Origin of the sequence: Streptomyces sp. NPDC001922, from assembly GCF_042891165.1 — a bacterium.
Classification (GTDB): Bacteria; Actinomycetota; Actinomycetes; order Streptomycetales; family Streptomycetaceae; genus Streptomyces.
On the sequence record NZ_JBIASV010000004.1, the window covers coordinates 224,226 to 281,342 of the forward strand.

A 57,117-nucleotide genomic window follows, 5' to 3' on the forward strand; every position below is an offset into this window, starting at 1 on the left:
GCGGCGGAATGGACCCCCCGGATGGACGCGGCCGTTCGCGACCGCGAGTACAAGAGCTGGCTCAAGGCCGTCGAGCGGTCGATGGGCTGGATCGAAGACGAGGAGTAATCATGAGCACCCTGCAGAGCGTCCCGACTCTCGGGACGCACCCGGCTGCCGGTTCGACCCCGAGCCGCGCCGAGACCCGGGAACGGCTCTCGAAGGCCACATACGACCTCCTGGTGATCGGCGGCGGCATCCTGGGCACCTCGGTGGCCTGGCACGCCGCGCAGTCCGGGCTGCGGGTGGCAATGGTGGACGCCGGCGACTTCGCCGGCGCCACCTCCTCCGCCTCCTCCAAGCTCGTCCACGGCGGCCTGCGCTACCTGCAGACCGGCGCGGTCAAGCTGGTGGCGGAGAACCACCACGAGCGGCGCGTGCTGGCCAAGGACGTGGCCCCGCACCTGGTCAACCCGCTCACCTTCTACCTGCCGGTCTACAAGGGCGGCCCGGTCGGCGCCGCCAAGCTGGGTGCGGGTGTCTTCGCCTACTCCGCGCTGTCCGCCTTCGGCGACGGCGTCGGCAAGGTCATATCCCCGGCCAAGGCCCTCGCCGGGAACCCGGGCCTGCGCACGGACAACCTGAAGGCCGTCGCGGTCTACTACGACCACCAGATGAACGACTCGCGGGTGGCCGTCATGACGGTCCGCGCCGCCGCCGAGTCCGGTGCCGTGGTGCTCAACCACGCCGAGGTCACCGGGCTCCGCTTCACCCACGGCCGGGTCAGCGGCGCCGAGCTCAAGGACCGCCGCGACGGCACCGAGTTCGGTGTGAACGCCCGTGTGGTGCTCAACGCCACCGGCCCCTGGGTGGACCACCTGCGCACGATGGAGGACAAGGGCGCCGCGCCCAGCATCCGGCTGTCGAAGGGCGCGCACATCGTGCTCAAGCGCAAGGCGCCGTGGAAGGCCGCGATGGCCACCCCGATCGACAAGTACCGCATCACCTTCGCGCTGCCGTGGGAGGACCAGCTGCTGCTGGGCACCACCGACGAGGCCTACGAGGGCGACCCGGCGGACGTCCGCGCCACCGAGTCCGACATCCAGCAGATCCTGGACGAGGCGGCGTTCTCGGTCCGGGACGAGCACCTCGACCGGGACCTGATGACCTACGCGTTCGCCGGTCTGCGGGTGCTGCCCGGCGGCCCCGGCGGCGTGGAGTCCGCGAAGCGGGAGACCGTGGTCTCCGAGGGCCGCGGCGGGATGCTGTCGGTCGCGGGCGGCAAGTGGACCACGTACCGGCACATCGGCCGCACCGTGATGAACAAGCTGGCGCAGCTGCCCGGCAGCCCGCTGAACGAGGACATGGAGCCCGTCTCCAGCCTCGTCCGCCGGGTGCCGCTGCCCGGCATCGCCAACCCGAACGCGGTGGCGCACCGGCTGCTGGTCGACCGTGAGCCCGGCGTCCGGATGGACCCGCTGACCGCCCGTCAGCTCGCCACCCACTACGGCTCGCTCTCCTTCGACATCGCCCGCCTCGTCAACGAGGACCCGTCGCTGGGCGAGCGCATCCACCCGGACGGTCCGGAGATCTGGGCGCAGGTCGCCTACGCCCGGGACCACGAGTGGGCGGAGACCGTCGACGACGTGCTGCGCCGCCGGACGACGCTGACCATCCGCGGCCTGGACACCGACGACGTCCGCGCCCGGGTCGAGGAGATGCTGGCCGACAAGGCCTGAGCACGCCCGCGCCGAACGGCGGAAAGGGGGAGAGGCCGCCGGTCTCTCCCCCTTCGGCGTACGCTCACCGCGCCCGCCCCCGTACCGCACGGAGCCCGGTTCCCGCCGGATGACGCCGTGCTGCGGACGGGGCGTCCCTCCCAGGGCATAAGGTGCCCGGCAGACATCGGAGGTCTGCCCCGCAAGGGCCCGGCCCCGGACGAGGAGCGCTGATGGCCGTCACGGACGAGGCGATCGAGAAGATCAAGGCGATGATCGTCTCGGGCGCGCTGCGCCCCGGTGACCGGCTGCCCCGGGAGAGCGAACTCGCCGCGGAACTGGGGCTGTCCCGGAACTCGCTGCGCGAGGCGGTGCGCGCCCTCGCCCTGATGCGGGTCCTGGACGTACGGCAGGGCGACGGCACCTATGTGACCGGCCTCGATCCGCAACTGCTGCTGGAGACCCTGGGGTTCGTGGTGGACTTCCACCGGGACGACACCGTGGCGGACTTCCTGGCCGTCCGGCGGCTGCTGGAGCCCGCGGCGACGGCCCTGGCCGCGGCGCGGATCGACACCGCGACGATCGAGGCGCTCGACGACCGGCTGGACGCGCTCGGGCCGCATCCCTCGGTGGACGAACTGATCGCCGCGGACCGGGAGTTCCACCGGACCGTCGTGCGGGCCGGCGGCAACGCGGTGCTGTGCTCCCTGCTGGACGGGCTGGCCGGCCCGGCCACCCGGGCGCTGGCCGGGTACGCCCCGACGGAGGGCGCCGTGCGCCGCATGCTGCACGAGCACCGGGCGATCCTGACCGCCCTGCGCGACCGTGACGCGGAGGCGGCCCGGTCCTGGGCGACGGTGCACATCGCGGGTGTGGAGCAGTGGCTGCGCTCGGCCGGCTGACCGCCCGGCGCCCCGTCATCCACCCGCATCAATGGCCGGATCTGCACGCTCTCGGCGTAAGTGCATCCGATCTTGTTCGGAGATCCGATGTATCGGCCCCGAGAAGGGGGCTCCCGGGGCCGTCCCTGGGCGTTCGCCCAGGACAGCTCGGATGAATCTTCAGCCGACTCCGCCCGGGGGCTGCGGACCCACCGGCCCGAAGCCGTAGGCTGGGGGCGCACATATTCGGCACGCAGAGGAATGGCAGCCGGGGCGGTCCCACACCACGCTCCCGGTCGGAAGGAGGCGCTGGGTGATCGAGCTCGAGGGGGTTCCCGAGCTGATCGACCCGGTCATGGTGGCCGCGTTCGAAGGCTGGAACGACGCCGGCGACGCCGCCTCCACCGCGGTCGCGCATCTGGACCGGGAATGGAAGGGCGAGGTCTTCGCGGCGCTGGACGCCGAGGACTACTACGACTTCCAGGTCAACCGGCCGAACGTCTTCGTGGAGGGCGGGGTCAGGAAGATCACCTGGCCCACCACCCGGCTCTCGGTGGTCCGGATCACCGGCCCCAAGCCCCGCGACCTGGTCCTGGTGCGCGGCATGGAACCGAGCATGCGCTGGCGCTCGTTCTGCAACGAAATCCTGGGCTTCGCCCATGAGTTGGGCGTGGAGATGGTGGTGATCCTGGGCGCGCTGCTCGGTGACACCCCGCACACCCGGCCGGTCCCGGTCAGCGGGGTCACCTCCGACCCCGACCTGGCCCGCACGATGGACCTGGAGGAGACCCGGTACGAGGGGCCCACCGGCATCGTCGGCATTCTGCAGGAGGCCTGCACCCACGCGGGTGTACCGGCCGTCAGCCTGTGGGCCGCGGTACCGCACTACGTCTCCCAGCCGCCGAACCCCAAGGCGACCCTGGCCCTGCTCAACCGGCTGGAGGACCTGCTCGGACTGCGCATCCCGCTGGGTGAACTGCCCGAGGACGCACGGGCGTGGCAGCTGGGGGTGGACCAGCTGGCCGCGGAGGACAGCGAGGTCGCCGAGTACGTCCAGTCGCTGGAGGAGGCGCGGGACACCGCCGAGCTCCCGGAGGCGTCCGGGGAAGCCATCGCCCGGGAGTTCGAGCGCTATCTGCGGCGCCGGGACGGCCAGCCGGGGCCGGGACAGCCCGGCGGGCACGCGACCGACGGCGGGTCCACGGCCGACGGCCGGGACAGCGGCCCGTTCCTGCGGGACGGTTCGGGCGGGCGGAGCCGTCCGTCGAAGCCGGCCAGGTCCGACGCGGACGACACCGGGTCCGGTACCGGCGCGGAGTCCGACGCCGGTACGGACGCGGGGGCCGGGGCGGACTCCGGTCCGGAATCCGCCTCCGACCCGGGCCCGGAGTCGGGCTCGGGGACCGGCACGGGCGACGAGTAGCGGGGGGGGGCGGCGCACCGCTCACCGTCACCCCGCTGCCCCTCCTGCTGCGATCGACACTGCCCCGATCGGCACTGCCCCGATCAGCACGTCCCGGGTCAACACTGCCCCGATCAACGCGACGGGGGCGCCTCCCGCAACGGGAAGCGCCCCCAACAGCCCGACCACCGTGGGACGGTGGGTCAGAGTGCGACGCCGAGCAGGGCGTCGACGGCGCGCGACACCAGACCGGGCGCCCCCTCGTCGGTACCGCCCTCGGCCCGCTGAACGGCTGCCCAGCGGTCCACGGCGGCGAGCGCCGCGGGCGCGTCGAGGTCGTCCGCGAGCGCCGCGCGGATCTCTTCGACCAGGGCGTCGGCCGACGGCCCGTCGGGCCGGGAGACCGCGGCCCGCCAGCGGCCGAGGCGCTCGACCGCCGCGTCGAGCTCGGCGTCCGTCCACTCCCAGTCCGACCGGTAGTGGTGCGCCAGCAGCGCCAGCCGGATCGCCGCCGGGTCCACCCCGTCCCGCCGGAGCGCGGACACGAAGACCAGGTTGCCCTTGGACTTGGACATCTTCTCGCCGTTCAGCGCGACCATCCCGGCGTGCACGTAGGCCTTCGCGAAGGGGTGCTCGCCGGTGAGCGCCTGGGCGTGCGAGGCGCCCATCTCGTGGTGCGGGAAGGCCAGGTCGGAGCCGCCACCCTGGACGTCGAAGCCCATGCCGAGGTGGTCCAGCGCGATGGCGACGCACTCGATGTGCCAGCCGGGGCGGCCCCGGCCGAGGCTGCCGCCGTCCCAGCTGGGCTCGCCCTCCCGGGCGGCCATCCACAGCATCGGGTCCAGCGGGTTCTTCTTGCCCGGCCGCTCCGGGTCGCCGCCGCGCTCGGCGGACAGCAGCCGCATCGCCTCGGCGTCCAGGCCGGAGACCGAGCCGAAGGCGGGGTCGGACTCCACGGAGAAGTAGACGTCCCCGTCGAGCTCGTAGGCCGCCCCCATGTCGCGGAGCCGTTCCACGAGCGGCACGATGCCGGGTATGGCCTCGACGGCGCCGATGTACTCGCGCGGCGGCAGCATCCGCAGCGCCGTCATGTCCTCGCGGAACAGCGCGGTTTCGCGCTCGGCCAGCTCGGCCCAGTCCGTTCCGGTGGCCTCGGCCCGCTCCAGGAGGGGGTCGTCCACATCGGTGACGTTCTGGACGTAGTGAACCTGCCGCTTCGTGTCCAGCCAGACGCGCTGGACGAGGTCGAACGCGTTGTAGGTCGCCGCGTGCCCCAGGTGAGTGGCGTCGTACGGAGTGATGCCGCAGACGTAGATGCGGGCGACGGGACCGGGGTCGAGGGTGATCGACTCCCCGGTCGCTGTGTCGTGAATCCGGAGGTCGCGGCCACTGCCGGGCAGGGCGGGAACCTCAGAAGCGGGCCAGGCATACATGCCTTGAGCCTAACCGGATGTACGTTCCCCCAACGAACCGGACCGGCAGGGTTGGCCGGAAAGGCCCTCTTGCACAACCGCTTCTCACCTGCTTCGATTCGCCGCTCAGCCCGGCAGCCCGCCCCGGGGCCGTCCGGGGCATCGGGCCCGGGACCGCTCCGCTCGGGGGAACGTGAGGTCAGACCGGCGGCCAGGGAATGGCCGGCCACTGCCCGCCGGGCTCGGGATGGCGTCCGGACCGCAGCAGCGCCTCGACCCGGTCCCGTACGGCGGCGGTCTCGGCCAAGGTGACCAGCTCCGCGAGGCGGCCCGCCAGGCCGCCGCCCTCGGCAAGATCCGCCCCGAGCCGGCGCAGCACCGTCAGCGCCTCACCGGTGAGCGGCTCGCCGGCCCAGCCCCAGAGCAGCGTGCGCAGCTTGTCCTCGGCGTTGAAGGTCACGCCGTGATCGATCGCGTAGAGCCCGCCGCCGGGGGTGCTCAGCAGATGGCCGCCCTTGCGGTCGCCGTTGTTGATGACCGCGTCGAGGACGGCCAGCCGGCGCAGCCGCGGGTCGTCGGCGTGCACCAGCAGCGCCGTGCGGCCCTCCCCGACCTCGGCGAAGCAGATGCCCTTCCAGCCCGGCCCCGGCTCCTCGTCCTCGACGAGGGCCAGCAGCTCGGCCTCGGGGTCGGAGTCGACCCAGAGCTGGCACATCCCCTCGCCGTACGGGCCGTCCCGCAGCACGGTGGGCGGCACCAGGTCCCATCCGGTGGCCCGGGAGAGCTCGTAGGCCGCCACCTCGCGCCGGGCGAGGTTGCCGTCGGGGAAGTCCCACAGCGGACGCTCCCCGGCGACCGGCTTGTAGACGCAGTCCGCCCGCCGGCCGTCGCGTTCCACGGTGCACAGGAGCACCGCGTTCGACGCCTCCCGGACCTGGCCGCGGACCGTGAGCTCACCGTGCGCCAGCAGATCGTGCACCGCCGCGGTGTCCGCCCCGGACCGCTCCTCACCGCTGCCGTCGGCCTCGGCGCAGGAGCCGCTCCGGGTCACTCCTCCCCGCGGCGGTATCCGTTCTGGCGCGGACATACGTGTCCCTCCGGGTCGAGTGGCAGGCTGCACAGCGGGCACGGCGGGCGGCCGGCGTTGACCACCTCGAGCGCCCGCTTGGCGAACGCCCGGGCCATCTCCCCGGTGATCCGCACCCGCAGCATCGGCGGGCCGTTCTCCTCGTCCTGGAGGAGCCGCTCCTCGGCCTCGGCCAGGTCCTCGTCGGTCTCCGCCTCGAGCTCGACCAGCGCCTGGGCCTCGACGATCATGCGCTGTTCCTCGCCGTCCCAGGCCAGCGCCATGGTGCCGACCCGGAACTCCTCCTCGATGGGGGCGTCGAGCGGCGCGGTGTCGGAGAGGTCGGTCGGTGCCATGGCCGGCACCGGCGCGTTGCCTCCGGTGCGGCGCACCACCTCGTCCAGCAGCTCGTCGATCCGCTCGGCGAGCGCCGCCACCTGTGTCTTCTCGAGAGCGACGCTGGTCGTCCGCCCGGCCGCGGTCGCCTGGAGGAAGAAGGTCCGGCGGCCAGGCAGCCCGACCGTACCGGCGACAAAGCGGTCCGGAGGGTCGTAGAGGAACACCTGACGGGACACGTCCTGCTCCTTGGAATCGGGGGTCGGAAGGGGAAAGCCCGCCTGGTCGGGTGCCCGGGCCGCGGCCCGTCCACCCTACTGCGCACAGCGATCACGCTGCTCCCGCGGCACCGCCCACGGCTGCGTCACCGTCGTTGCCCGCGGAGCCGCCCTCCTCGGGGACCAGTCCGCGGAAGTTTCCGGTGTCCCCGAGCCGCAGCACGAACGGACGCAGCGGGGTGTAGCGGATCGCGGTGACCGAGCAGGGCTCGACGGAGATGCGCTGGAACTGGTCCAGGTGCAGGCCCAGGGCGTCGGCGACCAGGGACTTGACGATGTCGCCGTGCGAGCACATCGCGTACACCGCGTCGGCGCCGTGGGCCGCCTCGATCCGGGCGTTCCAGTCCCGGACGGCGTCGACCGCGCGGGCCTGCATGGCCCGGACGGACTCGCCCTCCGGCCCCGGGAACTCGGCAGCGGAGGGGTGCCGCTGGACGGTGGTCCACAGCGGCTCGTCCGCCAGCTCCGCGAGCTTGCGGCCGGTCCAGTCGCCGTAGTGGCACTCGCCGATCCGGTCGTCGGTGTGCAGCGGCAGGCCCGGCCGGGCGGCGAGCAGCGGGGCCAGCGTCTCGCGGCAGCGCTGGAGGGGGCTGGTGACGGCCGCGGCGAGCGGCAGCCCGGCCAGCCGCTCGGGCAGCGTGGCGGCCTGCGCGGCTCCGAGCTCGTCGAGGGCGACACCGGGGGTCCACCCCGCGAGCACCTTGGCGGTGTTGGCGGTCGAGCGGCCGTGCCGGACAAGGATCAGCGTGGGCATGTACGCCACCCTACGGTGCCGCGCAAGCCGCGGCCCGGCTTCCCCCGGGTGCGTACGGTGGCTCCCGGGGGAATGCCCGCAGCCGCAGAGGGGAGAATGGCCGACGTGATCGTGGACTGTGCCATCTACCGCGACGGGCGCCGCACCGAGGGGCCCGCCGACTTCTCCGACGCGCTCGACGAGGCCCGCGCCACCGGGAACGCCTTCCTGTGGATCGGGCTGCACGAGCCGACGGAGAAGGAGTTCGATCTGGTGACCAGCGAGTTCGGGCTGCACCCGCTGGCCGTGGAGGACGCCCTCGCCGCCCACCAGCGGCCGAAGCTGGAGGTCTATGACGACTCCCTCTTCCTGGTCCTCAAGCCGGTGCTGTACGACGACTCGGTCGACACAGTCACCACGGGCGAGCTGATGGTCTTCGTCGGCGACTCGTTCGTGGTGACGGTCCGGCACGGGGAGGGCGCCCCGCTCGCCGAGGTGCGGCGGCGTCTGGAGGAGGCTCCGGAGCTGCTCAAGCACGGCCCGACGGCGGTGATGTACGCGGTGAGCGACGCCGTGGTGGACCACTATCTGGATGTGGCGACGGAGCTCCAGGTGGACCTGGAGGAGCTGGAGTCGGAGGTGTTCGCCCCGGTCGGCCGGGACACCAGGCCCACCGCGGCGCGGATCTACTCGTTCAAGCGGCAGGTCGTCGAGTTCCGCCGGGCCACCGGGCCGCTCGCCGAGCCCATGAGCCGGCTGGCGGGCGCGGGCGTGCCGTTCGTGCACGAGCACTCCCAGCCGTTCTTCCGCGATGTGAGCGACCACCTGACCCGGGCGAACGAGTACGTCGAGGGGTTCGACCGGCTGCTCTCCGACATCCTGGGGGCGCATCTGGCGCAGATGGGTGTCCGGCAGAACAACGACATGCGGAAGATCTCGGCGTGGGCGGCGATGGCCGCGGTGCCGACGATGATCGCCGGGGTGTACGGCATGAACTTCAAGTACATGCCGGAGCTGAAGACGGTCTGGGGCTACCCGGCGGTGCTGGTCGTGATGGCGGGCGCGGTGGTGTGGCTGTACCGCACGTTCAAGCGGCGGGGCTGGCTGTGACCGCCGGCCGGTGACCGCGTGCGGACCGGGCGGGCCGTTTCCGGTGGGGCGGCTCCGGTGAGGCGCTTCCGGTGGGCCGCACAGCCCGCGGCGGCCGGTCAGGCGAATTCGGGGGCGGCCGAAGCCGGTCCGCCGAGGGCGTCCCGGCGCTCGGGCATCCGGAGGCTGACCATCCGGTGCCAGCCGCCCAGCCGCTCGTACGCGTAGACGGCGTGGATACCGGCCGCGAGCACCGCGGACCTGGCCCGGGACCAGCCCAGGATCCGCCCCATGCGGTCCATCACGGCGAGGCTGACGTCGCGGTACACCTTGATCTCGGCGAGCGCACTCTCCCGGAGGATCCGCTGGATCGTCCGGCCGTGCCCCGCGGCCGCGAGGCGCAGCAGCTCCTCGTGGCAGTAGGCGAGGTGGTTGTCCTCGTCGCTGGAGATCATCCGGACCGCCTTGCCGATGTCCGGGTGGTCGGCGAAGTGCTTGCGCAGCAGCTGCATCTGCTCGGAGGCGCGCTGTTCGGTGACCCTGCTGTGGGCGAGGTAGGCGACGATGTCCCGCTCGGAGAGCCGCTGGTCGGCGCGCAGCTTCTCGTGGGCCAGCCCGATGCCCCGCGCCTCCAGGAGCATGGTGTAGTCGGTGTCGCCGGGGACGTCCACCGGGTCCAGGCCCCGCTTGCGCAGCAGGGCGTTGAAGATCCGGCCGTGCTTGTCCTCGTCGGCGCCGTGCCGGACGATCTTGTGGCTCAGCCCGCGCTGGGACTCCGGGACGAGGGCGGCGATCCGGCCGTTCTCCCAGCCGCCCTGTGCCTCGCCGCTGGCCGCGATGGAGCAGAACAGCCGGAACGACGCGTCGTTGTCGAAGATCTCCTGGAACAGGCCTCTGGCCGAGAGCATCACTGCCACCTCCGTGCGCGCGTCCACCCAGGAAGAGTCAAATGCGGTCGAAGTGGGTCGGCAACAGGGGCACGGGGTAACACCGCCGAACGGAGGAGCCCGTCGGCGGCATCCGCCCCGCTCCCGGGAGCTCGTTCGTCCTGGCACCCAGGGCTTCGGGGTCCGGAACCGGAGGCTTTCGGAGCTTTCGGAGCCGCGAGGGGCGTAACCCGCGGGAGGCGGACGCGTTGTGCTGGGGGACGGCCGTGGCGGGGTCGACCCCCGAGCCCCCACCACGGCCGCGGAACCTCTCGGCCGATCCCGTCGGTGCCCCTGGGTAGGGTTATTTCCGAGCCTGTGCCTGGAGGGGGTTGTGAGACGGGTGGGCAAGTTCAGCAGGGCAGCACGGAGCCGTCCGACGCCCCGTCGGCTGGGGCCGGCGGGTTCCGACTGGTCTCCCCACGAGCGTCTGGACGACGCCGCGCGCGCCTATTTCCTGCACGCGGAGGTAGCCCTGGACGCCATCACCGGGGTGCTCGGGCGGCACCGGGTGCGGGGATTCACCCTGGAGCGGGTGGTGGACCTGACCGAGGCGGGCGCGTCGGTCTGGCAGGAGGCCGCGGTCTGCGACGGGCGGCGGCTCGTGCTGTGGCACAGCGAGGAGCTGGCGGACGGCACGGACCCGGGCGGCACCGTGCTGGACTCGTCCGTGCAGGTGCTGCCGCTCGCCTCGATCCGCCATGTGGGGATGCGCACGCTGGTGGGGCGGGACGCGGGGGGCCGCCGGATCGACCGCGGTGTGCACCTCGTCCTGGCGACGGGCATGCCGCACGAGCTGAACCAGCTGCCGGGGAGCGACCCGGAGGCGCCGGTGACGGCCGCCCGCATCCGTCCGGAGGCGTTCCGGTTCAGCAAGTCCCTGGACGACGGCGGGCCGGGGCAGATCGCGCGGCTGATCGCCTTCGGGCGGCTGCTGGGGCGGCTGGTTCCGGGCTGAAGTCCCGGCCCCCGCCGCCCCGTGCCGTGCACCGGTGCCGGCCGTCCGGCGGTGCGCTGCGACGCGTGGTGTCAGGCGAGACCCGCGCGCTCCAGGGCCTCGACGCCGGCGCGCAGCGAGGTGAGGCGCTCGTCGAGGGTGAAGCCCGCCGGGGCGAGGGAGAGCGTGGTGACCCCCGCGGCGGCGTACGCCTGCATCCGCTCGGCGATGCGGTCCACCGAGCCGAGCAGCGTGGTGGAGTCGATCAGCTGGTGCGGAACGGCCGCGGCGGCGCCCTGCTTGTCGCCGGAGAGGTACTTCTCCTGGATCTCGGCGGCTTCCTTCTCGTAGCCCATGCGCCCGGCGAGCTTGTTGTAGAAGTTCTGCTTGGCGCTGCCCATGCCGCCGACGTACAGCGCGGTGTACGGGCGGAACTGGTCGGCGAGGGCCTGGACGTCGTCCCCGAGGGCCAGCGGGACGGTGGGCACCACGTCGAAGCCGTCCATGGTCTTCCCGGCCTTCTCACGGCCGGCCCGCAGCGAGCGGAGCGTGGTCTCCTCGGCGTGCTCGGGCGCGAAGAAGATGACCAGCGCGCCGTCGGCGATCTCGCCGGTCTGCTCCAGGTTCTTCGGGCCGATGGCGGCGATGTAGAGCGGGATCTCGTCGCGGACCGGGTGCACCGTCAGCTTGATGGGCTTGCCGGGGCCGCCGGGCAGCGGCAGGGTCCAGTGCTCGCCCTCGTGGGTCAGCCGCTCGCGGGACATCGCCTTGCGGACGATCTCGACGTACTCCCGGGTGCGCGCGAGGGGCTTGTCGAACTTGACGCCGTACCAGCCCTCGGACACCTGCGGGCCGGACACGCCCAGGCCGAGGCGGAAGCGGCCGCCGGAGAGGGAGTCGAGCGTGGCGGCCGTCATCGCCGTCATGGCGGGGGTCCGGGCCGGGATCTGGAAGATGGCCGAGCCGACGTCGATGCGCTCGGTCTGGGCCGCGACCCAGGAGAGCACGGTGGGGGCGTCGGAGCCGTACGCCTCCGCCGCCCAGCAGACGGAATAGCCCAGCTTGTCGGCCTCGCGGGCGACCGCGAGGTTGTCCGCGTCCATTCCGGCACCCCAGTAACCGAGGTTGATCCCGAGCCGCATACCGCTCTCCTTACCCATCAGTAACGTCGCTGTTCGGGGGACTCTAGCGTGCGGTGGCCGGATCCGTCAGGGCCGGGTTGTCCACAGGCAGCCGCGTGCGGCCGCACGCGGACAGTAATCTCGACGCCCATGGAGCTAAGGCACCTCGGCAGGACGGGACTCCGGGTCTCGCGGCTCGGGCTCGGCACCCTCACCTGGGCGCGGGACACCGACGAGCACGACGCGGCCGACCAGCTCAAGGCCTTCTGGGAGGCGGGCGGCACGCTGGTCGACACCGCGGACGTCTACGCGGACGGCGGTGCGGAGTACCTCCTGGGCCGGCTCATGGAGGATCTGGTGCCGCGGTCCGATCTGGTCGTCGCGACCAAGGCGGGCAGCGTCCCGGACCGCGACCGCCGGTTCGACGGCTCGCGCGGCCATCTGCTCGCGGCGCTCGACGCCTCGCTGGAGCGGCTCGGCACGGACCATGTCGACCTCTGGCAGGTGCACGCCTTCGACGCGGGCACGCCGCTTGAGGAGACGCTGCAGGCCCTCGACATCGCGGTGAGCAGCGGCCGGACGCGCTATGTGGGGGTCTCCAACTTCTGCGGCTGGCAGCTCGCCAAGGCCGCCACCTGGCAGCTCGGCGCCCCCGGGACGCGCACCCGGCTGGCGAGCACCCAGATGGAGTACTCGCTGCTGCAGCGCGGTGTGGAGCGGGAGGTGCTGCCGGCCGCCCTGGACCTCGGGGTGGGGCTGCTGCCGTCGTCCCCGCTCGGCCGGGGCGTGCTCACCGGCAAGTACCGGAACAACGCGACACCGAGCGACTCCCGGGGAGCGTCACCGCAGTTGTCGGCCTTCGTGGCCCCGTATCTGGACGAGACCGCGGGCCGGATCGTGGACGCCGTCTCCACGGCCGCGGACGGGCTGGCCGCCACACCGCTTCAGGTGGCTCTCGCCTGGGTACGCGACAGGCCCGGAGTGGCGGCGCCGATCGTCGGCGCCCGCACCGCACAGCAGCTCACGGCGGCACTGTCAGTGGAGGAGCTTAGTCTTCCGGACGAGATCTGCCGGGCGCTGGACGACGTCTCCGCTCCCGTGCATCACTATCCCGACCAGGACTGGAGCACCCTGTGACCACGGACCGCCCCGCCGGCGAGACCGCTGCCGCGCGGACACCCGACGACGCACCGGAGCCCGGCGGCCCGGCCACTGCGGGAGCGCCGGACGGGACCGCGCGGGCGCCCCGTCCGGACGGCGGTGCGCGGGAGGCCGGTCCGGACGAAGCGCCGGACGGCGAGTCCGCGGACGGCGACTCCGCAGTGGGCGATTCCGCGGCCGACGATTCCCCGGCCGGCGGCGTGTCCGGGGAGCCCGCAGCGGGGGGCGAACGGGCCGCGGCCGACGGGCCCTCGACGCATGCGGGCACCGCGGCCCCCCAGCCGTCGGGCACCGCCGGGGACTCGCACTCCCCCGGCACGGACGCTCCCCCGGCCGCCGGGGACGGCACCGCGCGTACTCCGGCCGCCGAGGCCCTCGCCGCGGCGGTGCGGGCGGTGGAGAGCGGCGAGCGGTCCGCCGCCTCGTTCTTCACCGAGCAGAGCCGCCCGGCTCCGCCGCGCCCCGCTCGGAGCGAGCCCCAGCCGGCACCGGCCGCTGCCCCGACCGCGGCACCGTCTCCGGCTCCGGCTCCGGCTCCGGCTCCGGCTCCGGCTCCGCAAGGCGGCCGAGCTCCGGCTCCGCCCCGTCCGGTGCGCACCGGACCGCCGCCCGCCGAGCGCATGGCCCGAGCGGCGACCGTGCGGGAGGTGCTGGTGGCCGGCGGAGCGCCCGAGGAGCTCTCCGAAGCGGTGTTGGGCGTGCTCGGCGAGCGGGCCGCCGAGGCCCTGCGGGCGGACCCCTGGCAACTGCTCGCCGTACCGGGGGTGCGCCCGGAGCAGGCCGACGCCTTCGCCCGGGCTCTCCTGGGCGGGGCGTGCGGGCCGGACGACGAGCGCCGGGCCCAGGCGCTCATCGGCTGGCTGCTGGAGCGTGCCGCGCTCGAGGGCCACACCGCACTGGAGCCCTCGGCACTGAGCTCCGCGCTCGCCCGGCGTTCCGTTCCGGACCCGGAGGAAGCGCTGCACACCGCGATCGCGGACGGCGGCGTACTGGTCTTCCAGGACGCCCTCGACTCCCCCGGCGCCCCGCGGTCGGGCTCCGCGGGCCCGCGCGCGGCGGCCGGGACCGACGACGGGGACGGCGAGGGCGAGGAGCCGCCGGTACGGGTCCTGCTCGGCCTCGACCGGTACGCGCTCGCCGAGGAGAGCCTGGCCGATGGCCTCGCCCGGCTGCTCAACACCTTCGCCCCGCGCGGCGGCCGGGCTTCCGCCGACGATCCGGCCCCGTCGCCGGAGGCACCCGCACCCGACGCCGGCGACACACCTCCCGGCGGATCGCCGGAGGCCGAACCGTCCGCGGGCGGCGGGGACTCCGCAGCCGCCTGGCAGGGCGCCGCGGACGCGGCGGCGTCCCCGTCCGCCGCCGAGCTCATCCGGGCCGTGGCCGGCAGCGGCCTGGTGGTCCACACCGGCGGTGAGGCCGCCCGTGCCGAGCCGGCGGCCGTGGTGACCGCGGCCCGCGCGCTCGGTCTCCGGGCCTTCGCCGCGGCGCACAGCGAGGACGGCCGCCGCCGGCTGGCCGGACTCCTCGGCGCCGGTACCGCCGCCCCGGAGCGGAGCGGGACGGATCAGGAGGCCCACCGGCCGGAGTCTCCCCACGGCGGCACGGAGGCGGCCGTCACGGTGGCGGGTCTCCTGTCGGGTGCCGAGGGGCCCGGCCGGGACCAGGACGGCGCCTTCGCCCTCGATGTGCTCGTGGTGCTGGACGCCCCCCAGTTGGACGTGGAGTCGGCCGCGATGCTGGTGGAGTCGCTGCCGGACGGCGCCAGGCTCGTGCTGAGCGGTGATCCGGGCGTGCTGTGGTCGGCCGGTCCCGGGCGGGTCTTCGCCGATCTGCTCGCCGCCCGCACCTGCCCCCAGGTGGCGTCCCGTACCCCCGACCCGGGGCCCATCGGCGAGCTCGTGTCGGGCATCGGCGTGGGCGAGCTGGGCGAGGTGGCGGCGCCCGGCAAGGAGGTCGTGATCGTCCCGGTGCGGGATGCCGGTGAGGCGGTGCACCGCACCGTCCAGCTGGTGGTGGACTCGGTGCCCCGGGCGATCGGCATCCCCTCCGACCACGTCCAGGTCATCACCCCCGGGCACGGCGGCGCGGCCGGCACGCGCGCGCTCAACGCGGCCCTGAAGGAGCGGCTCAACCCGGGTCCCGGCCGCTTCGGCGGCTTCGACCCCGGGGACCGGATCGCGCATGTCCCGGCGCCGGGCCGGACCCTGCCGGGAACGGTCGTGTCGGCGGACGCCGAGGGGCTGCATCTGGACTGCGCGGGCGAGCCCGTCGTGGTGCCGCGGGAGCAGGTCGGCGACACCGTACGGCACGGCTGGGCGCTCACCGCCCACCAGGCGGCCGGGACGCGCTGGCCCGCCGCGGTCGTGGTGCTGCCCGGTGACGCGACCGCGGCGCTGACCCGTTCCTGGGTCTACACCGCCTTCAGCCGCGCGGAGCAGCAGCTGTCGGTGGTGCACGGCGCGGACCAGGCACTCCCGCGCGCGGTGTCGGAAGTGCCGGTGAAGGAGCGCACGACCCGGTTGCGGGCCCTGCTGAACGCCCAGGAACCGCCCGCCGGGTAGGAGGACCTGGTCCGGGCCGCCTGCTCCGGCACGGCCGGGGCGGGCGCCCGCCCCGGCCGTGCCGGAGCAGGCGGCCCCTCGGCGGCGCGGGTGCCGCACCACGGGTGGGCCGTGCGGCCGGCCCAGCCCTTCGGACGTGCGGGCGCCGCGCCGTCGGCGTGGGCCGTGCGGCGCCGAACGGGCGGGACCCGGTTCAGCGCTCCGAGTCGAGCGTCTCCCGGCTCTCCTCGTCGTCCAGCTCCTCGTCGAACACCGCGCTGACGTCGAACCGGCACACCACCCGCTCCGGGTCCGCCTCGTCGAACGGGCTGTTCAGCCACTCCCCCGGTTCGGCCGCCTCGTCCGCGGCGGCGACCCAGAGCGTGGAGTCGCCCTCCTCCAGCCCGAACTCCTTGTGGCGGGAGGCGATCTCGTCCGGTTCGAACTCTCCGAAGAGCACGCCCAGGGCCGCGTGCACGCTGCTGCCGGCGTGCCCCGCGGCGCCGTTCTGCCCGTCGGCCGCCGGATCGGCGTCCGGGTCGAGATCGGCGACCCGCTGTGCCTGGGAGAGCAGCCGGTGCGGCTCGTCGACCGTGTAGTCCCGGCGGATCAGCACACTGATGGCGCTGGGCTCGTCGGGCCCGGTGTAGACGGGCAGCGTGCCGTCCCCGGGGATCTCGAAGGGGGTGACCTCGTCGTAGGCGTCGTACAGCAGCTCGTCGTAGTCCTCAGCCGCCGCTGCCAGCGCGTTGAACGCGGCGTAGACGGCCGGATCGTCCTCCCCGGACCGCCGCTCGACCGCGTCGAGGTGGCGGTCCAGCGCGGCTTTGACCGCCTCGGCGGCGGCGCGTACCTCGGCAGCGGTGGGCTGGGCAGCATCAGACATAGTGCAGACGCTATCCGTACCAGGGCACTGCCCGCACAATAGATGCGATGCCGGAATATGAATTTCGCGATGTGTATGTGCCGCGGGGTGTCTCCCGTAAAGCCACCACACGTCTCCTCACCGAACACGCCGAGTACGGACACTGGGAGTTGGACCGCCTGCGGCTGAATCCCGACGGCAGCCGCAGGGTGCGGCTGCGCCGCCGGATCATTCGCCAGCTCCACGCAACCTGGTGACACCGGGCGCCGGGCCCCGCCGACCGGGCCCCGTGCCGGTGAGTGCTGCCGTCGGCCGCCCCATGGGTCCCGCCTGTCCCGCACACCTCACTGGCCCCACCGCCCACTCACCCCTGGGCACGTCACCGCTCCAGGACACCCGACCGCCATTTCCGTGGACGGGGAATCCCGGAAGCACTGCGGGACCGCGCCCCTGGGTGCAGGTGCGCCACGGTTCCGCGCCGGAGTCGGTGCGCATCCGAGGGGCACGTCCCGGTCCCGGAACCGCACCCGCACCCGCACCCGAGCGGCCCACGTCGCCCCGCCCCGCCCTGCCCCGGCCGACGGAGTGACGCCGGCACCGCGACCGGCACCGGGAGCAACGCGAGGAGCGGGCCCCGCAACCGCGGAACCCGCTCCCTGACGCACGGTCTGCACCGTGCGGCGTCTGCTTACCTCTGCGCCGCCTTGGCGCGCCGGTAGAGCACCGCTCCACCGAGCAGCATCGCGGCGCTCGCCGGCAGCATGACGCCCAGGGTCTCGGCGGCACCGGTCTGGGCGAGCTGAGCCTGCCCCTCGTGCTGCGTGGCGGGCTTGTTGCGGTGACCCGACGTGCCCTGGACCTCGTTCGGCTCCTCCGACTCCCCGTCGTTACCGGGGGTGTCCGGGGTGTCGGGGGTGTCCGGCGTGTCCGGGGTGTCAGGGGTGTCCGGCGTGTCCGGGGTGTCGGGGGTGTCCTGGTTCCCGCCGGACTGGCCGGCGCAGTCGTTGCCGAGGGCCGGGTTCAGCGCGCCGCCCACCGAAGCGGTGTTGCCGCAGGCGTTCACCGGCAGGTTGATCGGCGCCTGGATGTTGTTGCCCGAGCCGATGCCGGGCGAGTTGGCGGCACCGCCGCCGGCCTCGGAACCGGAGCCCGAACCGTTCGTACCGCTCGCGCTGCTGCCCGAGCCGTTGCCGCACGTGTTGCCCGACACCGAGTTGAGCAGCCCGACCGCGGTGACGGTGTTGCCGCAGATGTTGACCGGAGCATGCACCGGCGCCTGAATCGAGTTGCCGGACAAGACGCCCGGAGAGTTACGCGCCACTGCCTCCGCGTTGGCGTCCGCGTGGGCGTAGCCACCGGTCACGGCGAGGACACCGCTCGCAGCCGCAACCGTGATCAGGCTCTTTCTCGCGACCTGTCGCATGAGTTCGCTCCCCTACTGCCTTTACCTGTTGCCTTCGGAAGGCTTACGGGCGAATTCCCGCTCGCCAGGCCCCTGCGCCCCGGAGTGCATGGCGTGCGCTCCGTGCCCACGGGGGTCACACCCTCATGGGTTGCGAACAACCTCAGTGTCGGATGCAGGTGTTGCCGAAGACGGGTCCAGACCGCCAGTGGCAGCCGCGGCAGCGGCAACCTTCTGGATCATTCGTCCTCCTGTTGGCAATGCGGCCTCAGCGAGACCGCACAGCCTGTAACGAGAAGGGGGGAACCGAGCTACGGGACCATCCGTGCGTTCACTCTTTCTGACCAAGGGCGCCCGGAAATCCGAAGCCTGCGGAGACGCCCCGCACGCTCCGGGGAGCGTGCGGGGCGGGCCGGCGGCCGGGCCGGCGCGGCGCGCGCAGGCCCGGCCCCACGCCGGGCATCGGCTCCGGTCCGGGAACGGGAGTCAGCTCTGGTCCAGGAAGCGGTCGAGCACCCGGACGCCGAACTTCAGCCCGTCCACCGGGACTCGCTCGTCGATGCCGTGGAACATGCCCGCGAAGTCCAGCTCGGGCGGCAGCTTCAGCGGCGCGAACCCGAAGCAGCGGATGCCGAGGTCGTCGAAGGACTTGGCGTCGGTCCCGCCGGACAGCATGTACGGCACGGCGCGGGCGATCGGGTCCTCGGCCTTGAGCGCCGACTGCATGGCGTCGACCAGCGCACCGTCGAAGGTCGTCTCCAGCGCCCGGTCGGCGTGCACGTCCTCGCGCCGCACCCGCGGACCGAGGATCCGGTCCAGGTCCGCGAGGAACTCGTCCTCGAAGCCCGGCAGGAAGCGGCCGTCGACGTGGGCGGTCGCCTGGCCCGGGATCACGTTGACCTTGTAACCGGCGCCGAGCATGGTCGGCGCGGCGGTGTTGTTCAGCGTCGCGCCGATGAGCTTGGCGATCCCGCCGAGCTTGGCCAGGGTGGCCTCCATGTCCTCCGGGTCCAGCGGAGTGCCGAGCGCGTCGGACAGTTCGTCGAGGAAGGACCGCACGGTCTTGGTGACGCGGACGGGGAACTTGTGGCGGCCCAGCCGCCCGACGGCCTCGCACAGCTCCGTGACGGCGTTGTCCCCGTTGACCATCGAACCGTGGCCGGCGGTGCCGTCCACGGTGAGGCGCATCCAGTGCATGCCCTTCTGCGCGGTCTCCACCAGGTAGAGGCGGAGGTTCTCGTTGACCGTGAAGGAGAAGCCGCCGACCTCGCCGATCGCCTCGCTCACCCCCTCGAAGAGCTCCGGGTGCCGGTCGACCAGGTGCCGGGCGCCGTAGATGCCGCCGGCCTCCTCGTCGGCCAGGAAGGCGAGCACCACGTCGCGCGGGGGTTTGCGGCCGGTGCGCATCCGCTCCCGCACGACGGCGAGGGTCATGGCGTCCATGTCCTTCATGTCGACCGCGCCGCGGCCCCAGACGCAGCCGTCGGCGATCTCGCCGGAGAAGGGGTGGTGGGTCCAGTCGTCGGCGTTGGCCGGGACGACGTCGGTGTGGCCGTGGATCAGCAGAGCGGGCCGGGACGGGTCCTCCCCCTCGATCCGCACGACCGTCGAGGCCCGGCCCGGGTGCGACTCGAAGATCTTCGGCTCGAGCCCCACCTCGGCGAGCTTCTCGGCGACGTACTCGGCGGCGGCGCGCTCACCGGGACCCGAGTGGTCGCCGTAGTTGCTCGTGTCGATCCGGATCAGATCCCGGCAGAGGTCGACGACCTCGTCCTCGCCGGTGACGGTGCTGCTCGCCGCGGCCGAATTCGACTCGCTCACGCTGCCTCCTCGTATTCGCGCCGCGGACGCGCCCCCGGCGGGGCGCTGCTCGCGGCTTCGGTCCACGGCCATCCTCCCGTGCCGGGAGCCCGAGCCCAAGGCCACCGGGGCGCCGTCATCCGCCCGTCACAGTCCCCCGCCCGCGGCGCGGAGCCGCTCGGGCGGGTGATCGAGCGGCTCCGGATGTTTGCTATGGTTTTCCACGTCGGAACGGCCGCGGGCCTCCGGCAGACACCTTGTCCGGGTGGCGGAATGGCAGACGCGCTAGCTTGAGGTGCTAGTGCCCTTTATCGGGCGTGGGGGTTCAAGTCCCCCCTCGGACACCAGAAGAATCGCACCGATGGTGCCGGTCCCTGGGACCGGCACCATCGGTTTTTTGTCGCCGTCGGCCAGGTGTCACCGCGTTGGCGCGGTCCGCCGGTCGGCCGAGGACGGAACCAGCCCGTCCGGGCCGGGAGTGCCGCCGAGGCGGGCCGGCCTCATCTTCTCCGCGGAGGCCCTCCCACACGCCGTCGCACCCCGCCGACCAGCTGCGGCGCGGTGAAGCCGGCGCCGTAGACGAAGCGCATGGCGGGGCCGAACGACGGGGCGGCCAGCAGTCCGGCGAAGAAGAGGCCGCGGTGCGAGGACTCGAAGCGGCCGTTGAGCTGCGGCCCCCGGCCGCCCGCCACCCGGCGCAGACCGGCGCGCAGGCCCGGGTCCAGCATGTGCAGCCGGGCGAGATCGGTCGTGAAGCCGGTGGCGGCGATCACATGCTCGGTCTCGACGGTCGCCCGCGAGCCGTCCGCGGTGGTGAATTCGAGCCGGACGCCATCGCCCCGCGCGGCCGCGCTCCGCAGCCGGTGCCCGAGAGTGACCGGGACGCCGCTCTCGACGCGTTCCCGCAGCCACCACGCCCCGGCGGGGCCGAGCGCGGTGGACGCGATGCGCACCCGGGCGGGCGCGGGCAGCCGCCGTACCGCCCACGGGATCTCGGAGAAGACCCAGCTGGGCCATCCGGTGCCCAGGCCGCAGTGCGGGTCGCGCAGGGAGCGGGCGAGGCTGCGGTGGAGGGGCTGCGGTGTGCTGTTCCAGGCGATCCGGCCGGCGCGGGCGACGACCTGCGCGGTGGCCCCCTCCTCCGACAGCAGCGCGGCGGTCTCCAGGGCCGCCTGCCCGGCGCCGATCACGGTGACGTGCCTGCCCTTGAACCGCGACAGGTCGTTGTGGTGGCTGCTGTGCGAGGCCAGGTCCGGCGGGAGTCCCATGAGCGTCCGCGGGACGTGGACCAGCGGCATCACCCCGACCGCCAGGGCCACCGTGCGGGCCGGGATCGTCTCCCCTTCCCGGGTGCCGACGAGGAAGCCCGCTCCGCGCGGGCGGACGACGGTGACGGTCCGTTCCTCGACCTCCGGTACGGCCTGCTCGGCGAACCACATCCCGTAGTCGGTGAAGGTGCCGATGGACATCGGGCTGCCGTGCTCGGCGGGCAGTCCGCGGGAGGCGCAGTAGGCGGACAGGGTGCGGTCGCCGGTGGGGTCGGACAGGTTCGAGGACCAGGGCTCCGACTTCAGGAACATGCCCGTCGGCATGTGGTCCCGCCACGAGGCCATCGGACGGCCGAGCACGCGCAGCCGCAGTCCGGCCGCGGCCGCGTGGGCGGCGATGGACAGTCCGTAGGGGCCCGCGCCGACGACTACCAGGTCGTACATGGGTGCTTTCCACTCTCTCGTCGTGAGCAATGTGCGGTGGGTCGGAGGGAGTCAGGGGCGGTGGGGGCACGGGCCGCCGGCCGGACGGCGGGTCAGGGGGCCAGGGCGGCCCGGGGGCGGGGACGCAGCCGCCGCAGGCCCTTCCGGCCGCCGCGGCCCAGCCAGCCGGCGGCCATGGCGGCGAACGGCGCGGGGTCGTCGGCGGCGAACCAGGCGGTCTCCGCGGTCCGGCGCCGGGTGCCCCTGCCGGGCCCGCGTCCGGTGTCGCGCCGCAGCCGTGCCGTGGCGGCGGTCGCGAGGCCGGACAGCAGGGCGTAGTTCTCCGCCACGAAGACCCGGCCGGGGACGGGGTCCGCGGCGGTGACGGGCCGGCCGGTGAGGTCGAGGTGCAGGGCTCGGACGACGTCCTGTCCGGCCCGGTCGGTGAAGAGCCGGAACTGCGCGCCGGGGCGGGGGTTGAAGTCGAGCAGGTGGTACCGGCCGGTGACGGTGTCGCGCCGGAAGTCGAGGTCGAGAATCCCGCGGTAGCCCAGCCGCTGGGCGAGTCCGAGCGCGGCGCGTTCCACTTCGAGGTTGGGGAACCAGGTGCCGACGGCGGTCAGTCCGGTGCGTACCGGCCAGGCGAGTTCCTTGCGGCCGGTTCCGCCGACGAGGCAGACGGACTCCGCGCCGAAACAGCCGTGGAAGAACCAGTCGGTGCCGCGGCCGCCGGGGATGTGCTGCTGGAGCAGCAGCGGGCTGCCGGCGCGTGCGCTGTGCTCGTAGAGCGTGCGGGCCTGGCCGGGGGTGTGGACGAGCGTGGTGCTGCGCAGCCCGGTCGTCCGGGACAGCAGCCAGGGCCGGCTCCACTTCGCCACCACGGGCAGACCGAGGTCCTGGGCGAAGCCGGCCGCCTCCCGGCCGCTTCCGGGGACGACGGTGAGCGGGTGGCAGATTCCGGCGGTCCGGCACAGTTCGGCGAGTTGCGCCTTGTCGGCCACCCGCTCGGAGAGGCCATCGGGCTGACGGATCGTCAGATAGCAGCCATCGAGGTGGGGGACGATCCGGTCGGCGGCGATCGCGCTGATGTCGTCCATAGGGATCAGCACCGCCGGACGGCCGATGTGCCCGGCGATGCGGCGGAGCGCCGGGTAGAGCCGCTCGAGGGAGGGGCCGCCGCCGGGCCAGTGGTGCGCACGGTGCAGAAAGCGGGACCGGTTGACCGGGCTGCCGGGCGATTCGACGAGGGTGTGCACCTCGATTCCCGCCCGGCCGAGCGATCTGACGGCACCCAGCGTTCCGTGGTGAAAGGGGTTGTCGTCGAGGCGGAGCAGCAGTGCCGGCACACCGGTGTCGAACGTCGGGCGCGGAGCCGGGTGAGCCGCGGAGTCGTGGTGCACTGCTCCCCTTCGGGTCGCTGGGCCGTGCGGGCGATGAATTCTCGAATGGACCATCGGAATCCATTCAATGAGACTGTGCGAAATACGTCCCATTTACTGTCAGGGGGTATGCAGCCCGTCCGAGTTGCACGCCGGAAGGAGTAGCCATGTCCCACCCGTCCCGGCGGCTGGTGTCCATGTGCCTCGGCGTGCTCGCCGTGGTCGTGATCCTCACGGGTGCGGCCATGGCGACGGCCGGGCCGCTGCGGGGCGGCTCGCGCTCCTGGCGGCCGGAGCCGGCGGGGGTTCCGTGGGGGGCGTTCCTCGGGTCCGGCGCCGACGGCGTACGGGACATGACGAGAATGCAGGAGTGGCTCGGCGGCACCGAGTTGCGCGTCGGGCACACCTATCTGCCGGGGAACCACTGGACCGACATCGAGGGGGACCGGCGGCTGCTGGGGGCATGGGCACGCTGGCGGGACGCGGACCCGGACCGGCTGTTCGTGCTGAACGTGCCGATGCTGGACCGCAACGAGGCGCGGGTGCCGGACCGCGAGGTCGCCGGTCTCCTGGAGCGCGGGGCCCAGGGCGAGTTCGACGAGCACTTCCGGACGCTGGCCGCGCGCCTGGTCGAACTGGGCCTGCCGGACACGGTGATCGTGCCGGGCTGGGAGATGAACGGCACCACCTACACCGGGCGCTGCGCCCCGAATCCGGAGGCCTGGAAGGCGTACTGGATGGGCATCGTGATGGTGATGCGCTCGGTGCCGGGACAGCGGTTCCGGTTCGATTTCGCGCCCAGCCGGGGGGAGGACGCCATCGGCTGGACGCACTGCTATCCGGGCGACGACGTGGTCGACATCATCGGCATGGATTCCTACGACCAGCCGCCCGGGAACGATTTCGACGAGCACGTCGACCAGCCTTTCGGACTGCGTGCCCATGTGGAGTTCGCGGAGGCGCACGGAAAGCCGATCTCGTATCCGGAGTGGGGGCTCTTCCGGAACGGCGACAACCCGGAATACATGCGCAGAATGCTGAAGTGGATCGCGGATCACCCGCCGGAGTACCACACGATCACCGATTACTGTCCGCACGGGGTGTGGGGGTGCGGGAAGAATCCGCTGGCCTCCCGGGTCTTCCGTTCGGTGCAGTTCACCGGGGTTCCGGGTGCGGAGCCGGGGGCACGGGCCGACTGTCTGCGGCTCGATCTGGGGCCGTGGCTGTCGCCGTTCGTCGGCCGGCGGCGGCTGTGCGTCCGGTTCTGGCAGGACTCCTGAGCGGGCCGCCGGGCCGGTGTCACCGCGGCCCGGCGCCGCCCGCCCGCCAGTTGTTGAGCCGGGTGCGCCAGGCGCGCAGGGCCGGGGCCCTGGTCCGTACCTCCTCGGCGAGCCGGGTCCGGCCCGCCGCCTGTGCCGCGTAGAGCCGCAGCATCGGCTCCAGCTCCCGGCGGGCCAGCAGATAGCGCTGGTTGACCACGCGCTCCGGCCGCCAGTGGTGCTTGTAGGCCTCGTCGCCCCGCAGCAGGCTGAGGGCCCGGCCGGTCCGGGCGGCGCATTCCGCGTCGTGGCGCAGCAGCATGGTGTTGATGTCGGCCTTGGCGGCCCGGAGATCGGGGTGGGCGCCGTACAGGTAGCCGCCGGCGAGGCCGGACGACGTCAGGGTCACGTCGACCGCGGCCACCCTGCCGTCGAGCCGGTACTCGGTGACGACGGCGTGCCCCGCCCCGACCATCGGGGGTACCGCCCGCAGCAGATGGGCGGCGAACCGGGGGCGGAGGTGCTCGGGGGTCACCCCGCGCCCCTGCCACTGCAGGCTGTGCAGCCGGAGCATGGTCTCGATCGCGCGGGGTACCTCGGGTTCGGGCACGGCGCGGTCCTCGAGGTCCAGGCCGGCGAGCTTGCGCAGCTTGCTGCGGGAGCGGCGGGCGCTGGACGCGGGCATCCGCCGGAGCAGTTCCTCGACGGGAACGCCCGGGAGCTCCAGGCACAGCGAGTCGTCGCGACGGCGCCGGGGGCCGGGCCAGAGCTCGAAGACCCGCTCGGCGGCGGCGCCCGGGCGGGCCTCGCGCAGGTCGACGACGGCGGCCCGGGCCGCCTGGCTGAGCCCGTTGATCAGTGCGTGCGCCGCGGCGTCCGCGCAGGAGTCGTCGATCAGCACGTCGAGGAAGTCCGAGAGGGTGCCGCCGAGGGGGATGAGGGCCGGCATCGGACGGTAGGTCAGTATCAGCGGGGCGGCACCGACCAGCCGGCCGTCCCGGTGGACCAGCAGCAGCCGCAGCCGTCCCGGCGTCCCGTAGGAGCGCCACCACGAGTGCAGCCACGCGTGGGTCTGGAACGGGGTGGCGCTGCGGCAGCGCCGGTGCAGGCCGTCCCAGGCGGGGGCGAGCCGCGCGAAGCGGTCCGGGTCGCCGCACAGGGTCACGGACAGGCCGGTGGGGAGCGGCAGGCCGGGCCGGACCCGGGCGGTCGTGGGCGCCGTCACCTGGCACCTTCCGCGGCGGGCCGGTCCGCGGCCCGTCGGCGGGTACCGGGCTGGACCAGCATCACCAGGCAGCCCAGCAGGCCACCGGCGCAGGCGCCGACACCGGCCGCGATCCTTGCCGACGGGGAGGTCGGGGCGGCGGGGGTGAGCGCCTTGGAAAGCACCGCGAGCCGCACTCCGGTGTTGGCCGCGGAGGCGTTGGCGTAGCTGGTGAGGGCGCGGGCGACCTCGTTGGCGTTGACGGCCGCCTGCTCGGCGCGGGAGTCGCTGCCCTGGATCTCGATCATCGGAGCCTCGGGCGAGGTGAGGGCCCGGACGCGCTTCCGCAGCGTCTCCGCGGGGACACCGGCGGCCGTCTGGGCGTTGTCGAGGACGGCCCCGCCGGTGACGACCCGGCCGTAGGCGTGGGCGAAGCCGAGGGCGGTCGCCGGGTCCGCGGCCTTGCCGGGCGCCACCACCACATAGCTGGAGGCGGTGAACCGGGGCGCCTTCACCAGGCCGTAGACCCCGCCGAGGAGCCCGCCGAGCAGGGCCAGCAGCAGGACGGGCGCCCAGATGGGCAGCGGCCTGGGCAGGAAGGACGGGGAGGACAGGCGGCGGGCGGTCCGGGGCTCGGACGGCTTCGTCAGGACGGTTTCGGTCATGGCGGCGGTCACCTCTTCGGATGGGACAGGGTCGGAACGGGGCGGTGCGGTACGGCGGGCGGGCGGCGGGTGGCTCCGGCGGTGGCCAGGGCGTGGTCGTAGACGGCCACGAGTCGTTCGGCGCTGTGCGCGATGTCGTAGCGCCGGACGGCGGGAGCGGGCAGGCGGAGCGGGGTGGCGGCCGGATGCCGGCGGGCCGCGTCGGCCAGGGCGTCGGCCAGCGGCCCGGCGCCGGGGGCGATCCGGAGGGCTCCGGGCGCCTCGTCGGCCGGGAGTTCATCGATGGCGGGGCTGGTGACGTGGAGGACGGGCAGTCCGGCGGCGAGGGCCTCCAGCACCGCGAGGCCGAAGGTCTCCTCGGTGGAGGGGGAGACGAAGAGGTCCATGGCGGCGAGGAGTCCGGGAACGCCGGCGCCGCGGTCCGCGTCGGACGCCACGGCGCCGCCGCACTCGCCGGTCAGCCGGACGCGGGCGGAGATGCCGAGCCGGAGCGCCTGTTCCCGCAGGGCGGTGCGCTCGGGTCCGTCGCCTGCCAGCAGCAGCCGGACCCCGGGCACGCGCGCGGCGGCCTCCAGCAGGACGTCGTACCGCTTGCCGGGGACGAGCCGGCCCACTCCCCCGGCCACGAAGGCGTCGTCGGGGATGCCGAGCCGGGCGCGGGCGGCGGTGCGGGCCGCGGCGTCGAAGCGGAAGTGGCCGGCGTCGATGCCGTTGGGCACCACCCGGATGCGGTGGCCGGGAACGCCCCAGGCGCGCAGCCGGGCCGCGACGGTGGCGGAGACGGCGACGGTGGCCGACCCCAGGCGCTCGGTGGCGAGGTAGAGCGCGCGGTTCCCGGCGGTGAGCGGCCGGCCCTCGATGCCGGCCGCGCCGAGCGAGTGCTCGGTGGCGACGACGGCCCGTACCCCGGCGGTCCGGGCGGCGGTGCGGCCGAAGACGCAGGCCCGGTAGAGGTGGGTGTGGACCAGGTCGTAGCGGCCGGCCCGGACGGCGCGGACGAGCCGGGGCAGCGCGGACAGGTCGCGGTTGCCGCGCATGCCCAGATGGGTGACGCGGGTGCCGTCGGCCCGGATGCCGCGGGCCACGGCACCGGGGTTGGTGAGGGTGAGGACATCGCACCGGACCGGCAGGTGGCGCAGGAGCAGCCGGAGTTGCTGTTCCGCGCCGCCGGCGCCGAGCCCGGTGATGATGTGCAGCACTCTCATCGCGCGACTCCGGCGCGCGGCGCGTCGGACATCCCCCGGCGGCGGAGGGGGTGCAGCAGCCGCTTGGCGGTGAGCCGCAGCGCGGTGTCCTCGTTGCCGATGTGGATGCGCGGCAGGGCGTACGGGCCGGTGAGCGGGCCGGGGTCGATGGCGCAGGCGTAGCTGTAGCCCGCGCCGCGCACGGCGTCGACGGCCCGGGCGTCGACGTCGCCGTAGGCGTAGCAGTAGCCCTCGACGGGGCGGTCGGTGATCTCGCGGAGCAGTTTGCGGCTGTGGGCGGTCTCGGCGACGAGGGTGGCGTCGTCGGCGTCGGGGAGGCCGACGTGGTGCATGCCGTGGGAGCCGATCTCCATGCCGGCGATCGCGGCGTTCCGGACGCCCTCCTCGGTGAGCAGGGGCTTGCGGGGGCCGAGCGGGTCCCAGGCATTGTCGCCGCCGAGGCGGCCGGGGAGCACGAAGACCGTGGCGGTGAAGCCGTGTTCGCGGAGCAGTGGGACGGCGTTCTCGGTGAAGTCGGCGTAGCCGTCGTCGAAGGTGAGGCCGACCAGGCGGGATCCGCGGCCCGCGGCGCGCTCCCGGAGCAGTTCGGCGATGCCCACGCCGCGCAGCCCTCGGTTCTTCAGCCAGCGCAGCTGGCGGCGCAGCCGGTCGGGGGCGACGGTGACCCGGTAGGGGTCCTCCGTGCAGCGGGTGACGGAGTGGTACATCAGCAGCCAGGGTTCAGCGGGCATGGCGGCGCCTTCGGTCGACGGAGGAGAGCAGCAGCCGGATTTCCGGTGCGCGGAGGCAGAGGGCCGTGGCGGCGAACGCGGTGGGGACGACGAGGCAGCCGGCCGCCGCGGCGGCCGGGGCGGTGCCGCACGCGGACGCCGCCGCCCAGCCGGCGGCCGTGGCGACGGCGGCGGCGAGCGCGAGCCGCCCCAGCCCCGCCGTCACCCGGCGGACGTCGACGGCGATGCCCTGCCGGCCGAGTCCGCGGAGCAGCAGCAGGGCGGTGACGAGGATGCCCAGCGCGTTGGCGGCGGCGATGCCCCGTACCCCGAAGTACGGGACGGCGGCCCGGGCGCCGAGGATCGTGATCAGCAGTCCCGCGGCCATCGACGCGGCCGGGTGCCAGGTGGGCCGGGCAGCGGAGAAGTAGGGCCGGATCAGCGCGCCGGTGAGGCTGTGGCCGAGCAGCCCGAGGGCGTAGACGCGCATCACGGAGGCCGTCGCCGCGGTGTCGTGGCTGTCGAAGGCGCCCCGCTGGAAGAGGAGCTGGATCAGCTGGGGGGCGCAGGCGGCGACGTACGCGGCGCCGAGCAGCACGACCAGGCCGGCGAGAGTCAGGTCCCGCTCGACGCGGCGGCGGGCGCGGTCGGCCTCGCCGTCGGCCATGGCGCGGGCGACGAGCGGGAACGTCACCGTGCAGACCATCAGGGAGAGGACCATGGGGACCTGCGCCACCTTCTGCGCGTAGTTCAGGTGCGAGATGGCCCCGGCCGGCAGCGAGGAGGCCAGATGGCGTTCCACCAGGACCTGCGCCTGCCGGGTGAGGGCGAACAGGGCGACCGGGGCGAGAACGGGGCCGCACAGGGGCGCCGTCCGGACCCGCGCCGTCCGCCGCAGGCCACCGGACGGCGGAGGGGTGCCCCCGGACGGTCCGGCCGGCACGGCGAGCGGGCCGGCCGGACGCCGCAGGCCGGGCATGACGACGGTGCGGACCCGTGCCAGGGCGCCGGGCACGGCCGCCGGCACCGGAGAGCGGTCTGCCCGGCGTTCCGGGGCGCGGCGGAGGCACCGGCCGGTCCGGGCGGGCAACTGCCGCAGAATCGACGGCAGTTGCACCAGGACCATCAGAACGCCGCCGAGGGCGACCCCCGCGGCGGCGGCCCGGACCCCGCCCGTCCGGTGCAGCGCCAGCACGGTGGCGATGATCCCGGCGTTGTAGGCGACGTAGATGGCGGCCGGGGGCACGAACCGCCGGTGGGCGCGGAGCGCGGCGCTGAAGTATCCGGCGATGCCGAAGCAGAGGACGGTGACGGCGGTGAACCGGGTGCAGTCCACGGCGGTCCCGGGGTCGGCGAGTCCGGGCGCGAGCAGCCGGACCAGCCAGGGTGCCGCGGCGGCGAGCGCCGCGGCGGCCCCGGCGAGCGTCAGGAAGAGCCGGGGGGCGGTCGCGGCGACGAGCCCGCCTACGGGATCCGGGCCCGCCGCGGGGCCCGCGGCGCGCCGGGAGAGGGCCAGGCTGAAGGCCGGGATCATCACCAGCGCCATGGCGTCCTCGATGAGCAGGGTCGCGGCGATCTCGGGCACGGTCCAGGCGACGAGGAACGCGTCGGTCTCGCCGTTCGCCCCGAAGAGATGGGCGATCAACTGGTCCCGGACCAGCCCGAACAGCGCCCCGGCGGCGGTGAGGACGGCGGTGACGGCCGCGGCCCGGGCGACGAAGCGCTCGGGCCCGCCCGGCCGGGGCGCCGGGGCACCGGCGGGCGCGCCGGTCCCCGCCGGTCCGCCGGCCGTGTGCTGCGGCACCGTCACCGCGTCGCTCATGGACGGCCCGTCCCGCCCGGGACCACGGCGACCGCCGCCGAGGCCGGTGCCGGCACGCTGCCGACCGGCGGGCCCTCCACCCGGGCCTCGCTGCCCAGGGCCCACCAGGCGGCCAGTCCGTACATCAGGGCGGTGATGACGGTCTCCGGGCCGCCGATGTCCGCGTACAGGAAGTCGGCGAGCTGGTAGACGAGCAGTCCGACGGCGGCCAGACCGCAGTCGGCGGGCTTTCCGGTGCGCAGCGCGCCCCGGCCGCGGCGCAGCCGCCGTACGCCGAGGACGAGCACGGCGGTCCAGCTGCCGACGACGGCCGTCAGCCCGACGAGGCCCTGCTCGCTGAGGACGAGCAGATACATGTTGTGCGGGGTGAGCAGCGGCTCCCGCTGGAACTTCGCACCGGCGGACGCGGTGTCGCTGCTGGAGGAGAGGCCGATGGACGCGTGGGCGTCGCGGTGTGCCGGGTACCCCTTGAGCCCCACACCGGTCACGGGCGCGTCGCGCCACATGGAGACGGCGGCGGACCACATCGCGTACCGGTCGGTGACCGACCGGTCGGGGGTCTCGGCGACCTCGGTGATGCTGGTCAGCCGTTCGCCGATGAGCGCGGAGCCGGACCCGGCCCCGCCGACCAGGACGACGGCGGCGGCGACCAGGACGGCCACGGAGCCCAGGGCGGTGCGCAGTCCGGCGAGGAAGAGGACCGCGGTGCAGGCGAGCGCGGTGGCGATCCAGGCTCCGCGGCTGAACGAGAACGCGAGCGGAACGAGCAGGAGCGCCGAGGTGCCGAGCGCGACGGGCCGCACCCAGCGGGGGCTCCCGGCGGGCGGGGCCAGCCCCAGCGCGAGGGCGAGCACCACGCCGTGGGCCACGAGGGTGGCCATGCCCATCACGTCCAGCGCGCCGAAGGTGCCGACGGCCCGGATGTACCGTCCGGCGTACGAGGCCCCCGTCTCGGTGACGTACTGGTGGACGCCGACCGCGCCCTGGAAGACGGCGACCGCGATCAGCGCCGCGGCCACCCACCGGAAGTCGCGGCGGGAGCGGAGCAGCAGCAGGACCGCGGCCGGGACGAGGACGAAGATCTGCACGTAGCGCACGAAGCCCGGCAGGCTCGTCTCCGGGTCCCGGGAGGCGACGGTGGCCAGGGCGAACGCGACGGCGGGCGCGCCCAGCACCACCACGGCGGTCCGGGTCAGCGGCCGTTCCCGGTCCCGCAGCAGGGCGACGGCACAGATCACCACGAGCACGGCCGAGGCCACGTCGGCGGTGGTGATGTGCACGGCCGCGGTGATGTCCGCCTCGTCCCGCCGCCCGGGCGCGCAGAGCAGCAGCACGGTGGCGACGGCGGGCAGCACACGCCACAGCCCGGCGCAGCGGGCCCGCAGCGACGCCGGGAGGATCGGCAGGGTCGTCATCCTCAGCTGCCTCCGTGTCGGAAGAGGGAGCCCGCGGTGCGCAGCAGGATGCGGACGTCCTGCCAGAGCGACCACGTCTCGATGTAGTGGTTGTCGAACCGGGCCCGGTCCTCGATGGAGGTGTCGCCGCGCAGCCCGTGGACCTGCGCGAGGCCGGTGATGCCGACGGGCATCCGGTGGCGGGCGGCGTAGCCCGGGTGCGCCTTGCTGAACTGCCGTACGAAGAAGGGGCGTTCCGGCCGCGGGCCGACCAGGCTCATGTCGCCGCGCAGCACGTTCCACAGCTGCGGGAGCTCGTCCAGCGAGGTGCGCCGCAGCAGCCGGCCGACGGCGCTCATCCGCCGGTCGTCGGCGACGTTCCAGAGCGTGGCGGACTCGTGTTCGTCGGCCGGGCGCAGGGTGCGGAACTTGAGGACGGTGAACGGCCGCCCGGCCATCCCGACCCGCTCCTGGCGGAAGATCACCCCCGGCCCGTCGGACCACCGCACGGCCACGGCGCAGGCCAGCAGGACGGGAGCGGCGCAGACCAGGGCGACCGCGGCGACCAGGACGTCCAGCGCCCGCTTGCCGAGGATGCCCGGGCGGTGGCGGGGCGGTGCCTCGAGCCGCCGGCAGGCGAAGCCCCAGAGGTGGTCGGGGCCGCCGGGCCGGCGGGGTCCGGCGTCGGCGCCGGGCTCGGCGTGCACCAGCCACACCGCGCAGCCCTGCTCCACCAGCAGCCGGGCGAGCGCGGCGTCCCGGGGCTCCTCCCAGGGGCCGCGGATGAAGACGGCGTCCCGTACGGCGTTCTGGATGACGGCCCGGGTGATGTCCTCGGGCGAGACGAGTACCGGAACGGGCAGCTCGGCGGGGGGTGACGGGTCGTCGGCGGATTCCGGTGCGGGGAGGACCAGGCCGACCGGGTGCATGCCGTACTCGGGGTGGTCGTGCAGGGCCGCGGTGACCCGCCGGCCGGCCGCGCCGCCGCCGACCACCAGAACGGAGTGCGGATGGCGCCGCCGGTTGCGCCGGCGCAGCAGGTGGACGGTGCCGCGGAGCAGGCCCGCGCAGGTCAGGTGCACGGTCACGACGGCCGCCAGCAGGGCCCACCCGGGAGCGGCGGAGGGGCGTACGCACACCAGAACGGCCGTCGCCACACACCAGGCGATCACGCAGTGGGTCACCAGCCGGGGCAGTTCGTCGAGGGCGGTGGTGGCCGGTCCGGGCCGGTGCAGGCCGCGTCGGGCGTTGAGCAGCAGGACCACCGCCAGGGCCGGGCCGAGGGCGACGGCCGCCCGGACGGGCTCGCCGAGGGGCAGCGCGCCGGCCGCCGCGGCGAGGACGTCGGCGCAGGCCAGCAGGACGACGGCACGCCCGGCGTACGGAGGCCTGCGCTGTTCGGCCGGGGCGGGACGACGCGGCGGCCGGCGCGGTGTGAAGACGGGCACCGCACGGCTCGTGTCCACCGGCAGTGACATGACCCGCCCGGGCTTCGGCACCCCTGCGTTCTCCGTGCTCATCGCCTGATGCGCTCCCTGGAGTCGGTGGACGGGCCCGGCCGGTCGACGGGTCCACGGCGCGCACCGGGTGCCGCTCCCTCCGGCAGGCCGTGCCCGCACGGGCCGTCCTCGGCGCGTGCGGGCACGGGCGCGCCGGGCTCCGGGCGACCGGGCACGGGCGGGTGAGGGGCGAACGGGGCCGGCCGGAGCAGGTCGCCGTAGAGGCGGGTGACGGCGGCCGTGGTGCGCCGGATGTCGTACGCGCCGCGCACCTGCTCCCGGGCCTGCTCCCCCAGCGTGCGGCGGCGTCCGGGATCGAGCAGCAGGGCGGTCAGCGCGCGGGCGAGCGCCCGGGGGTCCTCGGGCGGTACCAGACAGCCGTCGGCGTGGCCGGGTGCCAGGCTCTCCCGGGCGCCGGCCACCTCCGAGACCACCACCGGCCGGGCGCAGGCCATGGCCTCCAGCGGGGCGAGCGCCATGCCCTCCCACCGGGACGGCAGGACGACGAGGTCCGCCGCGGCATACCAGGGAGCGGTGTCGGCGGCAGCGCCGGCGAACAGCACGTCCGGGGGCGCGGCTTCGCGCAGGGCACCGTGGTCGGGGCCGTCCCCGACGAGGGCGAGCACGGCGCCGGGCACCGCGGCCGCCACCGCGGGCCAGGCGCGCAGCAGGACGTCCTGGCCCTTCTGCCGGCACAGCCGTCCCACGCAGACCACCAGCGGTGCCCGGCGGGGCAGTTCCCGCAGGGCGGGCAGTGCGGCCCGGGCCTCCTCCCGGGCCGCCGGGCCGGCGGGCCGGAAGCGGTCGGTGTCGACGCCGTTGCGGACGACCGCCCACCGGCCGGGCACCCCGGCCCGGACACCGCGCAGCCGTTCGTCCTCGCTGACGCACAGCACCCGGTGCGCCCAGCGGGCGGCGTACCGCTCCCAGCGCAGGGCCAGTTCGGCGGTGCGTCCGCCGACGGCCTCGAAGGACCAGGCGTGCGGCTGGTAGACGGTGGGGATCCGGCCGCGGACGGCGAGCCGGGCGGTGAGTCCGGCCTTGGCGCTGTGCGCGTGCACCAGCCCCGGCCGGGCGCGCCGGATCAGCCGGGCCAGGCGCAGTGTCTCCAGCGGAAGGCGCCGCCCCGGTTCACGGCCGGCGGGCCAGCTCAGCACCTCCGCGCCCGCGTCCGCCGCGGCGTCGCCCAGCCCGCCCCCGGGAGGGCAGGCGACCACAACGCGCAGGCCCGACCGGGCCTGGCTGCGCACCAGGTCGACGACGACCCGGGCGACGCCGCCGTCGACGGGCTGGGAGATGTGCAGCACCGTCGGCAGGCGTCCTTCACGCTGGTGTTGCGGCACGCGTCGCTCCCGTACACGGACCGGATGGAACCCAGGCCCGGCGGCGCAACGGCGCCGCCGGGGTGCTGCGTGGCGGCGGCGTCAGCGACTGGCGTCGGCCTGCAGGAACAGGGCTCCGACGTGGTAGCCCTCCTCCTCGGTGCCGAAGCCGACCGTGAGTTCCTCGGCGCCGTTTCCGAGGACCGGCCGCAGGTCGTAGACGTCGGAGTCGTATCCGAGGGTGTTGCGGTAGGAGGGCTGGCGCCCGGAGACCGGACGGCCGGCGTCGGCGATCGTCGAGTTCATCGCGTCGTCGGCCGGGTTGGCGTCGTCGTGCAGCGCGACCGCCGCCGCCCGGCCGGCCCGCACGCTGAGCGCGTTGCGGCCGGAGCCCCGGTCCCCGTCGTAGGCGACGACACCGAGACTGCCCGAGCCCTTGGCGGGGATGCGCAGACCGTCGAGCGTCAGGGCGTAGCTGCGCCGCTCCGCGCTCAGGCTCTCGAATCCGTCCCAGACGGCGAGTTCGCGCAGCGGCGCGGTCTGGTCGGTGTAGGCGACGACGAGGGTCCAGCCGCCCCAGGTACCCGCGGCCGAATGCCCCTTGGCGATATTGATCTGTGCCACCGTGAAGGCCCCGGGATTGGCGTCCTTCACGATGTCGGTGACATCAGCCGAGGCCGAGTAGGCGTCGAATCCATTACCGGAGAGATGGCCGATCGTGGTGTCCGCGAGGACTTCCTTGTACTGGCCCCCGGGTTCGGCGAAGAGCACCCGCCCGTTGTCCTTGACCGGCTTCTGCTCGCCGACACGCAGATTTCCGCCCCAATAGAGGCGGGCATAGCTCACCGTGGCATTCTCCGGGAGTTTCAGCTCCGCCTGGCTGGAGTTGTAGGTGTTCGGGTCCTCGTCGACATCGATGTAGGTCATGCGGTAATCGCCGTTGGTCCCCTTGGCGCCCGCCTTCGCGTCCGCGCACGGAACCTTCGCACCGGCGGTGGACTCGCAGGTGACGGAGGTGTTGGCGGTCCGGACGAGGCCTCCGTGCTGAACCGCCCGATAGCGCTCGGTGAACGGAATCCGGGAGGCTTCCCCGACAGCCGCCGCGGCCGCGGCGTGCGGCAGCGCCGTCGTCAGGGCGACGGACGACAACGCACACAGCATGCTCCGGCCCGTCCTGCCCAGGGAAACCCGCATGACTGACCCTCCGACTTCAGCAAGATAATCCGACTGATCAGACCCTGGCAGATCTCCCTTTCCGAATTGCGCAGGACGCGCCCGAATACGCCGAGCGTGTGGCCCCCCTTTCGGCGGAACGCCGTGGCGCGCCGTAAGTGCGATGTACACAACGTCGATCGAACTGCTCGTTACCTTGTCCTCTCGGTTGATGACCACTGGAAGTGAGCCATCCGGGTCATCGCTCCACAACGTTTCGTCCGAACGAGTCCGCGGGGGCGCCCCGATGGCATCGCACCGTCAGGTCTACGACTACGAGCGCTACAGCCGGCTGGCCGGTCCGCTCACCGAGCCCGAGCCGGACCGCCCCTACCGGGTGCGCTACCGCAGCCTGCTGGCGCAGGAGCCGCACCGGATCCGCGCCGCGCTGCTGCTCGGGGCGGCCCCCGTTCTCTCGGCCGTGCTCCTGGTCTGGCTGCTGCAGCCGGAGCACTGGGTGCACCGGACGTACGTGGCCGGGTGGGAGACGGCGGCGGACACCACGATGCTCGTCTCCATCGGGCTGATCGAACTCTTCCGGCTGTTCACGGTGGTCTCCAACGCGCATGCCACGCTGGTGGCGCGGGATCCGGTGCCGGTGGTGCCGGAGAAGGGCACCAAGGTCGCCTTCCTCACCTCGTTCGTGCCCGGCAAGGAGCCGATCGAGATGGTGACCAAGACCCTGGAGGCGGCCGTCCGCATCCGGCACCGCGGCCTGCTCCACGTATGGCTGCTGGACGAGGGCGACGACCCCGAGGTCAAGGAGGTCTGCGCCCGGCTCGGCGTGCACCACTTCAGCCGCAAGGGCGTGGCCAAGTGGAACCAGCCCTCCGGTCCGCACCGGGCGAAGACCAAGCACGGCAACTACAACGCCTGGCTCGACGCCCACGGCGACGACTACGACTACTTCGCCTCGGTCGACACCGACCACGTGCCGCTGCCCAACTACCTCGAGCGGATGCTCGGCTTCTTCCGCGACCCCGACATCGCCTTCGTCATCGGCCCCCAGGTCTACGGCAACTACGACACCGCCGTCACCAAGGCCGCCGAAAGCCAGCAGTTCCTCTTCCACGCCCTCATCCAGCGGGCCGGCAACGCCTACGGCGGACCGATGTTCGTCGGCACCAGCAACGCCGTCCGCATCAAGGCCATCAAGGGCATCGGCGGGCTGTACGACTCCATCACCGAGGACATGGCCACCGGCTTCGAACTGCACCGCCACCGCAACCCCGCCACCGGCCAGAAGTGGCGCTCGGTCTACACCCCCGACGTCCTCGCCGTCGGCGAAGGCCCCACCGCCTGGACCGACTTCTTCACCCAGCAGCTCCGCTGGTCCCGCGGCACCTACGAGACCATCCTCAAGCAGTACTGGAGGGCACCGCTGACGATGCCGCCGGGCAAGCTGCTCAACTACACCCTGATGCTGGCCTACTACCCGATGGCCGCGTTCAACTGGCTCCTCGCCGCGCTGAGCTGCACGCTCTTCCTGGTGCTGGGCGCCTCCGGGGTGCACATCTCCTCGGAGGTGTGGCTGATGCTGTACAGCGACGCGGCGGCGCTCCAGATCGGGCTGTACATCTGGAACCGGCGGCACAACATCTCCCCGCACGAGCCCGAGGGCTCCGGCGGCGTGGCCGGCATGGTGATGTCGGCGCTCTCCGCCCCCATCTACGCCCGTTCCCTGATGGACGCGGCGCTGCGCCGGAAGAGCACCTTCGTGGTGACGCCGAAGGGCGACTCCGCCACCCCCGACCGCCTGGCCACCTTCCGGATCCACCTGCTGTGGGCCGTGGTGTTCGCGGGCGGACTGGTCGCCTCCGGCTTCCTCGGGCACACCCACGCGGCCATGCGCACCTGGTCGCTGCTGGCGCTGCTGCTCGCCCTCGCACCGCCGGTGATCTGGTACGTCGACGGCCGGCTGCGGCGGCGTACCCGGGCGGTTCCGCCGGCCGTTCCCGCCGCCCGTACCGAGACCTCCCTCGCCACCACGTCCGAGCTCGCCATCACGTCCGAACTCGCCACCACGTCAGAGAAGGATTCGCTGTGCGCCTTGTGATCAGCCCACGCGTCCGCACCACGGTCGTGGGGACGGCCGCGATGGTCGTGCTGGCCGGCCTGAACGCTCCGGCGGCCATCAGCTACGCCGAGCGGACCTATCACGCGTACCGGATCGAACAGCCCGGCTACAAGGCGCGGTTGGGCCACTGGGACCTGCTGGACGTCCCGGACCGGTACCGGGTCGACGCCATTCATGCGGCGCTGCTGCACACCGGCAAGGTGCTGCTGATCGCCGGATCGGGCAACAACGAGAAGAGCTTCGACGCGGGGTCCTTCAAGACGCTGCTGTGGGACCCGGTCAGGAACACCTTCAAGCTCGTGCCCACCCCGGACGACCTGTTCTGCTCCGGGCACGCCCAACTGCCCGGCGGGCGCCTGCTGGTGGCGGGCGGCACCGCACGCTACGAGATCATGGCGGACAAGGTCGAGCGCGCCGCGGGGCCGATGCTGGTCAAGAACGAGGACCCGGACGTCACCCGCACCTTCCGCCGGGGCACGGTCTTCCGGGCACCGGACGGCCGGGAGTACCGCGCCGTCCGGGCCTTCACCGTCCCGGCGGCGAAGAAGCACAAGAGCCGCAAGGGCAAGGTGACGGTGACGGCCGGTGAGGTGCGGGTCTTCGTCGAGGCGGCGCGGAAGGGCCGCGGCCAGGTCCGCAAGCGTCCCGCGCAGTACCGGATCGCGGGGCTGTCGGGCAGCGACCGGCGCAATCTGTACGGCCTGGCGCAGGCCATGACCCTGGACAAGCAGGACTACCAGGGGATCAACGCGGCGTACGAGTTCGATCCGCGCACCGAGCGCTACGTCCCCGTCGACCCGATGGCGGAGAGCCGCTGGTACCCCACGCTCGTCACGCTGGCCGACGGCCGGGTGCTGGCGGTGTCGGGGCTGGACGACGTGGGGCAGATCATCAACGGGAAGAACGAGATCTTCGACCCGAGGACGCGGAGGTGGTCCACGGCGCCGCACCGGTACTTCCCCACCTACCCGGCGCTCTTCCTCACCCAGGGCGGGAAGCTGTTCTACTCCGGCTCCAACGCCGGGTACGGGCCCGCCGACGAGGGCCGGGAGCCCGGCCTGTGGGACCTGCGCCGGAACACCTTCCAGCGGGTGCCGGGGCTGAAGGACGCCGATGAGACGGAGACCTCGGCATCGGTGCTGCTGCCGCCCGCGCAGGACCAGAAGGTGATGGTGCTGGGCGGCGGGGGCGTCGGGGAGTCGAAGCGGTCCACGGCGCGCACCGCCGTGGTCGACCTGAAGAAGTCGCCCCGGTTCACCGACGGTCCGGATCTGCCGCAGGGCACCCGCTATCTGTCCAGTGTGATCCTGCCGGACGACACCGTGTTCACCACCGGCGGTTCCGTCGACTACCGCGGGAAGAGCGACAGCGACATCCACCACGCGCAGTTCTACACCCCGGCGAAGAACGCCTTCCGCCCGGCGGCGGCGCCGGTCGTGGGGCGCAACTACCATTCCTCGGCGCTGCTGCTGCCCGACGGCCGGGTCGCCACGTTCGGCTCGGACCCGCTCTACGCCGACCCGGACAACACCCAGACCGGCTCGTTCGAGCAGCGGGTGGAGATCTACACCCCGCCGTATCTGTACCGGAAGGGCCGGCCGGTGCTGGGTGCGGGGCCCACCGAGCTGCGGCGCGGGGCCACGGCCCGGTTCGCGCTGGCGGCCGGGGGAAAGGTGACCGCGGCGCGGCTGATGCGGCCGAGCGCGGTGACCCACACCACGGATGTGGAACAGCGGTCGGTGGAGGTGCCGGTGCGGCAGCGGGGCCGGTCGCTGCGGCTGTCGGTGCCGAAGGACCCGGCGCTGCTGCCGCCCGGCTGGTACATGCTCTTCGTCAGCGACGGGAAGGGCACCCCGTCGCGGGCCCGCTGGGTGCACGTTCCGCCGAGGTGACGGCGTCGGCCCCGCCCCTGGCCGTCCGGGCCGGGGGCGGGGCCGTGTCCGGCACCGCGGCGGTGCCGGATCCGGTCAGCCTCCGCCCGTGCGGGCCAGGTCCAGCGCGTACCGCGGCCACCAGTCGCCCGCCGGGGGCCCGCCGTTGCAGGTGCCGTCGGACTCGCCGGGGCGCTTGACCCACAGGAAGGCGTCGACGCCGGGACGGCCGGTGCGCAGCGTCGGCAGTTCGCCGAGCGCCCGCCCCGGAGGGTTGCACCAGGCCCGCTCCTCGCTCGCCGGCACGCCCTGGACCGGACCGTTGCCGTTCCGGCTGGTGTCGATCACGAACGGCTTGCCGCCGAGCGCCTGGGAGAGCCGCCGGCCGTACTCCTCGGAGGTCCGGGTCAGCTGGAAGTTGGAGACGTTGAGGGCGAAGCCGTCGGCGGCGTCGACGCCGCTCAGCCGGAGCGGCTCCACCAGCCGGGCGGTGTCCTTGATCCAGTCGGGGTGGCCGGCGTCGAGGTAGACCCGGGCTGCGGGGAGCGCGGACAGCGTTCCCACCGCGTCCTTGAGCAGGGCGAAGCGCTGCGGCCGGAGCTGTTCGGGCACACAGCCGTCGACGGCCTGGGCGACCGCGTCGGGTTCCAGGACGACGATCGCCCGGCGGCTGCCGATCCCGGCGGCCACGGCACGGATCCACTGCCGGTAGGCGGCCGCGTCCCCGGCGCCGCCGGCCGAGTGGTTCCCGCAGTCCCGGTACGGAATGTGGTAGGCGGCCAGAACGGGGGTGCGTCCGGCGCGTTCCGCGGCGTCCACGATGGCGTCGACCCGGGTCTCCGGATGGTCGCCGATCCATTCGGCGACCGGCTGTTCCGCGATCCGGCGCAGCAGACCGGCGTCCGCGGTACGGCCCTCCAGCTGCCACTGGCGCACCTGCCGGGCGGCGGGCGTCTCCGGGTTCACCCAGAGGTCGGGGTGGCCGGTGCGGAGGGTGTGGTCCATGCGCTGCCGGGACTGCGGCGGCTGCTGGTCGATCACATCCTGGGCGCCCTCGGTCAGCGCCGTGCATCCGCTGAGCAGGAGGCCCAGGGCGGCGGAGGTGGCCGCCAGGGCGTGTTTCGGAAGGAGTGTCGTCCGCCCGAGGGGCGGGACCGGCGGCGTCCGGTGCGTGCGATCGCACGGCGGAAGATGCGGGCACCTCCCGGGCCGCCGGGCCCAGGGGGAAAAGAGAGCACGGCGGGCCGCGCCGACGACCGACCACGCGGCGTGGGGGCACCTCCCGTGCCCGAAGGGCCACGGGGGAGTGCGAGCCGGACGCCGCCGGCCGGGCGGGACGTTCGCATCACACCCCGGGGCCGACCGGCGCGATGTGCTGCTCCTGAAGCCTTCCTCGGCCATCCGATCCTTCCTCCTGCCCCCGCCGGGGCGTGCCGGTTCCGCTGCGACTCTCCCTCCCGCCCCCGAACAGCGGAACTCTCCGCGCCGGTTCGGCCGGTGCCCGCACATGAATGGCCCAACCGGGGTGATCTCTTCGGGTGATGGGGCGCCGCTGACGTTGACACCGGGCCTCCGCGGGGACATACACCGGGCCGGACACCCCGGTTCCGGGCGCCGTGCCGAGGGGCCGGGCTCGGGTGCCGCGGCGCCGGGGCTCCCGTCCCGGGCGCTCCGCATGACCGCGCGGCGCCGTGGAACCCGTAACCGGGACACCCCCGCGGCTTTCGAGGAGGTTCCATGACCGACGACCGGCCGGCCCCGACCGGTGAGGAGCTGGCGGCACTGGACGCCCACTGGCGCGCCGCGAACTACCTGGCCGCGGGGCAGATCTACCTGCTGGCCAACCCGCTGCTGCGCGAACCGCTGCGGCCGGAACACATCAAGCCGCGGCTGCTCGGCCACTGGGGGACGACGCCGGGGCTGAACCTGGTGTACACCCACCTCAACCGGGTGATCCGGGAGCGCGGTCTGGAGGCGCTCTGCGTCTGGGGCCCGGGGCACGGCGGCCCGGCCGTGCTGGCGAACAGCTGGCTGGAGGGCAGCTACACCCGGACGTATCCGACGGTGGGCCGCGACGCGGACGGGATGGCCCGGCTGTTCCGGCAGTTCTCCTTCCCCGGCGGGGTGCCCAGCCATGTCGCCCCGGACGTCCCCGGCTCGCTGCACGAAGGCGGCGAGCTGGGCTACTCCCTGGCCCACGCCTACGGGGCCGCGCTGGACAACCCGGGTCTGCTGGTGACCTGTGTGATCGGCGACGGCGAGGCGGAGACCGGTCCGCTGGCCGGTTCCTGGCACGCGAACAAGTTCCTCGACCCGGTGCACGACGGAGCCGTGCTGCCGGTCCTGCACCTCAACGGCTACAAGATCGCCAACCCGACGGTGCTCTCCCGGCTCCCCGAAGCGGAGCTGACCGCACTGCTGCGGGGCTACGGGCACGAGCCGATCACCGTCGCCGGGGACGACCCGCGGGAGGTGCACCGTGCGATGGCCGTCGCCCTGGACCAGGCACTGGACCGGATCGCCGGCCATCAGCGCGCCGCCCGCGAGGACGGCGTCCGGGAGCGGCCCCGCTGGCCGGTGCTCGTGCTGCGGACGCCCAAGGGCTGGACCGGGCCCGCCGAGGTGGACGGGCAGCGGGTGGAGGGCACCTGGCGCTCCCACCAGGTCCCGCTGACCGGGGTCCGGGAGAACCCGGAGCACCTGCGGCAGTTGGAGGCGTGGCTGCGCTCCTACCGGCCGGAGGAGCTCTTCGACGACCGGGGCGGTCCGCGCCCGGCGGTGCTCCGCTGTGTGCCGGAGGGAGACGCCCGGCTCGGCTGCAGTCCGCACGCCAACGGCGGGCTGCTCCTCCGTGAGCTGCCCGCGCCGCCGCTGGAGGAGTTCGCGGTGCCGGTGGAGCGGCCCGGCGCCACCCTGCACGAGCCGACGAGAGTGCTGGGCGGCCTGCTGTCCCGGATCATGGCGGAGACCGCGGAGCGCCGGGACTTCCGGATCGTGGGGCCGGACGAGACTGCCTCGAACCGGCTGGACGCGGTGTACGAGGTCACCGGCAAGGCCTGGGAGGCGGCGGCCGCCGCCGGGGACGAGCATCTGGAGCACGGCGGCCGGGTGATGGAGGTCCTCTCCGAACACCTCTGCCAGGGCTGGCTGGAGGGCTATCTGCTCACCGGGCGCCACGGGCTGTTCAACAGCTACGAGGCGTTCGTGCACATCGTCGACTCGATGGTGAACCAGCACATCAAGTGGCTGAAGACCGCCCGGGAGCTGCCGTGGCGGCTGCCCGTCGCCTCGCTGAACTATCTGCTCACCTCGCATGTGTGGCGGCAGGACCACAACGGCTTCTCCCATCAGGACCCGGGCTTCGTCGACCATGTGCTGAACAAGAGCCCGGAGGTGGTCCGGGTCTATCTCCCGCCGGACGCCAACACCCTGCTCACCGTCGCCGACCATGTGCTGCACACCCGCGGGTATGTGAACGTCGTGGTCGCGGGCAAGCAGCCGTCGTTCGACTGGCTGGGCCTGGACGAGGCGCGGGCCCACTGCGCCCGGGGCGCGGGCGTGTGGGAGTGGGCCGGTACCGAGGACGGCAGCAGGGAGCCGGACGTGGTGCTGGCCTGTGCCGGTGACGTGCCGACGCAGGAGGTGCTCGCCGCCGCACAGCTGCTCCGCCGCCGGCTGCCCGGACTGGCGGTCCGGGTGGTCAACGTGGTCGACATGACGGCCCTGCTGCCGCGGGACCGGCATCCGCACGGCATGCCGGACGCGGAGTTCGACGCCCTGTTCACCCGCGACCGGCCGGTCGTCTTCGCCTACCACGGCTACCCCTGGCTGATCCACCGGCTGGCGTACCGCCGCGCGGTCCACCCGCAGCTGCATGTGCGCGGCTACCAGGAGTCGGGCACCACCACGACGCCGTTCGACATGGTGGTCCGCAACGATCTGGACCGCTACCGGCTGGTGATGGACGTCATCGACCGGGTGCCGGGCCTCGGCGGACGAGCGGTGTCGGTGCGGCAGGCCATGGCCGACGTCCGTACCCGGCACCACGCCTGGATCCGGGAGCACGGCACGGACCTGCCGGAGGTCGCCGACTGGACCTGGGAGGACCGGCCGGGGGGCGACGGGCAGTGAGGATCGTTGCCCCGTGCGTCTGCCGTCAGGAGCGGTACATGAGGTCGATCTCGGCCGCGTACCGGGCGACGACGGCGCCGCGCCGGAGCTTCAGGGACGGGGTCATCAGGCCGTCCGCCGGGCTGAATTCGGCGTCCAGGATCCGGAACGCCCGGATGGACTCGGCGTGGGAGACGGCCGCGTTGGCCCGGTGCACGGCCCGCTGGATCTCCTCGTGCAACTCCTGGTCGGCCGCCGGTTCGCGGAGGGTCCCGTGCTTGCGGTGCATCCGCCGCCAGTGGCCGAGGGCCTCGGGGTCCAGGGTCACCAGGGCCGTGACGTACGGGCGGTTGTCGCCCACCACGAGGCACTGGGAGATCATCGGGTGGCTGCGCAGCCGCTCCTCGAGCACCACGGGGGCGACGCTCTTGCCGCCGCTGGTGATGATGATGTCCTTCTTCCGTCCGGTGATGGTCAGATAGCCGTCGGTGTCGAGCGTGCCGACGTCACCGGTGGCGAGCCAGCCGTTCCGCAGCACGGCCTCGGTGGCGGGCCGGTCGTCGAGGTACCCGGCGAAGACCGTCTCGCCGCGCACCCACACCTCCCCGTCCCAGGCGATCCGGACCGAGGTGCCCGGGATGGGCCGGCCGACGGTGCCGAACTTGACCCGCCCCAGGGGCTGTCCGGTCACCCCGGCGGTGGACTCGGTGAGTCCGTAGCCGTCGTAGACGGTGATGCCGATCCCGGCGTAGGTCAGCCCCAGGGTGCGGCCGAGCGGCGATCCGCCGGAGACGGCATGCCGGGCGCGGCCGCCCAGCACGGCCCGGATCCGCTCGTAGACCAGCCGGTCGTAGAGCGCGTGCTGCATCTTCAGCGACGGTCCGGGCCCGGGGCCGGTGCCCAGGGCGCGCTGTTCCATGGCTTCGGCCCAGCGCACGGCGACGTCCATGGCCTTGTCGAACACCTCCAGCCGGCCGGCTTCCTCGGCGGCCCGGCGGGTGCGGTGGAAGATGCGCTCGAAGAAGAACGGCACCGCGTAGAGGAAGGTGGGCCGGAAGCCGGCGAGGGCGGGGAAGAGGGCGTCGGCGGTGATCTCCGGCTGGTGCCCCAGCAGCACCCCGCCGCGCAGGCAGGCGACCTGCACCATCAGGCCGTAGACGTGCGAGAACGGCAGGAAGGCGAGGACGGACGGCTGTTCGCCGGGGGCGGCGAGGACCGGGCCCCAGCCCGCGAGCAGGGTGTCGCACTCCACGGCGAAGTTGGCGTGCGTGAGGACACAGCCCTTGGGTCTGCCGGTGGTGCCCGAGGTGTACGTGATGGTGGCCGCCGAGCCGGGTGTCACCGCCCGGCGGCGGCGGTGCACCCGGGTGTCCGTGACGTCCCGCCCGCGCTCGGCCAGCGCCGCGGTGCAGCCGCCGTCCAGCTCCCAGATGCGGCGCAGGGCGGGGAGTCCGTCGCACACCGCGCCGACCGTCATGGCGTGCTCCGCGGTCTCCACGACGACGGCGACCGCCTTGGAGTCGTGCAGGATCCAGCGGACCTGCTCGGCGGAGGAGGTGGGGTAGACGGGCACCAGCTGGGCTCCGACCGACCAGAGGGCGAAGCTGACGAGCGTCCACTCGTAGCGGGTCCGGGACATCAGCGCCACGCGGTCGCCGATCCGGATGCCGTCCGCGAGGAAGCCCTTGGCCAGCGCCAGGACGTCGTCGCGGAAGGCTTCGGCCGTCACCGTGGTCCACTCCGCTTCCGGCGGGCCGTCCCGCCGGGAGAGCTGGGGCAGGGCGGGGTTCCGCTCGGCCACCTCGTACACCGAGTCGGCCAGTCCTCCGCGCCGCGGACCCGCCACGAGGGGTGGGAGGCTGAATTCGCGCACAGCGCCTCCTTGCCCACGTAGCTGCCGTGCAGGTGACCCGCACCGAGAAGCGGTGGGGAGGGCAAGCTACCGGCCGGGAGGCGCCGTGCCTAGGGGGTGGGCGGAAAGTCCCGCCGGCCTGGCCCCTGGGCTCCCCTCGGACGGAACTCGACAGCGCGGGACCGCGGTTGGCCCAGGCCGTCAGGGGGTGGTGCCGGCGGCCGCGGCGGCCTTCTCCAGTTGGAACGCCTCGTTGCCCAGGCCGATCCGGGCGTGCACCTCGGGCTTGGCGGAGCGCAGCACCCGGCCGTAGATCACCCCGCCGACCGCCGCGACGCCGATGACGCCGGGCAGGATCCGGCTCAGCGCCGAGCCCGGCCCCGCGGCGACCAGCACGTCGAAGTCGACGACCGCGATGGCGATGATCACCACGAGGGCGGCCCCGGCGACCGCGGAGGACGCGATCCGCCACATCTGGGCCCGTGCCGCTCCCCGGCGGACGAAGAACGCGATGACGGCCACGGAGGTGGCCGCCAGCAGCAGGAGCACGCCGAGCGCGCCGACATTGCCCATCCAGGTGAACAGGTGCAGCACCGGGGCGGTCGGGTCGCCGGCCGGCCGGCCGTCGGTGACCGCGAAGGCCACGACCACGACGACGGAGATCACGCTCTGCAGCAGCGAACCGTGGGCGGGGGCGCCGCTGGTGGGGCTGGTCCGGCCGAACGCCGAGGGCAGCAGGCCCTCGCGGCCCATGGCGAACGCGTACCGGGCGACCACGTTGTGGAAGCTGAGCAGGCAGGCGAACATGCCGGTGACGAAGAAGACGTGGAGCGCGTCGGTGAATCCGGCGCCGAGCCGTGCCTCGGTGAGGGAGAACAGCAGTGCCGGTCCCTCCTGTTGGGCAACGTGCACGATCCGCGACGGCCCCGCGGCGACGCCGAGCGCCCAGGAGCTGAGGGCGAAGAACACGGCCACGAAGCCGACCATCACGAAGGTCACCCGGGCCACCACGACGTGCGGGCGGCTGGTCTCCTCGGCGTAGACGGCGGGCTGTTCGAAGCCGACGAACGCGGCGATGCAGAAGCACAGGGCGGTGCCCAGCCCGGCTCCGGTCAGGGTGTCCGGGTCGAAGGCCTGCAGGGAGAGGCCGGCGGGGGCCGGGTCCGCGACGGCGGCGACGTCGAAGACGGCCACCATCAGGCACTCGATGAGCAGCAGCACGCCGAGCACCTTGGCGTTGAGGTCGATCTTCAGCCAGCCCAGGGCTCCGACGAGGACCACCGCGGCGAGGGCGGGTATCCACCAGGGGGTGTCGATGCCCAGGTGGTCGGCGAGCAGCACGGACAGCTCGAAGCCGAAGATGCCGTACACCCCGGTCTGCATCGCGCTGTAGGCGACCAGGGCCACGACGGACGCGCCGGCTCCGGCGGTGCCGCCCAGGCCGCGCGCCACATAGGCGGTGAAGGCGCCGGCGTTGTGCACATGCCGGCTCATCTCCGCGTAGCCGAAGCTGAACAGGGCCAGCACCACGCCCAGGATGACGAAGATCAGCGGCTGTCCGACGATGCCCATCACCGCGAAGGTCGTGGGCATCACGCCGGCCACCACCATGAGCGGCGCGCTGGCGGCGAGGACGGACAGCAGCAGTCCCGTCATCCCGATGCGGTCGGCGCGCAGGGCCCGGTCGTGGCCTTTGAACGTGCTGATCTCGCTCGTCCTGCCATTGAGCATGGCGGCGGTGTCCTTCCCATGGGGGCGTCGGGGCTGGGTTGTTGCCGGAGGCCGGGGGCCTGCGGGCGCGGCGGGGGTCACGGGGGTCGGGGCGAGGGTGGGTGCGGGGCGCCGGGGGCCGGGCCCGGCCGTGGTGTCACACGGAGCCGAGCGCGGCACGGCGCGCGGTACGGAAGGCCTTCCGGGGGTCGCGGTCGGGGTAGGCCCACGGGACGTGGCTGGCGTGCCGCCCGATGCGGTGGAACAGGGCGGCGGCCTCGGCCATCCGGCCCTCGTGGACCTTGGCGTGCGCCAGGAAGTTCAGGTCGACCTTGTTCCGCGGATGGTCCTCTCCCTCCCACTCCAGCCACCAGTCGAACGCGGCCTTCATGGCCTGCCGGGCGCGGCGGGTGGTCCAGTGGCCGGACCGCGCGGGGTCCCGCGGTTCGGCCCCGGCCAGGGCCAGCACCCGGTAGCGCTCGGCGTGCGCGACGACGGGCAGGACGGCGAGGGGGGAGTCGGCGGGAGCCTGTTCGGCGGCCCAGGAGGCGAAGTCGTACACCTCGTGGAACGGGTCGTCCCCGTGGCCCTGCTGACGCTCGGCCAGGCAGGCGGTCATCAGGTGGTGGGCGTGGTGGTGCTCCGGGTGCCGGCCGCGTACCTGGTCGAAGACCTGGAGCCGTTCCTCGTCGGTACCGGTGCGCCGGGCCAGGATCAGCAGGCCGAGCCAGGGCGTCGGGTCGGCCGGTGCCATCCGGGCCGCCGCCCGGCAGGCTCCCCGGGCCGCTTCGGCGCTCTCCTGGCGGCGCACCGCGCGGAAGACGGTGGCGCAGGCGAGCAGCGCCGCGGCGTCCGCGCTGTCGGGCTCGGCCAGCTTCCACTCCTCTGCCCACGCGGCGCTGGCGGGTCCCTCGGCGAGGACGACGAGCCGGTGTCCGCGGCGGTCCCAGTCGTCGCCGGTCGTGGCGAGCAGGTCCCGGACGTCGGTCCAGCGGCCCTGGGCGAGAGCGTCGCGGGCCCGGGCGAGAGCGTGGTCGTCGAGGGCGGGGTCGAAGCTCGGTCCGTCCCGGCGCCGGGCCCGGCCCAGCGAGGGCGGTGGCGGAGGGGGAGGCGGAGGTGGCGTCATCCCGGGGCTTCCTCCACGGCACACGCCACCTTCTGCCCGTGCGAGGGCGTCGAATTGCAGGTCTGATCGGTCCCTAGCGCGGAGGTCTCGGACTCCGTCGACGGCCGATGATCACGCACAGCAAAGCGGTAGTCACTGGTCCGCGTCAAGGCCGAAAGGGAACGACCGGCTCCTCGCCGCCCCGGCGCCGCCGATATGGCGAGTTCCTGTTGCCGGGATGGCAGAAGTGCCTCTACGGATGACGGAGTTCCGGATGCCGGGTGCGGCCCCGGGTGCGGGAGGGCGCCCGTCAACCGATCGCGGCGGCTCGGCGGCGCGGTGGGCGGTGGACGCAGGCCCGCTGCGGAGCCGCGCCGTGGGCGGGTGGCACGCGGGGCCGCCGCGCGCCGGGCCCTGGTTGGATGGAGGGCATGGCCGATCAGAAACCGCGCTCCGCCGACGAGCTGCTGGACATCGTGGACGAGCAGGACCGGGTCGTGGGACAGGCCCGGCGCGAGGACGCGATGGCCCGCCGGCTGCGCCACCGATGTGTGTTCGTGCTGGCCCGGGACGCGGACGGCCGGATCTTCGTCCACCGCCGGACCCCGGAGAAGATCGTCTTCCCCTCGCTGTACGACATGTTCGTCGGCGGGGTGGTGGGCGCCGGCGAGTCGTATGCGGAGGCGGCGTTGCGGGAGGCCGAGGAGGAGCTCGGGGTCGCGGGGCTGCCGCAGCCGGAACCCCTCTTCCACTTCCTCTACGAGACACCGGAACACACCTGGTGGTCGCATATCTACGAGGTGAGCTGCACCCTTCCGGTCAACCCTCAGGTGGAGGAGGTCGCCTGGCACGGCTTCCTGACCGACGAGGAGCTGGAGCGGCGGCTTCCGGAGTGGGAGTGGGTCCCGGACGGCAGGGAGGCCTACCGCAGGCTCCAGGAGTGGCGCAACCGGTAGCTCCGGTGACCGGCTCCGTACCGGACACCCGTCGGCCGGCCCCGGCGGTGAGCGCCGGAGCCCACGGTGGGCGCGGGCCCGGCCGGTAGGGTGCGGCCATGATCGTGTCCGTGAAGGCGCTGTCCGGGAGACTGCGGACGATCGCCGCCGGGGTCCGGCTGTGGTTCGCTCCCGAACGGATCAGGTCGGAGGGCGACACCCCGGACTATCGCTTCTCCCTGGCGAACGAGCGCACGTTCCTCGCCTGGCTCCGCACCGCGCTCGCCCTGGTGGGCGGTGGATTCGCGGTGGCCCAGTTCCTGCCCGACCTGCACCGCACGCTGCGGGTGAGCATGGCGCTGGTCCTGCTGCTGGGCGGCGCGCTGTGTGCGGTGCGGGCGGTCGACCACTGGGCGCGCTGCGAGGTGGCGATGCGGCGGGGCGAGGACCTGCCGGTGAGCCGCTTCCCGGCGTGGCTCGCCGTCGGTCTGACGGTGGTGGCGCTCGTGATGGTGGTCGCGGTGGCCGTCGGCTGGGCCGACCGGTGAGCGGAGCGGAACCACCGGAGCGGGGTCCCGGGCCACGGCCGGAGCGGGACCCCGGGCTGCAGCCCGAACGCACCCGGCTGGCCTGGCGCCGGACGACGCTGTCCGCAGCGGTGGCCGCGGTGCTCGCCGTGCGGCAGGCACTGGGGCACGGGATCTCGGCCGCTTCCGTCCTGACGGTGGCGCTGACGGCCCTCGCCCTGCTGGTGTTCCTGGGCACCGCACACCGCCGCATGCTGTCCCTGGGCGCCCCGCGGCCGACGGCACTGTCGGGACGGGCGGCCGGGGTCGTGGTGGGGTGCACGGTCGCGCTGGGCGTGTTCGGACTGCTCGTCGTGGGGTGAGCTGCCTTTCACGTTGGTGCAGTCAACCGGGCAAGCCCTGCACCGGACGGCGCTTCCGGCCTCTGCGGTGCCGATCACGACCCTCGGGCAGACGCGTGCACGATTCGTCCCCCGGGCAGCACCCTGAAGCCCCTGCTGCGCCCCGGCCAGGGGCCCCTCACGCCCTCACAGATGCGCACGCGGGCGCCGGTCGCGGCGGTCAGCTCGGCGAGGCGTTGGGACCGGCCCGGCCGGAAGGGCAGGCGGCTGCTGGTGAGGATCTGGCCTCGCCGGCCGGCCAGGTCCGGCAGGAGGCGGGTGGACGCCTCGGCGACCGCCGCGGTCCTGCCGGTGGTGAAGGCATCCAGCACCGGGTCCAGGGCCTGGGCGAGAGTGGGGCAGTGGCGGGGCCTGCCCCGAATTCCGGGCACCCCGCACATCGCGTGCGGAGTGCCTGCACAATGGCTTCGACCAACCGTCAGACCATGAAGGGCCGCACCATGGATGACGCCTCCCCGCGCCGGCGGTGGACGCCCCGCACCACCCCGGGCGACGTGGCCGACGGCGGCGAGCAGGGCCGCGCAGCCCGCATCCGGGCCACCGCGGCGACGGTCGCCGGCCGCGTCCGCGAGCAGGCCGTGAAGGCCGCCATGGCCGCCCGCCCGCACGCCGTGCCGATCGTCACCGCCGTCGCGACAGTCGCCGTCACCTCGCTGCTCTCCTCCGCCCGCGACGATGGCCGTCCGGCCGGCCGGGGCCCGTCGCCCTCCCAGTCGTGCCGGCCGACCGGTGGGGGCCCGTCCTCGTCGTGCCGGGAGTGCGGGCGCCCACTCTCCGACGAGCTGTCTCGTCTGGCCGGGTACGGGCCGACTTGCGCCCGCCATCTGCTCATCTGAGTGCGTTGCGGCGCAGGGACTCCCTGTTCGCCGGACAGCACAGCTCCCTGGCCGATGCAGCGCTTGTGGCAGCCGCACTGGAAACAAGGGCTGACGGAGCAGAGCGCCTGGTGCCGGCCCCGAACTGACGGGGTCTCGCGTCCCGGTGGGATATCGCGTCGCGCCGGGCGAGCCCACCCCCGTAGCGTCTCCGCCATGCCACAACCGTCCCACGCGCCCGCCCTGCCCACACTCCCCGACGACGCCGGGCTGCGCGCCCGCGCCGCGGAGGACCCCGAGGGTCTGTACGAACTCGCCGTCCTCGTCTCGCGCGCGACGGCGCACACCGGGTCCGCACCCCTGGGGCGGATCGCCGTGGCGCTGTGTTCCGACCCGTCGCCCGCAGCCGTCGTCTGCGCGGCCCGGCTGGCCGACACGCTGCTGAGCCTCGACGGACCCGAGTACCACCGTGCGTTGGTGCGCCGGATGGCCTGGCATCTGGTCCGGCCGCCGGGCACCACACCGCTGCACTCGCTCTTCGAGCAGCTGCCGGAGCGGCTGGACACGGCCGCGGAATTCCGTGCCTGCTTGCTGCAGGAGATCGCGCTGCGCTCGTGGGGGCCGTGGGACGAGCCGTATCTCGCGTACGCCGGGCGGCTGCGCGAGCTGGGCCATCCCCTGGCCTGGCTGCCGCTGCCGGCCCTGGCGTTCGAGGACCGCGCCCGGCGCCTGTCCCACCACCGGAACCGCAGGAGCGGCGCGCTGACTCCGCAGGAGCTGCGCGGCCGGTACCCGGAGATCCCGCCGACCGATGCGGGGGCACGGGCGGCGCGCGGCGCCCGGGAGGTCGCCGATCCCCGGCGGGCCGAGAGGACCGGGGAGCCGTTGACCCCGTTCGAGTCGTGGGAGGCGCGTTTCTACGAGCTGCCGGAGCCACTGCCCGCCGCCGACTGGAACGCGGCCCTGCTCACCGGCCTCCCCGCAGACTGTCTGGCCGGGCTGACTCCGGACACCCTGGCCGCCGCGCACACCACGGCCGACGACGTGCTGGCCGCGCTCTTTCTCGCCACGTTCGCGGGCGGGATCCAGAGCCTGGGGCAGGAGGGCGCCTACGCACGACTGGCGGCGTGGCGGGGCCTCTACGCGCTGCTGGACCTGGACCGGGACGTGCCCCACACCGACGCCGTCCGGCACGCCGCCGAGCACCGCTGGCTCCGGTTCGCCGTGGCGGAGGGCACGGACAACGGCTGGTTCGTCGGCGGCTACACGGAGTACGGCTTCGGCTGCGCGGAACTGGGCTTCGCGGCGCTCGATCCGACGGGGCGGCGCATCGCCCTGCTGGCGGCCACGGATACGGACACGGACATGCACTGAACCCGTCTCTCCGTCCCCCGGCCTCGAACCGCACCGCGATCCGGCCCGGCGCACGCCCCGCCCCGGGCGGCCACGGCAACCGCGCCGGCTCCACGGCCGGAGCGGGCCCGGCCCATGCCGTGCCCGCTCCAACCGCAGCCGACGCGACCGGAACTGACGAGGCCAGTCGCGACCGGACCTGCCGTGGTCAGAAGCGGAGCGACCTGGTCCACTGGAAGTCGTCAAGACTGCGGACTTCCGGTTCCCCGCCACTGCCGGGCTGCCGCGTTCCCGCCGAGGGCGTGTGCGGGTACGCCGAACCGCCGTTGATCACGACCGTGCCGACATCCATGCGGCGGGCGAACTCGACGGCCTCCGCCCGGGTTCCGGCGAACACCGCCGCCGACGCTCCGCGCCCCGCCGTGTCGGCGATGCGCAGCGCTTCCTCCTCGTCCCGGTACGCCATGACGAGGAGGACGGGGCCGGGGATCTCCTCCCGGGCGACGGCCATGCCCTCGGTGACATCCGCGAGGACCGTGGGCCGGACATACGCACCGACCGGCAGGTGGTCCGGAGCCTCCGGCCCGCCGGTGACCAGCCGGGCCCCCTCCGCGACGGCCTGCTCCAGACAGGCCCGCACCCGGTCGCGCCGGGCGAGGGAGGAGAGCGGGCCGACCCAGGTCGCCGGGTCGTCGGGAGCGCCGACGGTGTACTCCTCGGCCGCGGCCCGGGCCAGCTCCACCGCCTCGTCACAGCGGTCCGCGGGGACGAGCAGCCGCGTCGGGGCGGTGCGGGCCCGGCCGCCGCCGGCCATCGCCTCGGCCACGGTCCGCCGCACCGTGTCCGGCAGACCGGCGCCGGGCAGCACGACGACGGACCTGCCGTCGACATCCAGGGAGCGCCGCGTGAACGTGGCGGCGGCCTCGGCGATGCGCCTGCCGACGCGGGACGAGCCGGTGAACGACACCATGACGACGCCCGGGTGGGAGACGAGCGCCTCGCCGGCGACCGGTCCGGTGCCCGGCACCAGGTTGAACGCCCCGGCGGGCAGCCCGATGCCGTGCAGGATCTCGGCCAGGATGTAGGCGCTGAGCGGGGCGGACCCGGACGGTTTGAGGACCACCGTCGCCCCGGCCGCGAGCGCGCCGCCGACGGTGGTCGCGATCCGGTGCAGGGGGTCGCCGCCCGAGGTGATCGCCGCGACGACTCCGACCGGCTCCTTGATCGCGAACGAACCGTCGGCCGTGTCACGGGACGCGGAGCCGGTGAGCAGGTCCGCGTACGAGGAGACGACCGCGGCCGGGAGTGCGGCCTGGACCGCGCGGGCGGCCTCGAGGGGAGTGCCCGTCTCGGCGCTGATGGTGGTCGCGATCTCCTCGGCCCGTCCGAGCAGCGCCCGGTGCAGCCGGTCGAGGTAGAAGCGACGCTTGGCAGGGGTGGTGCGGGACCAGCCGGGGAGCGCCGCGCGGGCGGCGGCGACGGCCGTGTCGACGTCCTTGGCGTCACCGGCCGGGACGGTGGCGAGGACCTGTTCGGTGGCCGGGTCGACGACCTCGATGACACCCTCGCCCCGGGGAGCCACCCACGCTCCGCCGATGTAGAGCGTGGTGCGGTCGATCAGTCCTGCGGCGGGGATGCCGGTGAGCGTGTCGTCGGACATGGGTCTCCCTCGTGTCTGGCCTCGGGTGGTCGTTCCGGGGCTCCCGGTGGGAGACGTGATGGCGGTGGCTCCGGTTCGGCCCGACGGCCGACGCACCGTCGGACCTCACGTCCGGGCGTCGCTGTCGCACATCGCTGGAGGTCGGGCGGCAGCGTGACAGCGGATGAGGCGACGCCGAGCACAGGCAATACGTGACGAATGATCAAGTCATTTCGGCACAACCCTCGACGGGGTCACGACAGAAAGATCACGCCAAAGTTGGCTGACGGCAGTCGGTTCTCACGGCCCGTGACATTACCTGCCGTTGACATCTCTTTGAGCATCCTTTTACGTTCGATCGGTGCGACGTCCGCGCGGGTCGGCGCCGTATGTCCCAGCTCGATTCTGGAGGCCTTGCATGGAACAGCTCATCAAGAAGATGGCGCAGGACGACGTCTGGCAGAACTGGATCGCCGTCAATTCGGCGCAGTCGGCCGCGAAGGACGGCTGCATCAGCTCCGCCCCCAAGTCCGGCTGCATCAGCCTGACCAAGAGCGGCTGCATCTCCTGACGGAGAGCTGAACGGGGCCGGGGCCGCGCCGGTGAACTCACGGCCGGCCCCGGCTGTCAGCCCCGGCCCCGCTGCGGGGGAAACGATGCCGAGCACCTCGAGGTATTCCATGGACGGTCAGCCGACTGCCGAGACCATCGAACTGGTCAAAGACATTCCGATCTACCGCCGGTCGGTGGAGCAGGGCCACTTCCCCCTGCTCGAGAAGCCGGAGATCGCCCGCGGGTTCCCGGACAACTGGATGACGCCGCGGCTGGCGGCGGCACTGGCCGGGGGCGAGGCGGAGTTCGTGTTGTCCACGGGCACCAACCATGCGCGCATGCAGATCATCCGGCCCCCGTACTTCCTGCTGCACTCGTACTACAAGCTCTGGAGCGATCACCCCGATCTCGCGGGGACCTGGGAGGACGGGTGCCGGCGCGTCTCGCTGACCACGGTGCTGGCGACCGAGCACGTCGCCCGGGTGAACGCGGCCAAGCGCGGCGGGGAGCCGGATCCGGCACCGTCCTTCGAGGACCGCCGGCTGGATGAGCGCACCTGCTATGTGAATCTGCGGCTCGACCCGGAGCTGTGGGACCGCGGCGACTGCGAGCGCATGCTCGACGAAATCTCGGGAGTCCGCGAGGAGCATCCGCAGGGCCGGTATCTCCTCGACTGTTCGGCGTACCACCTGGCGCATCTGGTACGAAAGGCCAAGGAGTGGGATCTGCTGGATGCGTTCCCACCGCCCGCCGGAATCATCCACGCCTATGAATACGCCCCGCTGAACGTCCGTCGATTCCTGCAGGAGCATTTCGACGGCCCGCTGATCGATCTGTTCGGCAGCACCGAGCTCGGCTATCTCTTCTACAGCGACAGCACGGGCGAGTACCGGCCTTATCTGCACGACATGAGCCTCGAATTGCTGCCGGTGGCTCCCGGGAGCGAGATATTCGAGCTCATCGTCTCCAGCGTACGGAATCCGCATATGCCGCTGATCCGGTACCGCTCAGGAGACTGCGTACGCACACAGGACGGTACGCCAGATCCGGCCAAAATAGTGCAGTTCTGCGGCCGGGCAAAGGAATTGCTCGCCTCGCCGCGCGGCCCCGTGTCGCAGGGTGAGCTGGACGAGCGGATCACTGAGGCGTCGGCCCGGGTGTTCGTCCATCAGCTGCACGTGACCGAGCCCGGCACCGCCCGGCTGGACTGCACCACCTTCGACAGCGCACCCCTCGGTGACGCGGAGGCGGCAGCCCTGGCGGACGGCGTCGGTGAACTCATCGGACGGCGTTGCCGGGTCGAGCACCGCCCCCACATCCCCATCGGGAAGTCCGGCAAGTACGCATGGCTCGTGCAGGCGCCCGAGCCGCGGAGGGAGAACCCTTGACCAGCCCGCACCGCGCTCCGGTGTCCCCCGCCGACCTGAGGGAACTCCTCGGCGAAACCCTGCACACCGAAGCGGTCACCTATGCGGCCGACCGGGCCGGCGTGGCGGCGGAGTACGCCGAACGCCAGGTGACGGAGTGTCTGCGGTACCTCTACCTCGTCTCCCGCTACCGGGACCGCCTCAGCGGTCTGTTCCTGCCCGTCGAGCAGGACATCGACGAGATCTGGCACTACCTGATCCTGCAGACCCGCGAGTACCGGGCGCTGTGCGAGGAGCGGCTCCCGGGGCGCTTCTTCATCGAGCACCGCAGCATCGGCTACGAGGACTACCAGCGCGAACCGGGCCGGGAACAGGTGCTGGAAGAGGCCCTGCGCTGGATACCGCTCTACTGCGCGGAGTTCGGCCCCTTCGACGAGGGGGCGCTGCCGCACTGGACCATCGTCCGGTTCCTCCATGACCACATGGGGATCTCCCTGACGGACATAGCGGCGCTGGAGCCCATGGCCGCGGCCTGAACGGCAGGCCCGGCATCCCACGAAGGCCTGCCGGGCCTTCCGGGTGTGCCCGGGAAGGGCGGCCGCGGCATACCCGAGCGCCGGCATCACCACTCACCACGGGAAAGGACGATCGATGACGGTGCGCGGCGAGCCCCCGGCCACGCAGCTGGGGTCCGCTCCGGCCGGGCCGGCCGAACTGCCCGAGCAGCGGCGGATTCTGCGAGTCCTGGTGGTCTCCCAGGTCCTCAGCGGCGCCGGCCTCGCGGCGGGTATCACCGTGGGCGCGCTGATCGCCGAGGACATGCTCGGTTCCACCGGGCTGGCCGGAGTTCCCAGTGCCCTGTTCACCGCCGGTGCCGCACTCGGGGCGGCGGGAATCGGCCGGATCTGCGCACGGTGGGGGCGCCGTCCCGGGCTGGCCCTCGGCTACGGAGCCGGCGCCCTGGGGAGCGTCGGGGTCGTGGCGGCCGCCGCGACCGGCCAGGTCGTCGCGCTGTTCCTCGCCCTGCTCGTCTACGGAGCCGGGACCTCGACCAATCTGATGGCCCGCTACGCCGGAGCGGACCTCGCCTCCCCCGCGCGCCGGGGCCGCGCCGTGAGCACCGTCCTGTTCGCCACCACGCTCGGCGCCGTCGTCGGCCCCAATCTGGCCGGTCCGACCGGGGACGTCGCCGGAAGCTGGGGCATACCCCCGCTGGCGGGCCCCTTCCTGCTGGCCGCGGTCGCCTACGGCGCGGCCGCGATCGTCCTGGGGTGTGCGCTGCGCCCGGACCCCCTGCGGCTGGCCCGCGCCCTGGCCGAGGGCGAGGCCGACGCCATCGCCCCTGCGCCGCCCGAGGCTCCGGCACCCCCCACGGCTCCGACGGCGCCGGCGGCCACCACGACGAGCGCCGCTCTCCGGAACGGCCGGGACGCGAAGGGAGAGCGGACAGGGGCGGCCTCGGCGGCACCGGCCGCGGCCCCGTCGCCGGAGGTCACGGATGTGCGCGGAGTGGCCACGGGGACGGCCGTCATGGTGCTGGGGCAGCTCGTCATGATCGCGATCATGACGATGACGCCGGTGCACATGCGGGCGCACGACCACAGCACCCAGGCGTCCGGGCTGGTGATCGCGCTGCATGTCGGGGCGATGTTCCTGCCCTCCCCGCTGACCGGCCGGCTCGTCGACCGGTTCGGCCGCATACCCGTGGCGGCGGCGTCCGGGGTGACGCTGTTCGCCGCGGGAGTGCTGGCCGCGCTGGCACCGTCCCATTCCGTGCCCGCCCTCGCGGTCG

The 57,117-nt window shown here is 73.7% G+C and carries 47 protein-coding genes and 1 tRNA gene (2 of these 48 running past the window's edge); 23 read left to right on the top strand and 25 right to left on the bottom strand.

The window, feature by feature from the left end; genetic code table 11:
• From glpK to ACFYYR_RS08825, 4 genes are all read left to right on the top strand, one after another.
• Positions 1-108, top strand: partial view of a glycerol kinase GlpK gene (gene glpK, locus ACFYYR_RS08810; RefSeq protein WP_388848679.1) — the 3' end only. It extends 1,416 nt beyond the left edge of the window; the window shows 108 of its 1,524 coding nt (coding positions 1,417-1,524); the start codon falls outside the window, past its left edge; the stop codon is at positions 106-108.
• Positions 109-110: 2 nt separating this feature from the next.
• On the top strand, positions 111-1,718 hold the full coding sequence (locus ACFYYR_RS08815; RefSeq protein WP_388848682.1) for an FAD-dependent oxidoreductase: 1,608 nt from the start codon (positions 111-113) through the stop codon (positions 1,716-1,718).
• A 212-nt stretch (positions 1,719-1,930) separates the two neighbouring features.
• Complete coding sequence (locus ACFYYR_RS08820; protein ID WP_388848685.1) at positions 1,931-2,599, top strand: FadR/GntR family transcriptional regulator; 669 nt, start codon at positions 1,931-1,933, stop codon at positions 2,597-2,599.
• A gap of 292 nt (positions 2,600-2,891) precedes the next feature.
• Positions 2,892-4,001, top strand: a complete 1,110-nt coding sequence (locus tag ACFYYR_RS08825) for a PAC2 family protein (protein WP_388848688.1) — start codon at positions 2,892-2,894, stop codon at positions 3,999-4,001.
• A gap of 182 nt (positions 4,002-4,183) precedes the next feature.
• Here the strand turns inward: ACFYYR_RS08825 and mshC are convergent, their stop codons facing one another.
• The 4 genes from mshC to ACFYYR_RS08845 all read right to left on the bottom strand — a co-directional run bounded on the left by mshC (position 4,184) and on the right by ACFYYR_RS08845 (position 7,826).
• Positions 4,184-5,413: a cysteine--1-D-myo-inosityl 2-amino-2-deoxy-alpha-D-glucopyranoside ligase gene (gene mshC / locus ACFYYR_RS08830; protein ID WP_388848691.1), complete on the bottom strand. Its 1,230-nt coding sequence runs from the start codon at positions 5,411-5,413 to the stop codon at positions 4,184-4,186.
• Positions 5,414-5,591: 178 nt separating this feature from the next.
• Entirely contained in the window at positions 5,592-6,479 is an 888-nt protein-coding gene (locus ACFYYR_RS08835) for an SCO1664 family protein (RefSeq protein WP_388848694.1), read from the bottom strand.
• A complete protein-coding gene (locus tag ACFYYR_RS08840) occupies positions 6,440-7,033 on the bottom strand; it encodes a DUF3090 domain-containing protein (RefSeq protein WP_351513475.1) in 594 nt (197 codons plus the stop codon). The genes ACFYYR_RS08835 and ACFYYR_RS08840 overlap by 40 nt, the downstream gene beginning before the upstream one ends.
• Positions 7,034-7,124: 91 nt before the next feature.
• Positions 7,125-7,826, bottom strand: coding sequence for a histidine phosphatase family protein (locus tag ACFYYR_RS08845; RefSeq protein WP_388848697.1), 702 nt, complete (start codon positions 7,824-7,826; stop codon positions 7,125-7,127).
• A 96-nt stretch (positions 7,827-7,922) separates the two neighbouring features.
• Between ACFYYR_RS08845 and corA the strand changes: the two genes are divergently transcribed.
• Entirely contained in the window at positions 7,923-8,915 is a 993-nt protein-coding gene (gene corA, locus ACFYYR_RS08850; RefSeq protein ID WP_388848700.1) for a magnesium/cobalt transporter CorA, read from the top strand.
• 98 nt (positions 8,916-9,013) lie between these two features.
• Here corA and ACFYYR_RS08855 read toward each other — a convergent pair whose 3' ends face one another.
• Positions 9,014-9,802: a ferritin-like domain-containing protein gene (locus ACFYYR_RS08855; RefSeq protein WP_388849281.1), complete on the bottom strand. Its 789-nt coding sequence runs from the start codon at positions 9,800-9,802 to the stop codon at positions 9,014-9,016.
• A 352-nt stretch (positions 9,803-10,154) separates the two neighbouring features.
• Here ACFYYR_RS08855 and ACFYYR_RS08860 point away from each other — a divergent pair, with 352 nt between their 5' ends.
• The gene (locus ACFYYR_RS08860; RefSeq protein WP_388848703.1) at positions 10,155-10,778 is read left to right on the top strand and encodes a hypothetical protein; all 624 of its coding nucleotides are present in this window, start codon (positions 10,155-10,157) and stop codon (positions 10,776-10,778) included.
• 71 nt (positions 10,779-10,849) lie between these two features.
• Here ACFYYR_RS08860 and ACFYYR_RS08865 read toward each other — a convergent pair whose 3' ends face one another.
• Entirely contained in the window at positions 10,850-11,899 is a 1,050-nt protein-coding gene (locus ACFYYR_RS08865; protein WP_388848706.1) for an LLM class F420-dependent oxidoreductase, read from the bottom strand.
• Between the two features lie 129 nt (positions 11,900-12,028).
• Here ACFYYR_RS08865 and ACFYYR_RS08870 point away from each other — a divergent pair, with 129 nt between their 5' ends.
• Together ACFYYR_RS08870 and ACFYYR_RS08875 are read left to right on the top strand one after the other, a co-directional pair.
• Positions 12,029-13,015, top strand: a complete 987-nt coding sequence (locus ACFYYR_RS08870; RefSeq protein WP_388848709.1) for an aldo/keto reductase — start codon at positions 12,029-12,031, stop codon at positions 13,013-13,015.
• Entirely contained in the window at positions 13,012-15,603 is a 2,592-nt protein-coding gene (locus ACFYYR_RS08875) for a helix-hairpin-helix domain-containing protein (RefSeq protein WP_388848712.1), read from the top strand. Before ACFYYR_RS08870 ends, ACFYYR_RS08875 begins: the two co-directional genes overlap by 4 nt.
• A 193-nt stretch (positions 15,604-15,796) precedes the next feature.
• Here ACFYYR_RS08875 and ACFYYR_RS08880 read toward each other — a convergent pair whose 3' ends face one another.
• Entirely contained in the window at positions 15,797-16,468 is a 672-nt protein-coding gene (locus ACFYYR_RS08880) for a hypothetical protein (protein WP_388848715.1), read from the bottom strand.
• Between the two features lie 47 nt (positions 16,469-16,515).
• On the opposite strand from ACFYYR_RS08880, the gene ACFYYR_RS08885 reads away from it, so the two are divergent.
• Positions 16,516-16,704, top strand: coding sequence for a DUF5703 family protein (locus tag ACFYYR_RS08885; protein WP_351513459.1), 189 nt, complete (start codon positions 16,516-16,518; stop codon positions 16,702-16,704).
• 431 nt (positions 16,705-17,135) lie between these two features.
• Here ACFYYR_RS08885 and ACFYYR_RS08890 read toward each other — a convergent pair whose 3' ends face one another.
• Positions 17,136-17,870, bottom strand: coding sequence for a chaplin (locus ACFYYR_RS08890; protein ID WP_388848718.1), 735 nt, complete (start codon positions 17,868-17,870; stop codon positions 17,136-17,138).
• A 465-nt stretch (positions 17,871-18,335) separates the two neighbouring features.
• Positions 18,336-19,670, bottom strand: a complete 1,335-nt coding sequence (locus ACFYYR_RS08895; protein WP_388848721.1) for a M20/M25/M40 family metallo-hydrolase — start codon at positions 19,668-19,670, stop codon at positions 18,336-18,338.
• Positions 19,671-19,908: 238 nt separating this feature from the next.
• Between ACFYYR_RS08895 and ACFYYR_RS08900 the strand changes: the two genes are divergently transcribed.
• Positions 19,909-19,996, top strand: a tRNA-Leu gene (locus tag ACFYYR_RS08900).
• 153 nt (positions 19,997-20,149) lie between these two features.
• On the opposite strand, the gene ACFYYR_RS08905 is transcribed toward ACFYYR_RS08900, so the two are convergent.
• The gene (locus ACFYYR_RS08905) at positions 20,150-21,361 is read right to left on the bottom strand and encodes an NAD(P)-binding domain-containing protein (protein ID WP_388848723.1); all 1,212 of its coding nucleotides are present in this window, start codon (positions 21,359-21,361) and stop codon (positions 20,150-20,152) included.
• A 92-nt stretch (positions 21,362-21,453) separates the two neighbouring features.
• Positions 21,454-22,740: an ATP-grasp domain-containing protein gene (locus tag ACFYYR_RS08910; protein ID WP_388848726.1), complete on the bottom strand. Its 1,287-nt coding sequence runs from the start codon at positions 22,738-22,740 to the stop codon at positions 21,454-21,456.
• Between the two features lie 146 nt (positions 22,741-22,886).
• Between ACFYYR_RS08910 and ACFYYR_RS08915 the strand changes: the two genes are divergently transcribed.
• Positions 22,887-23,999: a glycoside hydrolase family 26 protein gene (locus ACFYYR_RS08915; protein WP_388848728.1), complete on the top strand. Its 1,113-nt coding sequence runs from the start codon at positions 22,887-22,889 to the stop codon at positions 23,997-23,999.
• 19 nt (positions 24,000-24,018) lie between these two features.
• Here ACFYYR_RS08915 and ACFYYR_RS08920 read toward each other — a convergent pair whose 3' ends face one another.
• The 9 genes from ACFYYR_RS08920 to ACFYYR_RS08960 form a co-directional block, all read right to left on the bottom strand.
• The gene (locus ACFYYR_RS08920) at positions 24,019-25,203 is read right to left on the bottom strand and encodes a GNAT family N-acetyltransferase (RefSeq protein ID WP_388848731.1); all 1,185 of its coding nucleotides are present in this window, start codon (positions 25,201-25,203) and stop codon (positions 24,019-24,021) included.
• Positions 25,200-25,847 carry a lipopolysaccharide biosynthesis protein gene (locus ACFYYR_RS08925; protein ID WP_388848734.1) on the bottom strand — a complete coding sequence of 216 codons (648 nt, stop codon included), beginning with the start codon at positions 25,845-25,847 and terminating at the stop codon, positions 25,200-25,202. The genes ACFYYR_RS08920 and ACFYYR_RS08925 overlap by 4 nt, the downstream gene beginning before the upstream one ends.
• An 8-nt stretch (positions 25,848-25,855) precedes the next feature.
• Complete coding sequence (locus ACFYYR_RS08930) at positions 25,856-27,052, bottom strand: glycosyltransferase (protein WP_388848737.1); 1,197 nt, start codon at positions 27,050-27,052, stop codon at positions 25,856-25,858.
• Entirely contained in the window at positions 27,049-27,783 is a 735-nt protein-coding gene (locus tag ACFYYR_RS08935) for a polysaccharide deacetylase family protein (RefSeq protein WP_388848740.1), read from the bottom strand. Before ACFYYR_RS08935 ends, ACFYYR_RS08930 begins: the two co-directional genes overlap by 4 nt.
• Positions 27,773-29,584, bottom strand: coding sequence for a lipid II flippase MurJ (locus ACFYYR_RS08940; RefSeq protein ID WP_388848743.1), 1,812 nt, complete (start codon positions 29,582-29,584; stop codon positions 27,773-27,775). The genes ACFYYR_RS08935 and ACFYYR_RS08940 overlap by 11 nt, the downstream gene beginning before the upstream one ends.
• The gene (locus tag ACFYYR_RS08945; RefSeq protein ID WP_388848746.1) at positions 29,581-30,999 is read right to left on the bottom strand and encodes an O-antigen ligase family protein; all 1,419 of its coding nucleotides are present in this window, start codon (positions 30,997-30,999) and stop codon (positions 29,581-29,583) included. Before ACFYYR_RS08945 ends, ACFYYR_RS08940 begins: the two co-directional genes overlap by 4 nt.
• Positions 31,000-31,001: 2 nt before the next feature.
• Positions 31,002-32,498: a sugar transferase gene (locus ACFYYR_RS08950; protein ID WP_388848749.1), complete on the bottom strand. Its 1,497-nt coding sequence runs from the start codon at positions 32,496-32,498 to the stop codon at positions 31,002-31,004.
• Positions 32,495-33,820 carry a glycosyltransferase gene (locus tag ACFYYR_RS08955; RefSeq protein ID WP_388848751.1) on the bottom strand — a complete coding sequence of 442 codons (1,326 nt, stop codon included), beginning with the start codon at positions 33,818-33,820 and terminating at the stop codon, positions 32,495-32,497. Before ACFYYR_RS08955 ends, ACFYYR_RS08950 begins: the two co-directional genes overlap by 4 nt.
• A gap of 81 nt (positions 33,821-33,901) precedes the next feature.
• Positions 33,902-34,948 carry a DUF3344 domain-containing protein gene (locus ACFYYR_RS08960; protein ID WP_388848754.1) on the bottom strand — a complete coding sequence of 349 codons (1,047 nt, stop codon included), beginning with the start codon at positions 34,946-34,948 and terminating at the stop codon, positions 33,902-33,904.
• A 310-nt stretch (positions 34,949-35,258) separates the two neighbouring features.
• On the opposite strand from ACFYYR_RS08960, the gene ACFYYR_RS08965 reads away from it, so the two are divergent.
• On the top strand, positions 35,259-37,067 hold the full coding sequence (locus tag ACFYYR_RS08965) for a glycosyltransferase family 2 protein (RefSeq protein WP_388848757.1): 1,809 nt from the start codon (positions 35,259-35,261) through the stop codon (positions 37,065-37,067).
• A gap of 41 nt (positions 37,068-37,108) precedes the next feature.
• On the top strand, positions 37,109-38,980 hold the full coding sequence (locus tag ACFYYR_RS08970; protein WP_388849284.1) for a galactose oxidase-like domain-containing protein: 1,872 nt from the start codon (positions 37,109-37,111) through the stop codon (positions 38,978-38,980).
• A 75-nt stretch (positions 38,981-39,055) separates the two neighbouring features.
• On the opposite strand, the gene ACFYYR_RS08975 is transcribed toward ACFYYR_RS08970, so the two are convergent.
• Positions 39,056-40,000, bottom strand: a complete 945-nt coding sequence (locus ACFYYR_RS08975) for a glycoside hydrolase family 6 protein (RefSeq protein ID WP_388848760.1) — start codon at positions 39,998-40,000, stop codon at positions 39,056-39,058.
• Between the two features lie 696 nt (positions 40,001-40,696).
• Between ACFYYR_RS08975 and ACFYYR_RS08980 the strand changes: the two genes are divergently transcribed.
• Entirely contained in the window at positions 40,697-43,090 is a 2,394-nt protein-coding gene (locus tag ACFYYR_RS08980) for a phosphoketolase (RefSeq protein ID WP_388848763.1), read from the top strand.
• A 25-nt stretch (positions 43,091-43,115) separates the two neighbouring features.
• Here ACFYYR_RS08980 and ACFYYR_RS08985 read toward each other — a convergent pair whose 3' ends face one another.
• The 3 genes from ACFYYR_RS08985 to ACFYYR_RS08995 all read right to left on the bottom strand — a co-directional run bounded on the left by ACFYYR_RS08985 (position 43,116) and on the right by ACFYYR_RS08995 (position 47,757).
• Positions 43,116-44,942: an AMP-dependent synthetase/ligase gene (locus ACFYYR_RS08985; protein WP_388848766.1), complete on the bottom strand. Its 1,827-nt coding sequence runs from the start codon at positions 44,940-44,942 to the stop codon at positions 43,116-43,118.
• A gap of 180 nt (positions 44,943-45,122) precedes the next feature.
• Positions 45,123-46,652: an APC family permease gene (locus ACFYYR_RS08990; protein ID WP_388848769.1), complete on the bottom strand. Its 1,530-nt coding sequence runs from the start codon at positions 46,650-46,652 to the stop codon at positions 45,123-45,125.
• Between the two features lie 136 nt (positions 46,653-46,788).
• The gene (locus ACFYYR_RS08995; protein ID WP_388848771.1) at positions 46,789-47,757 is read right to left on the bottom strand and encodes a hypothetical protein; all 969 of its coding nucleotides are present in this window, start codon (positions 47,755-47,757) and stop codon (positions 46,789-46,791) included.
• Between the two features lie 410 nt (positions 47,758-48,167).
• Between ACFYYR_RS08995 and ACFYYR_RS09000 the strand changes: the two genes are divergently transcribed.
• The 5 genes from ACFYYR_RS09000 to ACFYYR_RS09020 all read left to right on the top strand — a co-directional run bounded on the left by ACFYYR_RS09000 (position 48,168) and on the right by ACFYYR_RS09020 (position 51,788).
• Entirely contained in the window at positions 48,168-48,692 is a 525-nt protein-coding gene (locus ACFYYR_RS09000; protein WP_388848774.1) for an NUDIX domain-containing protein, read from the top strand.
• Positions 48,693-48,790: 98 nt separating this feature from the next.
• Positions 48,791-49,219: a YidH family protein gene (locus tag ACFYYR_RS09005; protein ID WP_388848777.1), complete on the top strand. Its 429-nt coding sequence runs from the start codon at positions 48,791-48,793 to the stop codon at positions 49,217-49,219.
• Positions 49,216-49,560: a DUF202 domain-containing protein gene (locus tag ACFYYR_RS09010; RefSeq protein WP_388848780.1), complete on the top strand. Its 345-nt coding sequence runs from the start codon at positions 49,216-49,218 to the stop codon at positions 49,558-49,560. Before ACFYYR_RS09005 ends, ACFYYR_RS09010 begins: the two co-directional genes overlap by 4 nt.
• Before the next feature lie 440 nt (positions 49,561-50,000).
• The gene (locus ACFYYR_RS09015) at positions 50,001-50,435 is read left to right on the top strand and encodes a DUF6011 domain-containing protein (RefSeq protein ID WP_388848783.1); all 435 of its coding nucleotides are present in this window, start codon (positions 50,001-50,003) and stop codon (positions 50,433-50,435) included.
• A gap of 195 nt (positions 50,436-50,630) precedes the next feature.
• Positions 50,631-51,788: a DUF6183 family protein gene (locus ACFYYR_RS09020; protein ID WP_388848786.1), complete on the top strand. Its 1,158-nt coding sequence runs from the start codon at positions 50,631-50,633 to the stop codon at positions 51,786-51,788.
• Between the two features lie 187 nt (positions 51,789-51,975).
• On the opposite strand, the gene ACFYYR_RS09025 is transcribed toward ACFYYR_RS09020, so the two are convergent.
• Positions 51,976-53,427: an aldehyde dehydrogenase family protein gene (locus ACFYYR_RS09025; protein ID WP_388848790.1), complete on the bottom strand. Its 1,452-nt coding sequence runs from the start codon at positions 53,425-53,427 to the stop codon at positions 51,976-51,978.
• A 397-nt stretch (positions 53,428-53,824) separates the two neighbouring features.
• Between ACFYYR_RS09025 and ACFYYR_RS09030 the strand changes: the two genes are divergently transcribed.
• From ACFYYR_RS09030 to ACFYYR_RS09045, 4 genes are all read left to right on the top strand, one after another.
• The gene (locus ACFYYR_RS09030) at positions 53,825-53,977 is read left to right on the top strand and encodes a hypothetical protein (protein WP_388848793.1); all 153 of its coding nucleotides are present in this window, start codon (positions 53,825-53,827) and stop codon (positions 53,975-53,977) included.
• Positions 53,978-54,086: 109 nt separating this feature from the next.
• Entirely contained in the window at positions 54,087-55,346 is a 1,260-nt protein-coding gene (locus tag ACFYYR_RS09035; RefSeq protein WP_388848796.1) for a hypothetical protein, read from the top strand.
• A complete protein-coding gene (locus tag ACFYYR_RS09040; RefSeq protein ID WP_388848799.1) occupies positions 55,343-55,861 on the top strand; it encodes a hypothetical protein in 519 nt (172 codons plus the stop codon). The genes ACFYYR_RS09035 and ACFYYR_RS09040 overlap by 4 nt, the downstream gene beginning before the upstream one ends.
• A 115-nt stretch (positions 55,862-55,976) precedes the next feature.
• A protein-coding gene (locus tag ACFYYR_RS09045) for an MFS transporter (RefSeq protein ID WP_388848802.1) crosses the window boundary here: on the top strand, positions 55,977-57,117 show its 5' portion. It continues 317 nt past the right edge of the window; the window shows 1,141 of its 1,458 coding nt (coding positions 1-1,141); it begins with the start codon at positions 55,977-55,979; its stop codon lies beyond the right edge, outside the window.

Coding starts and splice junctions, on each gene's coding strand:
- ACFYYR_RS08915 (WP_388848728.1), top strand. CDS start 22,887: ATGTCCCACCCGTCCCGGCGGCTGGTGTCCATGTGCCTCGGCGTGCTC.
- corA (WP_388848700.1), top strand. CDS start 7,923: ATGGCCGACGTGATCGTGGACTGTGCCATCTACCGCGACGGGCGCCGC.
- ACFYYR_RS09035 (WP_388848796.1), top strand. CDS start 54,087: ATGGACGGTCAGCCGACTGCCGAGACCATCGAACTGGTCAAAGACATT.
- ACFYYR_RS09020 (WP_388848786.1), top strand. CDS start 50,631: ATGCCACAACCGTCCCACGCGCCCGCCCTGCCCACACTCCCCGACGAC.
- ACFYYR_RS08835 (WP_388848694.1), bottom strand. CDS start 6,479: ATGTCCGCGCCAGAACGGATACCGCCGCGGGGAGGAGTGACCCGGAGC.
- ACFYYR_RS08970 (WP_388849284.1), top strand. CDS start 37,109: ATGGTCGTGCTGGCCGGCCTGAACGCTCCGGCGGCCATCAGCTACGCC.
- mshC (WP_388848691.1), bottom strand. CDS start 5,413: ATGTATGCCTGGCCCGCTTCTGAGGTTCCCGCCCTGCCCGGCAGTGGC.
- ACFYYR_RS08855 (WP_388849281.1), bottom strand. CDS start 9,802: ATGCTCTCGGCCAGAGGCCTGTTCCAGGAGATCTTCGACAACGACGCG.
- ACFYYR_RS09000 (WP_388848774.1), top strand. CDS start 48,168: ATGGCCGATCAGAAACCGCGCTCCGCCGACGAGCTGCTGGACATCGTG.
- ACFYYR_RS09030 (WP_388848793.1), top strand. CDS start 53,825: ATGGAACAGCTCATCAAGAAGATGGCGCAGGACGACGTCTGGCAGAAC.
- ACFYYR_RS08950 (WP_388848749.1), bottom strand. CDS start 32,498: ATGAGCACGGAGAACGCAGGGGTGCCGAAGCCCGGGCGGGTCATGTCA.
- ACFYYR_RS08930 (WP_388848737.1), bottom strand. CDS start 27,052: ATGAGAGTGCTGCACATCATCACCGGGCTCGGCGCCGGCGGCGCGGAA.
- ACFYYR_RS08945 (WP_388848746.1), bottom strand. CDS start 30,999: ATGACGACCCTGCCGATCCTCCCGGCGTCGCTGCGGGCCCGCTGCGCC.
- ACFYYR_RS08965 (WP_388848757.1), top strand. CDS start 35,259: ATGGCATCGCACCGTCAGGTCTACGACTACGAGCGCTACAGCCGGCTG.
- ACFYYR_RS08980 (WP_388848763.1), top strand. CDS start 40,697: ATGACCGACGACCGGCCGGCCCCGACCGGTGAGGAGCTGGCGGCACTG.
- ACFYYR_RS09025 (WP_388848790.1), bottom strand. CDS start 53,427: ATGTCCGACGACACGCTCACCGGCATCCCCGCCGCAGGACTGATCGAC.
- ACFYYR_RS08820 (WP_388848685.1), top strand. CDS start 1,931: ATGGCCGTCACGGACGAGGCGATCGAGAAGATCAAGGCGATGATCGTC.
- ACFYYR_RS08905 (WP_388848723.1), bottom strand. CDS start 21,361: ATGTACGACCTGGTAGTCGTCGGCGCGGGCCCCTACGGACTGTCCATC.
- ACFYYR_RS08990 (WP_388848769.1), bottom strand. CDS start 46,652: ATGCTCAATGGCAGGACGAGCGAGATCAGCACGTTCAAAGGCCACGAC.
- ACFYYR_RS08880 (WP_388848715.1), bottom strand. CDS start 16,468: ATGTCTGATGCTGCCCAGCCCACCGCTGCCGAGGTACGCGCCGCCGCC.
- ACFYYR_RS08815 (WP_388848682.1), top strand. CDS start 111: ATGAGCACCCTGCAGAGCGTCCCGACTCTCGGGACGCACCCGGCTGCC.
- ACFYYR_RS09015 (WP_388848783.1), top strand. CDS start 50,001: ATGGCTTCGACCAACCGTCAGACCATGAAGGGCCGCACCATGGATGAC.
- ACFYYR_RS08885 (WP_351513459.1), top strand. CDS start 16,516: ATGCCGGAATATGAATTTCGCGATGTGTATGTGCCGCGGGGTGTCTCC.
- ACFYYR_RS08995 (WP_388848771.1), bottom strand. CDS start 47,757: ATGACGCCACCTCCGCCTCCCCCTCCGCCACCGCCCTCGCTGGGCCGG.
- ACFYYR_RS09005 (WP_388848777.1), top strand. CDS start 48,791: ATGATCGTGTCCGTGAAGGCGCTGTCCGGGAGACTGCGGACGATCGCC.
- ACFYYR_RS08865 (WP_388848706.1), bottom strand. CDS start 11,899: ATGCGGCTCGGGATCAACCTCGGTTACTGGGGTGCCGGAATGGACGCG.
- ACFYYR_RS08870 (WP_388848709.1), top strand. CDS start 12,029: ATGGAGCTAAGGCACCTCGGCAGGACGGGACTCCGGGTCTCGCGGCTC.
- ACFYYR_RS08935 (WP_388848740.1), bottom strand. CDS start 27,783: ATGCCCGCTGAACCCTGGCTGCTGATGTACCACTCCGTCACCCGCTGC.
- ACFYYR_RS08940 (WP_388848743.1), bottom strand. CDS start 29,584: ATGAGCGACGCGGTGACGGTGCCGCAGCACACGGCCGGCGGACCGGCG.
- ACFYYR_RS08890 (WP_388848718.1), bottom strand. CDS start 17,870: ATGCGACAGGTCGCGAGAAAGAGCCTGATCACGGTTGCGGCTGCGAGC.
- ACFYYR_RS08925 (WP_388848734.1), bottom strand. CDS start 25,847: ATGACCGAAACCGTCCTGACGAAGCCGTCCGAGCCCCGGACCGCCCGC.
- ACFYYR_RS08845 (WP_388848697.1), bottom strand. CDS start 7,826: ATGCCCACGCTGATCCTTGTCCGGCACGGCCGCTCGACCGCCAACACC.